At 49.5% G+C, this 56,260-nt stretch carries 50 protein-coding genes, 3 tRNA genes and 1 riboswitch; of the genes, 45 read left to right on the plus strand and 8 right to left on the minus strand.

Translation table 11 applies throughout. The annotated features are described in order from the left end of the window. Positions 1–73 precede the first annotated feature (73 nt). Entirely contained in the window at positions 74–1,468 is a 1,395-nt protein-coding gene (locus tag PGX44_RS08165) for an NCS2 family permease (RefSeq protein ID WP_498854987.1), read from the minus strand. A gap of 220 nt (positions 1,469–1,688) precedes the next feature. Continuing rightward, positions 1,689–5,993 carry an acyl-CoA dehydratase activase-related protein gene (locus PGX44_RS08170; RefSeq protein WP_498854988.1) on the minus strand — a complete coding sequence of 1,435 codons (4,305 nt, stop codon included), beginning with the start codon at positions 5,991–5,993 and terminating at the stop codon, positions 1,689–1,691. 289 nt (positions 5,994–6,282) lie between these two features. Here PGX44_RS08170 and PGX44_RS08175 point away from each other — a divergent pair. The 3 genes from PGX44_RS08175 (at position 6,283) to PGX44_RS08185 (ending at position 6,515) form a co-directional block, all read left to right on the plus strand. Continuing rightward, a tRNA-His gene (locus PGX44_RS08175) sits at positions 6,283–6,358 on the plus strand. A gap of 1 nt (position 6,359) precedes the next feature. Beyond that, positions 6,360–6,434, plus strand: a tRNA-Gln gene (locus PGX44_RS08180). A 5-nt stretch (positions 6,435–6,439) separates the two neighbouring features. Further along, positions 6,440–6,515: transfer RNA gene (locus PGX44_RS08185), tRNA-Lys, on the plus strand. Positions 6,516–6,630: 115 nt separating this feature from the next. Here the strand turns inward: PGX44_RS08185 and PGX44_RS08190 are convergent. Then, a complete protein-coding gene (locus tag PGX44_RS08190) occupies positions 6,631–8,085 on the minus strand; it encodes a sodium:proton antiporter (RefSeq protein ID WP_498854989.1) in 1,455 nt (484 codons plus the stop codon). 435 nt (positions 8,086–8,520) lie between these two features. Here PGX44_RS08190 and PGX44_RS08195 point away from each other — a divergent pair, with 435 nt between their 5' ends. The 17 genes from PGX44_RS08195 (at position 8,521) to PGX44_RS08275 (ending at position 25,902) form a co-directional block, all read left to right on the plus strand. After that, complete coding sequence (locus PGX44_RS08195) at positions 8,521–8,967, plus strand: universal stress protein (protein WP_498854990.1); 447 nt, start codon at positions 8,521–8,523, stop codon at positions 8,965–8,967. Between the two features lie 166 nt (positions 8,968–9,133). Beyond that, positions 9,134–10,903, plus strand: coding sequence for a DUF2157 domain-containing protein (locus tag PGX44_RS08200; protein ID WP_498854991.1), 1,770 nt, complete (start codon positions 9,134–9,136; stop codon positions 10,901–10,903). Beyond that, positions 10,900–11,565 carry a hypothetical protein gene (locus PGX44_RS08205; protein ID WP_498854992.1) on the plus strand — a complete coding sequence of 222 codons (666 nt, stop codon included), beginning with the start codon at positions 10,900–10,902 and terminating at the stop codon, positions 11,563–11,565. Before PGX44_RS08200 ends, PGX44_RS08205 begins: the two co-directional genes overlap by 4 nt. A 20-nt stretch (positions 11,566–11,585) precedes the next feature. Next, complete coding sequence (locus PGX44_RS08210; RefSeq protein ID WP_498854993.1) at positions 11,586–12,878, plus strand: hypothetical protein; 1,293 nt, start codon at positions 11,586–11,588, stop codon at positions 12,876–12,878. 105 nt (positions 12,879–12,983) lie between these two features. Next, positions 12,984–14,219 carry an FprA family A-type flavoprotein gene (locus PGX44_RS08215; protein WP_186502371.1) on the plus strand — a complete coding sequence of 412 codons (1,236 nt, stop codon included), beginning with the start codon at positions 12,984–12,986 and terminating at the stop codon, positions 14,217–14,219. A 104-nt stretch (positions 14,220–14,323) separates the two neighbouring features. Then, positions 14,324–14,479, plus strand: a complete 156-nt coding sequence (locus PGX44_RS08220) for a hypothetical protein (protein ID WP_186502370.1) — start codon at positions 14,324–14,326, stop codon at positions 14,477–14,479. 175 nt (positions 14,480–14,654) lie between these two features. Then, positions 14,655–15,092 (plus strand): YwiB family protein, encoded by a 438-nt coding sequence (locus tag PGX44_RS08225; protein WP_288201698.1) that lies wholly within the window; start codon positions 14,655–14,657, stop codon positions 15,090–15,092. Further along, positions 15,083–16,747: an arginine--tRNA ligase gene (argS, locus tag PGX44_RS08230; protein WP_498854994.1), complete on the plus strand. Its 1,665-nt coding sequence runs from the start codon at positions 15,083–15,085 to the stop codon at positions 16,745–16,747. Before PGX44_RS08225 ends, argS begins: the two co-directional genes overlap by 10 nt. A gap of 95 nt (positions 16,748–16,842) precedes the next feature. Continuing rightward, entirely contained in the window at positions 16,843–18,453 is a 1,611-nt protein-coding gene (gene pyrG, locus PGX44_RS08235; RefSeq protein WP_186502367.1) for a CTP synthase, read from the plus strand. Positions 18,454–19,165: 712 nt separating this feature from the next. Beyond that, positions 19,166–20,521: an electron transport complex subunit RsxC gene (gene rsxC / locus PGX44_RS08240; RefSeq protein WP_498854995.1), complete on the plus strand. Its 1,356-nt coding sequence runs from the start codon at positions 19,166–19,168 to the stop codon at positions 20,519–20,521. 17 nt (positions 20,522–20,538) lie between these two features. Next, positions 20,539–21,576, plus strand: a complete 1,038-nt coding sequence (locus tag PGX44_RS08245) for an RnfABCDGE type electron transport complex subunit D (protein ID WP_186504126.1) — start codon at positions 20,539–20,541, stop codon at positions 21,574–21,576. 1 nt (position 21,577) lies between these two features. Next, complete coding sequence (locus PGX44_RS08250; protein WP_498854996.1) at positions 21,578–22,129, plus strand: RnfABCDGE type electron transport complex subunit G; 552 nt, start codon at positions 21,578–21,580, stop codon at positions 22,127–22,129. A gap of 2 nt (positions 22,130–22,131) precedes the next feature. Next, positions 22,132–22,764: an electron transport complex subunit RsxE gene (gene rsxE / locus PGX44_RS08255; RefSeq protein WP_186504124.1), complete on the plus strand. Its 633-nt coding sequence runs from the start codon at positions 22,132–22,134 to the stop codon at positions 22,762–22,764. Beyond that, positions 22,764–23,339: an electron transport complex protein RnfA gene (locus tag PGX44_RS08260; RefSeq protein ID WP_498854997.1), complete on the plus strand. Its 576-nt coding sequence runs from the start codon at positions 22,764–22,766 to the stop codon at positions 23,337–23,339. Before rsxE ends, PGX44_RS08260 begins: the two co-directional genes overlap by 1 nt. Before the next feature lie 28 nt (positions 23,340–23,367). Next, complete coding sequence (rnfB, locus tag PGX44_RS08265) at positions 23,368–24,222, plus strand: RnfABCDGE type electron transport complex subunit B (RefSeq protein ID WP_186504118.1); 855 nt, start codon at positions 23,368–23,370, stop codon at positions 24,220–24,222. Positions 24,223–24,337: 115 nt separating this feature from the next. Beyond that, positions 24,338–25,282: an FAD:protein FMN transferase gene (locus PGX44_RS08270; RefSeq protein WP_498855019.1), complete on the plus strand. Its 945-nt coding sequence runs from the start codon at positions 24,338–24,340 to the stop codon at positions 25,280–25,282. Positions 25,283–25,452: 170 nt separating this feature from the next. Further along, positions 25,453–25,902, plus strand: a complete 450-nt coding sequence (locus PGX44_RS08275) for an Lrp/AsnC family transcriptional regulator (protein WP_498854998.1) — start codon at positions 25,453–25,455, stop codon at positions 25,900–25,902. Here PGX44_RS08275 and PGX44_RS08280 read toward each other — a convergent pair. Next, positions 25,840–26,718 (minus strand): ATP-binding protein, encoded by an 879-nt coding sequence (locus tag PGX44_RS08280; RefSeq protein WP_498854999.1) that lies wholly within the window; start codon positions 26,716–26,718, stop codon positions 25,840–25,842. The two genes, PGX44_RS08275 and PGX44_RS08280, sit on opposite strands and share 63 nt — an antisense overlap. Positions 26,719–26,861: 143 nt before the next feature. On the opposite strand from PGX44_RS08280, the gene PGX44_RS08285 reads away from it, so the two are divergent. Next, positions 26,862–27,530 carry a Crp/Fnr family transcriptional regulator gene (locus tag PGX44_RS08285; RefSeq protein ID WP_498855000.1) on the plus strand — a complete coding sequence of 223 codons (669 nt, stop codon included), beginning with the start codon at positions 26,862–26,864 and terminating at the stop codon, positions 27,528–27,530. Between the two features lie 45 nt (positions 27,531–27,575). On the opposite strand, the gene PGX44_RS08290 is transcribed toward PGX44_RS08285, so the two are convergent. Then, on the minus strand, positions 27,576–28,793 hold the full coding sequence (locus tag PGX44_RS08290; RefSeq protein ID WP_498855001.1) for a bifunctional 3,4-dihydroxy-2-butanone-4-phosphate synthase/GTP cyclohydrolase II: 1,218 nt from the start codon (positions 28,791–28,793) through the stop codon (positions 27,576–27,578). Between the two features lie 92 nt (positions 28,794–28,885). Continuing rightward, positions 28,886–29,001: riboswitch (FMN riboswitch) on the minus strand. A gap of 50 nt (positions 29,002–29,051) precedes the next feature. Continuing rightward, positions 29,052–30,455: an FAD-binding oxidoreductase gene (locus PGX44_RS08295; RefSeq protein WP_498855002.1), complete on the minus strand. Its 1,404-nt coding sequence runs from the start codon at positions 30,453–30,455 to the stop codon at positions 29,052–29,054. A 233-nt stretch (positions 30,456–30,688) separates the two neighbouring features. Between PGX44_RS08295 and PGX44_RS08300 the strand changes: the two genes are divergently transcribed. The 14 genes from PGX44_RS08300 (at position 30,689) to PGX44_RS08365 (ending at position 44,657) form a co-directional block, all read left to right on the plus strand. Beyond that, a complete protein-coding gene (locus tag PGX44_RS08300) occupies positions 30,689–31,015 on the plus strand; it encodes an FtsB family cell division protein (protein ID WP_186504105.1) in 327 nt (108 codons plus the stop codon). Positions 31,016–31,141: 126 nt separating this feature from the next. Next, positions 31,142–31,579 (plus strand): S1 domain-containing RNA-binding protein, encoded by a 438-nt coding sequence (locus PGX44_RS08305; protein ID WP_186504103.1) that lies wholly within the window; start codon positions 31,142–31,144, stop codon positions 31,577–31,579. 118 nt (positions 31,580–31,697) lie between these two features. Next, positions 31,698–32,603 carry a Ppx/GppA phosphatase family protein gene (locus PGX44_RS08310; protein ID WP_498855003.1) on the plus strand — a complete coding sequence of 302 codons (906 nt, stop codon included), beginning with the start codon at positions 31,698–31,700 and terminating at the stop codon, positions 32,601–32,603. Further along, positions 32,600–33,991 (plus strand): tRNA lysidine(34) synthetase TilS, encoded by a 1,392-nt coding sequence (tilS, locus tag PGX44_RS08315; RefSeq protein ID WP_498855004.1) that lies wholly within the window; start codon positions 32,600–32,602, stop codon positions 33,989–33,991. Before PGX44_RS08310 ends, tilS begins: the two co-directional genes overlap by 4 nt. After that, positions 33,984–34,523, plus strand: a complete 540-nt coding sequence (gene hpt / locus PGX44_RS08320) for a hypoxanthine phosphoribosyltransferase (RefSeq protein ID WP_186504088.1) — start codon at positions 33,984–33,986, stop codon at positions 34,521–34,523. Before tilS ends, hpt begins: the two co-directional genes overlap by 8 nt. Positions 34,524–34,650: 127 nt before the next feature. Further along, complete coding sequence (gene ftsH / locus PGX44_RS08325; RefSeq protein ID WP_498855005.1) at positions 34,651–36,588, plus strand: ATP-dependent zinc metalloprotease FtsH; 1,938 nt, start codon at positions 34,651–34,653, stop codon at positions 36,586–36,588. Between the two features lie 208 nt (positions 36,589–36,796). Beyond that, complete coding sequence (locus PGX44_RS08330; protein WP_498855006.1) at positions 36,797–37,762, plus strand: biotin--[acetyl-CoA-carboxylase] ligase; 966 nt, start codon at positions 36,797–36,799, stop codon at positions 37,760–37,762. A 137-nt stretch (positions 37,763–37,899) separates the two neighbouring features. Next, positions 37,900–38,664 (plus strand): type III pantothenate kinase, encoded by a 765-nt coding sequence (locus PGX44_RS08335; RefSeq protein ID WP_186504082.1) that lies wholly within the window; start codon positions 37,900–37,902, stop codon positions 38,662–38,664. Further along, positions 38,648–39,640 carry a tRNA dihydrouridine synthase DusB gene (dusB, locus tag PGX44_RS08340; protein ID WP_498855007.1) on the plus strand — a complete coding sequence of 331 codons (993 nt, stop codon included), beginning with the start codon at positions 38,648–38,650 and terminating at the stop codon, positions 39,638–39,640. Before PGX44_RS08335 ends, dusB begins: the two co-directional genes overlap by 17 nt. A 105-nt stretch (positions 39,641–39,745) precedes the next feature. Continuing rightward, the gene (gene greA, locus PGX44_RS08345) at positions 39,746–40,234 is read left to right on the plus strand and encodes a transcription elongation factor GreA (protein WP_186504078.1); all 489 of its coding nucleotides are present in this window, start codon (positions 39,746–39,748) and stop codon (positions 40,232–40,234) included. A gap of 30 nt (positions 40,235–40,264) precedes the next feature. Further along, positions 40,265–41,776: a lysine--tRNA ligase gene (gene lysS / locus PGX44_RS08350; RefSeq protein ID WP_186504077.1), complete on the plus strand. Its 1,512-nt coding sequence runs from the start codon at positions 40,265–40,267 to the stop codon at positions 41,774–41,776. Between the two features lie 65 nt (positions 41,777–41,841). Further along, positions 41,842–43,056 (plus strand): hypothetical protein, encoded by a 1,215-nt coding sequence (locus PGX44_RS08355; protein ID WP_498855008.1) that lies wholly within the window; start codon positions 41,842–41,844, stop codon positions 43,054–43,056. A gap of 119 nt (positions 43,057–43,175) precedes the next feature. Continuing rightward, positions 43,176–43,640: a BREX-3 system P-loop-containing protein BrxF gene (gene brxF / locus PGX44_RS08360; protein WP_186504076.1), complete on the plus strand. Its 465-nt coding sequence runs from the start codon at positions 43,176–43,178 to the stop codon at positions 43,638–43,640. A 186-nt stretch (positions 43,641–43,826) separates the two neighbouring features. Beyond that, positions 43,827–44,657, plus strand: coding sequence for an undecaprenyl-diphosphate phosphatase (locus PGX44_RS08365; RefSeq protein WP_498855009.1), 831 nt, complete (start codon positions 43,827–43,829; stop codon positions 44,655–44,657). Positions 44,658–44,715: 58 nt separating this feature from the next. Here PGX44_RS08365 and PGX44_RS08370 read toward each other — a convergent pair whose 3' ends face one another. After that, positions 44,716–45,180 carry a hypothetical protein gene (locus PGX44_RS08370; protein ID WP_186503577.1) on the minus strand — a complete coding sequence of 155 codons (465 nt, stop codon included), beginning with the start codon at positions 45,178–45,180 and terminating at the stop codon, positions 44,716–44,718. A 143-nt stretch (positions 45,181–45,323) separates the two neighbouring features. Here PGX44_RS08370 and PGX44_RS08375 point away from each other — a divergent pair, with 143 nt between their 5' ends. The 8 genes from PGX44_RS08375 (at position 45,324) to PGX44_RS08410 (ending at position 52,516) form a co-directional block, all read left to right on the plus strand. Then, a complete protein-coding gene (locus PGX44_RS08375; RefSeq protein WP_498855010.1) occupies positions 45,324–45,881 on the plus strand; it encodes a DUF805 domain-containing protein in 558 nt (185 codons plus the stop codon). Between the two features lie 12 nt (positions 45,882–45,893). Beyond that, entirely contained in the window at positions 45,894–46,112 is a 219-nt protein-coding gene (locus tag PGX44_RS08380) for a FeoA family protein (protein ID WP_498855011.1), read from the plus strand. Between the two features lie 4 nt (positions 46,113–46,116). After that, complete coding sequence (gene feoB, locus PGX44_RS08385; protein ID WP_498855012.1) at positions 46,117–48,228, plus strand: ferrous iron transport protein B; 2,112 nt, start codon at positions 46,117–46,119, stop codon at positions 48,226–48,228. Positions 48,229–48,361: 133 nt separating this feature from the next. Next, entirely contained in the window at positions 48,362–49,195 is an 834-nt protein-coding gene (locus PGX44_RS08390) for an energy-coupling factor transporter ATPase (protein WP_186503574.1), read from the plus strand. Further along, positions 49,186–50,052, plus strand: a complete 867-nt coding sequence (locus tag PGX44_RS08395; protein ID WP_498855013.1) for an energy-coupling factor transporter ATPase — start codon at positions 49,186–49,188, stop codon at positions 50,050–50,052. Before PGX44_RS08390 ends, PGX44_RS08395 begins: the two co-directional genes overlap by 10 nt. Next, positions 50,045–50,845, plus strand: coding sequence for an energy-coupling factor transporter transmembrane component T family protein (locus PGX44_RS08400; protein WP_498855014.1), 801 nt, complete (start codon positions 50,045–50,047; stop codon positions 50,843–50,845). The genes PGX44_RS08395 and PGX44_RS08400 overlap by 8 nt, the downstream gene beginning before the upstream one ends. Next, complete coding sequence (truA, locus tag PGX44_RS08405) at positions 50,842–51,630, plus strand: tRNA pseudouridine(38-40) synthase TruA (RefSeq protein ID WP_498855015.1); 789 nt, start codon at positions 50,842–50,844, stop codon at positions 51,628–51,630. Before PGX44_RS08400 ends, truA begins: the two co-directional genes overlap by 4 nt. Positions 51,631–51,829: 199 nt before the next feature. Continuing rightward, positions 51,830–52,516 carry a TVP38/TMEM64 family protein gene (locus PGX44_RS08410; RefSeq protein WP_498855016.1) on the plus strand — a complete coding sequence of 229 codons (687 nt, stop codon included), beginning with the start codon at positions 51,830–51,832 and terminating at the stop codon, positions 52,514–52,516. 103 nt (positions 52,517–52,619) lie between these two features. Here the strand turns inward: PGX44_RS08410 and PGX44_RS08415 are convergent, their stop codons facing one another. Beyond that, a complete protein-coding gene (locus tag PGX44_RS08415) occupies positions 52,620–53,168 on the minus strand; it encodes an NADH peroxidase (protein WP_186503569.1) in 549 nt (182 codons plus the stop codon). Between the two features lie 326 nt (positions 53,169–53,494). Here PGX44_RS08415 and PGX44_RS08420 point away from each other — a divergent pair, with 326 nt between their 5' ends. Together PGX44_RS08420 and PGX44_RS08425 are read left to right on the plus strand one after the other, a co-directional pair. Beyond that, positions 53,495–54,661 (plus strand): hypothetical protein, encoded by a 1,167-nt coding sequence (locus tag PGX44_RS08420; protein WP_498855017.1) that lies wholly within the window; start codon positions 53,495–53,497, stop codon positions 54,659–54,661. 16 nt (positions 54,662–54,677) lie between these two features. After that, positions 54,678–56,198, plus strand: coding sequence for an LPS-assembly protein LptD (locus PGX44_RS08425; RefSeq protein ID WP_498855018.1), 1,521 nt, complete (start codon positions 54,678–54,680; stop codon positions 56,196–56,198). Positions 56,199–56,260: the final 62 nt, after the last annotated feature.

Below are 56,260 nucleotides of genomic sequence, written 5' to 3' on the forward strand. Positions count from 1 at the left end.
TTCGAGCCAGTGATCCTCATTCGTTTTTATAGGGGCGTTATTTCACAGCCCCTTTTTGTAATACCTCTAAGCGTTACAGGATAATGTACTTGCAGATGAAGAGGACTGCCAGGATATACATGAGCGGACTGATCTTTTCGCGCTTGCCTGTAAGCAGATTGATGACGACATAGGAGATGACGCCGAAGGAAATGCCTTCTGAAATGCTGTAACAGAAGGGCATGGCAATAATCGTAATATAGGCCGGAATGGATTCGGAGAAATCAGAGAAGTCGATGCCGGCTACAGAGGAAAGCATGAGGAAACCGACGACAACCAGGGCCGGTGATGTAGCAAAGGCCGGGATGGAAAGGAAAATCGGTGATAAGAAAAGGGACAGGAGGAAGAGCACGGCAACAGTAATGGCAGTAAGACCTGTACGGCCGCCTTCACTGACGCCGGTAGCGCTTTCCACGAAGGTCGTCGTCGTACTCGTGCCAATGACGGCACCTACGGTCGTCGCTACGGCATCAGCCAGGAGGGCGCCTTTAATGTGGGGCAGCTTGCCGTTTTCATCGAGCATGTTGGCTTTGGAGGAAACGCCAATGAGCGTGCCCAGGGTATCGAAAATATCGACAAAGAGGAAGGCGAACATGACGATGAGAAAATCGATGCTGAAAACGCGGCTGAAGTCGAGCTGCATGAAAATCGGGCCCAGACTGGCTGGCATAAAGGCGGCGAGACCGGCAGAAACGTCGGGAATGACGCTGAACATCTTAAGTTCCGGATTGGGAACGTAGAGGCCTGTCACTTCACAAATTACGGCCAGAATCCATGTACCCAGGATGCCCAGAAGAATATTGCCGCGGACTTTTTTTACCATCAGAATCGATGTAAAGAGGATGCCGATCATGGCTAAGAGGACGGTAATCCCAACGGTGTGGAAGGTGCCCGTTTCGACAGAATGAGTAAAGGAGAACAAGGAAATTTTCGTGGCCGGATTGGCGACGATGATCTGTGCGTTCAAGAGGCCGATGAGGGCAATGAAAAGGCCAATCCCGGCAGAAACTGCTTTTTTCAGGGTCATCGGAATGGCATTAAAGATAGCTTCACGCACGTTGGTCAGGGATAAAACAATAAAAATAATACCTTCAACAAAAACGGCGGCTAAAGCCATCTGCCAGGAATACCCCATCTGCATGACGACGGTAAAGGCAAAAAAGGCGTTCAGGCCCATCCCGGGGGCTAAGGCAAAGGGATAGTTGGCAAAGACTGCCATAAAGATGGTGCCCAGACAGGAAGCGATAGCTGTAGCCGTCAAGACGGCACCCTTATCCATACCTGTCGTGCTCATGATCAAAGGATTGACGGCCAGAATATAGGCCATTGTCATAAAGGTGGTAATACCGGCAAGCATTTCTGTCTTGGCGGTGGTTCCGTTCGCTGTCAAATGAAACAGACGGTTAAGGAACCCATTTTCATTTTCCATGTTGAAACTCCTTCCTGATACAAAGAAAATAGATAAATAAAAGAATATTCATATTATAAAATCTTTCCCGCAATTGGGCAATGCAAAATATAAGGGAATTTGGCCAGACCGGGAACTTTACAGTCTGGAAATAACAAAAAAATAGAATATATATCAATATGGAATTGATTAAAAAGTAAAAAGGGCTGCTTCTCTAACGGGAGAAACAGCCCTTTGGCGCTTATTCTTTTAAGGCTTCATTCAAATGAACGCCCTTGAGAAATGGCAAGGTCGGTTTTTCACTTGTATTCAGCGGTTCACGAATATTTTCAAAGGTCGACGTGAGCATCAGCTTGAGACGGTTCGTCTGGTTGACCGAGCTGGCGCTGGGGTCATAGTCGATGGCGACGATATTCGTTTCCGGGAAGGCAGCCTTCAGGGTCTTGATCATGCCCTTGCCGGTGACGTGGTTCGGCAGGCAGGCCCAAGGCTGGAGGCACACGACGTCGCGGGCACCGCGGTGAATGAGATCGATCATATCGCCTGTAAGGAACCAGCCTTCGCCGGCTTCGTGGCCAAGCGACAGGAACTTCCTGGCTTCATCGGCAATGTCGTAAATGGATGTGATCGGATCGAAATGGGCGCTTTGGGCGACGGCTTCGCGATAGGGCTTGCGATACCATTCCAGGAGCTTGACGAGAGACTTGCTCTTGAAGCTGGACCACCAGCTGCCGGAAAGATATTTATGACGGAACTGGTCATCCAAGAGGCCGTAGAAGAAGAAATCAGCCAGGCCGGAGACGATGATTTCGCCCCCTTCTTCTTCAATCATGCGGACGATATGGTTATTGGCAATGGGGTGGAACTTGACGTAAATTTCCCCGACCAGACCGATACGCGGCTTCTTTTCATCTGTCATGTCGATGTGGTCGAATTCATTGATCATGGCACGGATATTTTTTACGAAGGTGTGACGATCAGCGTGGGCAAGATCGACTGTGCATTTATCCTGCCACTTCTTGAAGAGGGCTTCTGCCGTACCTTTGACCTTTTCGTAAGGCCGCGTGCGGTAGAGTACCTGCTGCAGGGCATCGCCGTAAATCATACCCATGACCAGTCTGTGCCAGAAGCCGATGCTCGGCTGGAAACCGGGCTGCTTGTTCATGCCCTTCATGTTCAGGGAGAGAATCGGTATGTCGCCCAAGTTGGCATCGGTCAGGGCCTTGCGGATCATGCCGATGTAGTTTGTCGCACGGCAGCAGCCGCCGGTCTGGGAAATCATAACGGACGTATGTTTTAAGTCATACTTGCCGGACTTCAAGGCCGTTATGATCTGGCCTAAGGACATGATGGCCGGATAGCAGGCGTCGTTGTGAATGTAAGCCAGACCGGTATCGATAGCCTTTTGTCCCTGGTGGTGGATCATTTCCACGCGGTACCCTTCGTGATCGAAGGCCGGCTTGAAGAGCGGAAAGTGGATCGGTGTCATAGACGGCGCCAGGATGACATTATCGGCCTTATTCTGTTTGGTGAAGATGGCCTTCGTATAGGAATAAGGTTCCGGTTTTACTGTGACCGGCTGGCGGTGATTCATGACGAAGAGAAGGGAACGGAGACGGATGCGGATCGCACCGAGGTTCGAACCTTCATCGATTTTCAGCAGTGTATGGATCTTATGGCCATGGGCGAGGATATCCTGCACCTGGTCGGCAACGATGGCATCGAGGCCGCAGCCGAAGGAATTGAGTTCGACCAATTCCAGGTTCTTATGCTGCTGTACATACTGGGCAGCCCGGTAGAGGCGGGAGTGGTACGACCACTGGTCGACGACGCGCAGATGGCCAGGGAATTGGCCCAAGGGAGCTACACCGTCTTCTGTCAGGACGGCCAGGCCGAGGCTGTTGATGAGCTCCGGAATACCGTGGTTGATTTCCGGGTCTACATGGTAGGGACGGCCGCTCAGGACGATACCCCGTTCGCCTTTCTTTTCCAGCATATCCAGGGCCGCTTTGGTCATGGCATAATACTGTTCTTTATAGTCCGTCTGTTCCTGCCAGGCAGCCTGGCAGGCTTTCTTGATTTCGTCCTTGCCCAGGCCCCAGACGCGCAGTTCTTCCTGCAGACGGGGGACAATGCGGTCTTTATCGTTAAGTGGCAGGAACGGGCAAAGATAGAGCGTATTGGTGTCACTCAGCCGTTCGGCCATGTTGTTGCGGATGACTTCCGGATAGCTCATGACCATAGGGCAGTTAAAGGTATTATCCTTGCTGCCTTCTTTCGGGCCATTCTGAATACAGGGATAGAAAATGCGGTCCACTTTCTTTTCCAGCAGATTTTCGATATGGCCGTGGACGAGCTTGGCCGGATAGCACGCCGAATCGGACGGTACCGTATCCATGGCCTTCTGGAAAATCTTCTTTGAAGAGGGGTCAGAAAGGACGACGCGGTAGCCCAATTTTGTAAAGAAGGTGAACCAGAAGGGATAGTCTTCATACATATTGAGTACGCGGGGAATACCGACGGTACCACGTGGCGCAGCTTCTGCCGCCAAGGGCTTATAGTGATTGAAGAGGCGGTTATATTTCACCTTGTACATGTTGGGCAGTACCTTGTGTTTCTGTCCGGACGAACCGGCTGCACCGCGTTCGCAGCGGTTGCCTGTAATAAAGGAGCGGCCGTCGTTAAAGGTGTTGACCGTAAGCAGGCAGTTATTGGTGCACAAGCCGCAATGACGGATGGATGTCGTTACCTTGAGCTGGCTCAGTTCTTCCGGTGAGAGTACCGTCGAACGGACATGGTCCCGGTGATAGGCATCCTTGCAGATGAGGCCCATACCGAAGGCCCCCATGAGGCCGGCAATGGCCGGACGGATGACCTGACGTCCCAAGAGCTTTTCAAAGGCCCGCAAGACGGCATCGTTGTAGAAGGTACCGCCTTGGACGACGATGTGCTTGCCTAATTTTTCCGGGTCTTTTACTTTAATTACTTTATATAGGGCGTTTTTAATAACGGAATAGGAAAGACCTGCAGAAATATCAGCCAGCGTAGCTCCTTCTTTTTGGGCCTGCTTGACTTTGGAGTTCATGAAGACTGTGCAGCGCGAGCCCAAATCGATTGGGCTTTCGGCAAAGAGGGCTGCCTTAGCAAAATCCTGAATTGATAAGTTCAGGGATTTTGCGAACGTATCGAGGAAGGAACCGCATCCGGAAGAGCACGCTTCGTTGAGGAGAATGTCTTCAATATGGCCGTCCTTCAGCCGGCTGCACTTCATGTCCTGGCCGCCAATATCGAGGATGAAATCAACATCCGGGCAGAAATGGGCCGCTGCCTGATAGTGGGCAATAGTTTCTACTTCACCTAAATCGAGATGGAGCGCTTCCTTGAGCAGAAATTCGCCATACCCGGTAATACCGGCTTTGGCAATGAAGGCACCAGGCGGCATGAGGCTGTAAATTTCCGTAATGATCTTTTTGGCAGCAGCCAAGGGGCTGCCTTCGTTGTTTTGGTAGTGCGAATAGAGAATCTTATTGTCTTCGCTGAGGAGAACGACCTTAATCGTCGTGCTGCCGGCGTCGATGCCAAGATAGCACGGGCCGCTGTAGGCAGCCAGATCGCCGCTGGGAATGGTGTGTTGGCCATGGCGGGAACGGAATTCATCGAATTCTGCCTGCGAAGCAAAGAGCGGTTCTACGCGGTCTGATTTGGCCAGGGACGATTCGTCTACATTGCGCAGCTGGCCCATGAGATTCATGAAGGACAGGGGCTTTTCCTGGAAACTGCCGAGGGCAGCGCCAATGGCCACATAGACCTGGGCGTTTTCCGGTGCTACGACTTGTTCTGGCGTCAAGTGCAACGTTTCTGCAAACTGCTTGCGCAGCTGTGGCAGGAAGGTCAGAGGTCCGCCGAGGAAGCAGACTGTACCGCGAATCGGGCGGCCGCAGGCCAGGCCGGTAATCGTCTGCAAGACAATAGACTGGAAGACTGAGGCAGCTACGTTTTCCTTGCTGGCACCGTCGTTCATGAGGGCCTGTACGTCCGTCTTGGCGAAAACGCCGCAGCGGGCTGCAATCGGATAGAGCGTATCTGCTTTTTCTGCCAGGGCGTTGAGGCCGCTGGCATCCGTGTGCAGGAGCGTAGCCATCTGATCGATGAACGCGCCTGTACCGCCGGCGCAGTTCCCGTTCATACGGTGTTCATTGCCGCCGGTTAAGTATGTGATTTTCGCATCTTCACCGCCCAATTCGATGATGACATCGGACTGCGGGTGGTACGTGCGGACGGCTTTGGTACCGGCAATTACTTCCTGGATAAAGGTAATACCCAGATAGTCTGCCAGGGCAATGCCGCCGGAGCCAGTAATGGCCATTGTGATTTGACGGTCACCGAATATTTCGTAGGCGTTTTCGAGCAGATCCCATACCTTCTGCCGGATATCCGTATAATGGCGGACATAGCAGGCGTGGAGGCAGTGCTTTAAATTGTCGAGAACGGCAATTTTTACTGTCGTCGAGCCAATATCGATGCCGATATGGAGTAAATCTTTCATAGAGTACCTCACATATAATGCTGATGGTAACTTGTACCATGTAAATAATATTAGTATAGATGATAAAATTAGTCTATGATATATTTTACCATATTATAGAAAAAGCGGAAGTGGCCAATGCTACAGAAAATGCATAGATAAAATAGAGATTATCAATTTAGAATAGGTATAGATAAGCAAATACAAAATAAATAAAAAAGATTGAAAAAAAGTATTGACATTAGTGAAGGCGGATGATAAAATAATCTACGTTATCAGCGCTCACACATTAGCTGATAGCGATAATATGGCGGGTATGGTGAAGTGGTTAACACGGCGGATTGTGGCTCCGTTACGCTAGGGTTCGAGTCCCTATACTCGCCCCATAGGGGTATAGCCAAGTGGTAAGGCACCGGACTTTGACTCCGCTATGCGCTGGTTCGAATCCAGCTACCCCTGCCAGCCATGATCCACTAGCTCAGTTGGCAGAGCACCTGACTTTTAATCAGGGTGTCCCGAGTTCGAATCTCGGGTGGATCACCAAAGAGAAGGCAGTTCCTGCGGGAACCGCCTTTTTTTATTATATTCCTTTTTGCAGCAATAGAAAAGGCACCATGCACGGTGCCTTTTCTATTGCTGTATTTTTTAGCAAATATAATTATAAGAATAAGAGGAAGAACACAAACGTGTCGATAATAAACGTCGGAATCAAAATGGCATTGGACCAGGCCATATAGCCGAAGAAGCTGGGCATGTTGATATTGTTTTCTTCAGCAATGGCTTTAACCATAAAGTTTGGCGCGTTGCCAATATACGTATTGGCACCCATGAAAACGGCGCCGGCAGCAATTGCTTCCAGCATGATTTGGGAAACCGTACCGACAGATGTGACGATCCCTGTCGTAGCCCCAAGAGAACCGGCCGTTTGGAGAAAAACGAGATAGGTCGGCGTATTGTCGAGGAAGGACGAAAGGGCGCCTGTTGCCCAGAACATTTGCCACGGCTGGTTAATGCCTAATTCGGCACCATGGGTTTTGAGCAGCATCAGGGCCGGAATCATGGTAATAAAGATACCGATGAAGAGCGTGGCTACTTCGATGATCGGGCCATTAGTAAATTCGTTCAGAGCCCGGGTGTGTTCCTGTGTCGTCTTCAGGGACAGCAGTGCTGCTACGAGAATGATGACGACTTCAGCTAAGGTAGCATAGGGGAAGACGATTTCGTCATAGACATGAATACCTGCACCGTTGGCAAAAGCAGGAATCCATTCGGGCAGCATGCCATTGGCTAATACGCCACAAATGATCATGCCAATGAAAATGAGGTTATGTGCTCCTTCAATGCGAATGGGTTCTTTTTCCCCATCTTTTTGCATATCCAGAGGCGAACGGCCTTCAGCCAGTTCTTTCTTATAATAATGATGATCGAGAAGCATAAACACGGCAAACAAGAGAATCAGGTTGAATGCCAGAATAGGGAACAGATGGAACGTCCACGTAAAGGGAACGCCGCGCTGGAAGCCCATGAACAAAGGCGGATCGCCAAGCGGTGTCAGGCAGCCGCCCATATTGGCAACGAGGAAAATGAAAAAGACCATAAGATGTACTTTCTTTTTCCGCCAGGCATTGGCACGGATCAAGGGACGAATCATGAGCATAGCAGCACCGGTTGTGCCGATCCAGCTGGCCAGGGCCGTACCGATGAGCAATAAGAGCGCATTGACCTTCGTCGTGCCTGCCATAGTGCCTTTAATAACAATCCCGCCGGCCGTTACAAAGAGGCCATAGAGGAGCACGATGAACGGAATATAGTCGAGCAGTACCGATTCCAGTAACCGGAACGCCCCTTCTCCAGCCCCATAGGCGAAGGAAAAGGGAATGAGGAATACGAGGGACCAGGCGAGAGACACCCACTTCATGTTTTCTGCCCACCAGTCACCTTTAATCAAGGGGATGATGGCAATCGAGAGGAGCATACCTACAAAAGGAATGACACTCCATACGGGTAGTACCTGATTAACCATTTCGTGAGCCGCTTCGTTTGCGAATACCGGCGAGGCACTAAGCGTAAGCCAGGTTAAGGACCCCAACAGTATTCTGCATAGTTTTGTCATATCAATCACCTTTCTTATTGTGGATTTTGTGAACAAAGAAATGCAGACAAATTGCTGTCAATGGCAGGTTTCTGTGGTGTAATGAATGAGGGAAAACGTCAGAAAATTACCGGGCAGCTATAGGTTGGTATTTCTTCTGTTCGATTGATGCACGATGGGTCTATAACGTATGCAAGTTTATTATAACATAAGAGAGAGTCTCTTTGCTATGCATATTTGTACATATCGAAAAGAAGCTAATAATGACTTGAAATGTATCTTGTCAGTTAGTTATATATAAGGAAATATATGTACTGGCAGAAAAAAGAAGATAGTAGCTATCAAAAAAGAAATACTTGTAAATATTTTACGGAATTCGTACAGGAAAAGCAGGAAAAAAAGGGGGAACAGCGAATATATAACATATATAGTTAAGGTAAGACAGGAGGGATTACCATGAAAGCTTACAAAAATATTATCGTTCCTACCGATGGGTCAGTAAACTCCAAACGGGCATTGGAACACGCCGTACTGCTGGCAACTTCGATGCAGGCATCGATTACGCTCGTATATGTAGCAAATATCGTATCGGTTATTTCTAATTTCGATCAGATTCCGAATGCCAGTGGCTATGTAACGGAACAGGTAGCCTTGGATATGGAAGAAGAAGGGAAAGGCGTACTGGAAGAATTTTCTAAGGAAATTCCCCAGGATGTGGAAGTAAAGAGCGTCTTTGAAGTAGGTTCGCCGGGACCGGCTGTACTTTCTGTTGCGAAAAAGTACGAAGCCGATCTGATTGTCATGGGCAGCCGCGGCCTCGGGCCACTAAAGGGATTGTTCATGGGGTCTGTCAGCAGTTATGTCGTTACGCATGCTCCTTGCCCGGTATTAATCGTAAAATAAGCCGGTATAGATTGTTTCTAAAAGGTCTTGACTGTAAATTATGCAGACAAGGCCTTTTTTTCGTATGGGATTTTTGTTTTTTGTGATATACTGATGTAGATATACGTGTATATGGGAATACATGAAGAATAAAACGTACGCAATCTGCCTGGGAGGCAATAGAATCATGGGAAAAACGGATAAAAAATGGCTGGAAGAACAGCTGAGTGAGTGGATACATAAAGGATGGATTTCGGCGGAAGCAGGGCAGCAAATACGTCAGACACTGCCTGCAGGACCGGCCTTTTCCGTCCCTCTTTTAAGTATTATTGCTATTGTCGGCGGTTCTATTGCCGGGATGGTCCTGATCTGGATTATTTCATCTCTATGGTATCAGATCAGTCCGACAGCACGTATCGTTACGGCTGCCGTGTTTTTGCTCTTATCGCAGGCCAGTGTAGGCTTTGCTATGTTTCGCGATCGCCAGGGAACCTGGGTCGGTGAGCTCGTTGCCGTCGTCCACGCCCTGGTTGTCGGCAGTGTCGTGGCCGTGGCCCAACAGACTTTTTACGTAGGCTGGGATACGGCGTCTTTTTTGGTGGCCTGCGCCTTGTTATGCCTGCCGGCTATCTATCTTTTACGCTCAGTCTGCCTGGTTGTTGTATACGCCTTGGCCGTCCTTTGCTGGGCTGCCATTGGCGGTCCCGTTGATGCTCCCGGCGGCGCGGCATTCATTTGGGTGCTCCTGGTAGTGCTGGTTCCTTTTTACCGGCTCTTGCAAAAAAATCAGGATGAAGTGCGTCTGGCTATCTATTCCTGGACGATTACCATTACAGTTTTTGCGGCCTTCGGATTGGCAGCGCTGGATTCGGCGTATATTCCGTTCCTGTTGCTGGCAACGCTGGCCGTTGCTATTATGCTGACGGGATACTCTATCGATATCCGCAAGGCCTGGGGTGTGCCGTTCCGCTGGTTTGGCCGTTGTGCCGCTGCGGGCTCCCTGCTCATTTCGGCCTTGCCGGCTTCCTGGTATGGTGTAGCCGATATACAGGGCTTCCACTGGACGACGACGGCCGTAACGGTGGTCTTATTTATGTCCATCTTGGCACTTCTCGTAAAAGGCGTAAAGAAAAGACTTTGGGGACCGGTTCTTTATGCCGGTATTCCTGTGATTCTGGCAGCGGAAACGATTTTGGTGCGCAACGGTCTCTATTCCTCTGTGCCTTTAATCGTATCGTCGCTCTATTTGATCGCCATTGGCTTTTATGAAATGGTCCAGGGCTATCAGGGCGGCCGGACAAATCATTTGAAGTTTGGCCTCAGTATCCTAGTCTGCCTTATTATAGCTGTCTTCTGGGGCGGCAGCTTCTCGCCCCTCGTCCCCGTTGTGGGGATTATCATTCTGGCGTTATTGATCTTCCAAATCAGACGGACATCACGCCAGCGCCAGGATACGGCAGAACGGGTCCGGCATAGAACGGAAATCCGCCATAAGGTAACGACAGTGCGGAGTGAACGGAAAAAGCGCAGCAGTCATCGCCGCCGGGCAGCGGCGCCGCCTGCAGCAGAAAAAGAAGCGGCACCAGCTGAAGCCTCTGCGCAGGAACCGCTTCAGGAAGAAGAGCTCCCGGAATGGATGAAGGAACTGCATCTGCCCGATTCACTTCAGGAGCCAGCAGCACCTGAAGCAGAAATACCCGTGCCGGCCGCACCGCGTTCGGTCATTCAGAAGAAAACAGAGTCGTCTCATTTCGTGCCGCCTGTTTTTCATAATCCCGATGATATTCCCCTACCGCAGGTTACGGTGCCCCAGCCCCGCAAGGCGGCGCGGACGCAGCAGCCTGCGAAACCGGCAGCAGGCAGCACTTCGCCGTGGGGAACGCCGGTTACGAAACCGAAACGGGAAAAACATTTTACCCATTCGCCATGGTCTACGGAAGGAGAAAATGAAAAATGAAAGTACCCAATTTGACCTTTTCGCCAGGCCGGGGATTTCGCTGGGGTGTATTTTTCCTGGCAGCTGTCATACAGCTCGGGGCACTCGGTTATTTTGGCTGGCGCTGGCACAATATCACTGTCGATGGCATTCCCTATCAGTGGCAGTGTGTACCCCGCCTGGAATTATCCGGCTTTGGCACGGATTATATGCGCGTCGTTTTTCCGGAAGATACGACGACCTGGCTCGATGCAGATCCTCCGGAAGAACAGGAAACGATTTATGTCCATATTTCGCGTAATGACCAGGGCCTCATGGAAATCAAAGGAGCTTCTGCTTCTAAGCCGTTAATCGGCGGCGATTATATGGAAGCCAAGGTCGTAGCCTTCCATGATGGGAAGGTACAATTCCAGGTTGGCTTTGACCGGTATCGCATTGCTCCAGATAAATCAGACGGTATTTACGATATCTCTCCAAACGACAGTGTCCTGGCCAGTATCCGGATTAAACATGGGCTGGGCGTCATTGAAGGGATTTATGTCAATGGCATACCCATTGAATCTTCGAGTAACGGCGCAGCCATGGAGGCAGCCCGGGCTAAACAGCAAGGGCAAGACAAGACTAAGACGGCCAATAAAAAATCTCTTGTTGAATCGGGGATGGTACCACCGAAGGAAGAATGATGATGGAGGAAACGATACGCATGAAAACCTATCTGAAACTGGGACTGACAGTGATTCTGGCTTGTTCCTTTTTACTGCTTTCCGGCTTTCGGGCACAAACGATTATTCACGACGATGGCAGTGAAACCCAGGATGTGCTGAAAGTATCGGAAACAGCAGCGGGCCAGAAAAAACTGCGGGCTGATGCCGATGAATTCCAGAAGCGTAATTACACGATTATGGACTATGACAATGGCAATGGGGAAGGCTTCCGGGCCATGAAAACCATTACTAAAGACGGGGCAAACCGCAGCTCCGTTGACCATATCGTCCATAAGACACACGATGGATTCTTTTGTTCCACCTATTATATTGATTATGATTACACGCCCAACAGCATTGCCGATTTACGTCTGGGCACGCCTATGGAAGAAAATGGGGTTGATTTGGAATATATCATTTCCTTCCCGTCAGGCACCAATGTAAAGAGCAACGCGGCCAAGTCAGATGAACAGGGCAGTACGTACATGTGGAACCTGAAAAATTCGTCGCCGTCCAAAGTCAGCCTGCAGGCGACGGTATGGCATAAACTGGCCATTTATGTGGCGTTATTTGCCATCGTAGCCATTTTAGTTGTCGTCCTGATCATGGAAATCCGGCGCAGGAATACGATCAGCTGGAAACGGGCAGCCCATATGCGCCGTTTAGAAATCCTCGTCCTTTTTATTCCCCTTTTGATCTTGGGCTATATGGGCTATGAATACTATACAGGTACCCACATTACGTCAGAAGCCTTGGCGAAGGTATCCCAGCAAAAGCAGGAAGAATTGCTGGAAAACAGGGAAGAAGATAAGAAGCTTCACGATGCAGATGCCAAGAAGCAGCGTGACGATGAACTGGCCATGAGCAAGGTGCGGACCAAGACCCTGGAAATTGCCAGCGCCCTGCGCGATTTAAACCGCAACTACCAGTCAGGCCGTGTCAGCCGCAGTGGTGCCCGCTCGCAGGCAGAGGATCTGGCCAGCCAGGTTAAATCCCTGCTCGACGATAGTAAGGGCTTATCCCAGGCCGACCGCGACGAACTCCTGCACTTAATTCAGGAAGCCGAATCCCTGGCCAGCGGCCCGGCAGCCACGGACAGAAGTACGAAGAGCCAGGTGTCAGAAGAACAACAACGGGCCGATGATCTGGCAGCACAGGATACCGATAAGACCAGCCGGACGACGAGCGGCGAAGCCGATACAGTCCGGGGCGAAAGCGCAGCGGACAAGTCCGGCCAGAGCAGTGACCAGAATAAGGCTAAGACGGCAGACAAGACAAAAAGCGACAAATAGGGCAGATGAATTTTGCCTGGATATTTATTCTTAGCTACAAACATGGTATGATAGGTATGGCAAACGATCAGCAGTACCTGTAACGAACAAAAGGAGGCACATTACATGTATTTAGTAGAAGAACTCAAGAATGGTGTATACTGGATGGGGTGCAACGATTTTACATCCGCAATGTTTGAACGGATCTTTCCGATTCCCGAAGGCGTAACGTACAACTCGTATTTCTTTGACGATGAAAAAACGTGCGTCATCGACGCGATGGATAAGAGCTGCCGCGATGAATTTTTGGAAGATGTAGAACACTTGCTGCACGGCCGCAAACTGGACTATTTCGTTATTCAGCATATGGAACCGGACCATGCCAGCTCGGCCTTGGCCCTGATTGAAAAATATCCTGACGTCAAAATTGTCGGCCAGCCCCAGACGTTTAAACTTTTTGAACAGTTCTATCGTCACCCCTATCCGGATAACTATCTGCCGGTTAAGGAAGGCAATCAGCTGTGCCTGGGTAAACATACCCTGCAGTTCATTAAGGCTCCTATGGTTCATTGGCCGGAAGTTATTATGACCTATGATCTGACAGACCATATGCTCTTCAGTGCTGATGCCTTTGGCATGTTTGGCACCGTAGGGAATATCTATGCTGACCAGGTTGATTTTGAAGAAAATTATCTGGAATCGGCCCGCCGCTATTATGTCAACATTGTTGGCAAATACGGCCCGCAGGTCGTCCGCGTCCTGCAGAAGGCTGCCAATATGCCGCTCGATTTTATTTGCCCGCTCCACGGCGTTGTCTATCGTACACCGGATACGATTAAATATATTATTGATAAACACCTCCACTGGGCTAAATATGTACCGGAAAAGAAAGGCGTCGTCATCGCCTTTGCTTCCATCTATGGAGACACAGCCCGTGCCGTTTCGATCCTGGCTAATAAACTGAGCCGCCGCGGCGTTAAGGATGTACGCTTGTACGATGTATCCAAAAATCACTCGTCTTACATTACAGCAAAAGCCTGGGAATACAGCCATATGGTTATTGCCGCACCGACGTATAACCTGAATCTCTTCCTGCCCATGGAAAGTTTCCTCCATGACCTGCAGACGCTCATGTTCCAGAACCGTACCATTGCCGTCATGGCAAACCACAGCTGGGCTTCCGCTGCGTACAAGACCATGGTCGATTATGTAGAAAACCAGTTTAAATGCTGCGAACTCCTGGATCCCTCCATGGATATCAAATCGTCCCTGCGTGATGACGATGAAGGTCTTCTCGACGAAATGGCAGATAAGATTGCCGAAAGTGTAAAGGCCTATCCGGATCCGGATACGTTGATCTGATCTGCTTTTTGAAAATAGTAAAAGCCACCTCGCTGAGGTGGCTTTTTTGCTGGAAAGACAGCTTTTTTATGATATAATAGAGGCACGGAAAGGAGGCGTATACGATGATCATTCGCGACAATACTGCCAAAAGCGGCGATCCCCATGAAGAAGAAAAGGCCCGCAGCAATGGTGAAGAGCTGCAGATCGATTTAGGACGTACGCTGACAGAGGAAGAAGAAAAGATTTTTGCAAAATTAAAAGAAGGCCTGCATATGTAAGACGCAGGGTAAGCCGGAGTTGTCCGGATTACCCTGCTCTTTTTTTGAAAAAATGGGGAACGAATGTTTTAAATATACTGACTTAAACATTCATAATTTTTTTATTTATTTTTTTGGGCGCTTGATATATAATAGTAACATTGAGTTGTTAATGGTAAGGAAAGGTTGGAAACGCGTGAAACCGATTATCGTAAGCATTAAAAGCTTGCAGCGAGACGAAAAGGGTGAATCACAAACACTGGAACTGGTTTCTGAGGGAAAGTACTATAAGAAGGAACGGTCCCAGTATATTGTGTATAAGGAAAGCGCCATTAGCAGTTTAGAAGGCGTGACTACGACCATCAAGGTACTAGCGGACGGGACGGTCTGCGTGTTGAGGACCGGCGCCATGCAGCAACGGCAGGAATTCCGGCCAGGCATGGAAACGACGTCCTGGTATGATACGCCCTTGGGACGGACGCTGCTTATCATCAAGACCTACGCCTGCCGGGTACAGCTCGTAGATGGCATAGGTACGATTGAGATCGAGTTTGACGTAACCATCACCGGTATGGGTGCGATTTATAATCAATTGACAATTACGGTGCAGGAGGACAAGACGACATGGAAATAAAAGAATTACTGAAGCGGGGAATTAAAGAAGCATTGGCACAGGCTGTACAGGCAGGTACACTGCCGGCCGGGGAATATCCTGAGGTCAGCCTGGAAGTACCACCGCAGAAAGAATTTGGCGATTTCGCAACGAATATAGCCATGCAGTCTGCCCGTGTTGCTCACAAAGCACCGAAGCTGATCGCACAGGCGATCGTTGACCAGATGGAGTATCCCTGGTTGAACCATGCAGAAATTGCCGGTGCCGGCTTTATCAACTTTTTCTTAAACCACACAGTCATTTACGACACGTTACAGCAGATTCTGGCTGCCGGTGAAACCTATGGCCAGGCACCGGTACGGGAAGACGATACGGTACAGGTCGAATATGTAAGTGCCAACCCGACGGGACCGCTGCACGTAGGGCATGGCCGTGGCGCCGCCTATGGCAGTGCCCTTGTCAACCTCATGCGCAAGGCCGGCTATAACGTGCAGGCTGAGTACTATATCAATGACGCAGGCAACCAGATGGATAACCTGGCTGCGTCTGTCAACGCCCGCTATTTGGAACTCTTGGGCAAGCCCTCGGAAATACCGGAAAACGGCTATCACGGCCACGATATTATCGATACGGCACAGGCCATCATCGATCAGGACGGCGACGCCTATTTATCCATGCCGGAAGCAGAACGGCTGACTTATTTTAAGGACCGGGCGTATGCAGAAAAATTGAAAGCGCTGAAACACGATCTGGCCGTTTTCAATGTCCAGTATGACCAGTGGTTTAGCGAACGGACCCTGCATCCGGCTGCCATCCAGGCGGCCTGTGAAGAATTGAAGGCCCGTGGCAAGGCCTATGAAAAGGATGGCGCCTTGTGGCTCCGCTCTACGGAATATGGCGACGATAAAGACCGCGTCATTATCCGTGATAATGGCGTGCCGACCTATTTGGCGGCCGACATTGCCTACCACAAGAATAAGTATGAACGGGGCTTTAAAAAGATGATCAACATCTGGGGTGCCGATCATCACGGCTACGTCGCCCGCGTCAAGGCTTCCATGGAAGCTTTAGGCTATGATCCGAAGCAGCTGGAAGTACTGCTCCTGCAGATGGTCAGCCTCTTCCGTGATGGCAAGCCTGTCAAGATGAGTAAGCGTACGGGTCAGGCCATTACGCTGAATGAACTGATCGAAGAAGTAGGCACCGATGCAGCCCGTTATTTCTTCATCATGCGGTCTCTCGATACGCAGCTCGATTTTGACCTCGACCTGGCTAAGTCGCACAGCAATGAAAATCCGGTGTATTACATCCAATATGCCCATGCCCGGATTTACAGTATTTATAAGCAGCTGAAGGAAAAAGGCGGCGAATTGCCTGCCGATTGGTCTAATGTGGCACTGGATAAGCTTCAGGAACCACAGGAACTGGAATTAATTAAGAAAATGGCGGCTTTCCCGGAAGAAGTTACGATTGCTGCCCGGGAACGGGCACCTCACCGGATTGCCCATTATGCCTATGAACTGGCCAGCCTGTTCCACAATTTCTATAACCGTTGCCGGATTATACAGGAAGATGAGGAACTGGAAAAGGCCAGATTAGCACTGGTTACAGCCGTGCGGATTACTATTGCCGCATGTCTCGGTATTTTAGGGGTTTCCGCACCGGAAAAAATGTAATATAATGTAGTGTACATTTTATCGCAGAGGGCGAGTACTTTTGTACAGCATGTTATCTGAAGTCTATGAGCACTCAGGCTCAACAGGGAGGAATTATGGCTAAATACATATTTGTCACAGGCGGGGTTGTTTCATCGTTAGGTAAAGGTATTACGGCAGCAGCATTAGGGCGTCTGCTGAAAAACCGTGGTTTTAAGGTCACGATTCAGAAGTTTGATCCGTATATCAACGTGGATCCCGGAACTATGAGCCCGTATCAGCATGGGGAAGTATTTGTTACCGATGATGGCACGGAAACAGATTTGGATTTAGGTCATTATGAACGCTTTATCGACATTAACCTGGGCAAGAACTCTAACGTTACGACCGGTAAAATTTACTGGTCTGTACTGCAGAAAGAACGGCGCGGCGATTATTTGGGCCACACCGTCCAGGTCATTCCCCACATTACGAATGAAATTAAAAAACGTGTGTATCGCGTAGGTGATGACGATAATGCCGATGTCGTCATTACAGAAATTGGCGGTACTGTAGGCGATATCGAAAGCCTGCCGTTCCTCGAAGCAATCCGCCAGATCAAAAAGGAAGTCGGCCGTAACGACGTGCTCTACATTCACGTTACACTGGTACCGTATATTGGTGCTGCCGGCGAATTGAAGACAAAACCGACACAGCACAGTGTCAAAGAACTGCGCGGTATTGGCATTCAGCCGGATATCATCGTGTGCCGTACAGAACGGCCCTTGTCGGATGAAATGAAAGATAAGCTGGCTCTGTTCTGCGATATTGATAAAGAAGCTGTTATCGAAAATAAAACACTCGACAGCATTTATGAAGTACCGCTCCTGCTTTCTGACGAAGGTCTCGACCGCATTGTCTTGGAAAAGCTTGACCTGCCCAATAAACCGTGCGATATGGAAGACTGGAAAAAAATGGTCTATGCTATTTATCATACGGAACACGACCTCAACGTTGCCCTCGTTGGTAAATACGTAGCCCTGCACGATGCATACCTCAGTGTCGCTGAAGCACTCAGCCATGCAGGCTATGCCTATAAGACGAACGTTCATATCAAATGGATCGATTCGGAAACCTTGGAAGAAGACGGCGTAGATTTGGCTGAAGTATTCAAAGGTATGGACGGCATCGTCGTTCCCGGCGGGTTTGGTAACCGTGGCGTAGAAGGGAAGATCAAGACGGTTCAGTATGCACGGGAACACAAGATTCCGTACCTGGGCCTGTGCCTGGGCATGCAGTGCGCCGTTATGGAATTTGCCAGAAACGTAGCCGGTATGAAGAATGCTACGAGCTCGGAATTCCATGAAGACGCGCAGTATCCGGTTATCGATCTCATGCCGGATCAGGTCGACGTAGAAGAAAAAGGCGGCACTATGCGTTTGGGCCTTTATCCGTGCAAACTTGTAGAAGGCACGAAGGCACGGGAAGTGTACGGCCAGGACCTGATTTATGAACGCCATCGTCATCGCTGGGAATTCAATAATAAATACCGTACGGAATTGACCAGCAAGGGTTTAATTATTTCCGGTACTTCGCCAGACGACCGCCTGGTAGAAATCGTAGAATTACCGGATCACCCCTATTTCGTAGGCTGCCAGTTCCATCCGGAATTTAAATCCCGCCCGACAAAAGCGCATCCGCTCTTTAAAGGCTTGATCAAAACGGCCTTAGAATTAAAAAATAAATAAGTCTGTCCGTGGTACAGGAATGGCACTAGCCACTCCTGTACCATTTTTTTATGACAGCGCCACGACGGGAAGCATGAATAAGCACTACTTTGTATTATTTTTTCACATAATTAATATGCTATTTTTACATCATTAAAAAACGGATAAACGTATTACGTACGAACGTGTATAGAAATGGAATAATGCTCGTAAAACCTAAAGAATAAATAAAGAAAGGCTGAATAACCGGGATAAATCATAAGGTTTTTCCCTGTTTGTGAAGATAAAATACATTCGGCAGACGCATCTCTATATGCCGACCTTGCTATAATTTTCACGTTGAATAATGAAAGAGATAATGATATAATTATGTCGATTGAAAGTGAATGATTGTCGTTGTAACAAGCGGTTTCTACAGGAGGCCGTTTGTCCGTATGACAGCAGGAGTGCCGCGCAATTTGTCTCTATTGGACGACTGGGCGGGGTTTGGACTGCAGAAAACCGGCAGGATGTTATAGATACATTGCTGGCTGCAGGGTCATCAAGCGTCATATTTGGATTGCCATAGCCGTGCTTATGCGCTATGGCATCAGCAGCGCACCGAAAACAATCTGTTTAAAAACTATCGACAGGTTGCAGATTGATCAGGGGCGTGAAGACTGGCAAGTGCCGTGATTCCAGGTATGCTGCTTATTGTTTTTATTTTTCATTATATCTGATGAGGTGATTTTTGATGTTGAATACCTTTAAAAGAGGTGGGGTCCATCCTGACGATGGGAAGATCTATGCAAAGGATAAAGCCATAGAAACCCCGGCAATACCGGATCAAGTAGTCATCCCGATGAGCCAGCACTTTGGTACCCCTTGCACACCGATTGTAAAAGTTGGGGATCATGTAAAAAAAGGGCAGCTCATAGGTACGAGTGACGCATTCCTTTATGCCGACATCCATGCGTCTATTTCCGGCGATGTTGTCAAAGTGGCGCCTATGCCGCACAATATGATGGTCACATGCATGTCTGTGGTTATCAAATCGGATGGCAAAGACGAATGGGCTGACGGGATACCGGAAGAACATGACTGGAAACAACTCGATAGCAAGGAAATCATCGAATTGATCAAAAAGGCCGGCGTTGTTGGCTGCGGCGGTGCCACGTTCCCGGCTCATGTAAAATTCACACCGAAGAAACCTGTCGATACGTTTATTGTCAATGGGGCAGAATGCGAACCCTATTTGACGTGTGACTACCGGGCTATGGTGGAAGACGAATATGTCAACAAATTAGTAACCGGTGTCCAGATCATCATGAAAGCACTGGGGGTAAAGCAGGGCTTCATTGGTATTGAAGATAATAAGCCTGAAGCTATCAGCAAGCTGACCGAAGCCTTCAAGGATATTCCTGAAGTAACGGTAAAAGCCTGCAAGACGAAATACCCGCAGGGTGCTGAAAAAATGATGATCGAAGCCATGACCGGCCGTCAGGTTGAACCGGGCGGATTGCCTATGCACGTAGGCTGCGTCGTCAGCAACGTAGGTACGGTTATTGCCGTTACGGATGCCGTTTGCCATGGTATTCCTTTCATTCAGCGTCTGACCACGGTAACCGGCGATTGCATCAAAGAACCGAAAAACCTCGCCCTGCGTATTGGTACTCCTTTCCAGGAAGTTATCGATTACTGCGGTGGTTTCTCGCAGACTCCAGACCGTGTTATTGGCGGTGGCCCGATGATGGGGCTGGCCCAGTACCAGCTGGATGTTCCTATTACGAAAGGCGCTTCTGGTATTCTTGCTTTGTCTCCGGAAAAATGCCAGGTTGGCGAAGAAGAACCTTGTATCCGTTGTGGTCGTTGTGTTGAAGCATGTCCGATGGGCCTTATCCCAAGTCAGCTGAGCATCTTCTCTTCCTGCGCAGCTTGGGATAAATGCATGGAATACGGTGTTATGAACTGCGTAGAATGCGGCAGCTGTGTCTATACCTGCCCGGCTAAACGTAATATCGTACAGTATATCCGTAATGCGAAAGCACAGTGCAAAGCTATTCAGCGTGAAGCCCAGGCAAAGGCCGATGCGCAGAAGGCTAAGAAATAATTGGAAGAAGGGATATCATGAGTCCAGAAGCAAAAGGACAAACTATAGGAAAGGATGCTAAAGACATGCAGGAATTAAAACTTACTGTATCATCTTCACCGCATGTTCGCTGTAACGAAAGCATTCCTAAAATCATGTGGAATGTTGTAGCGGCTCTCGTGCCGGCTGCTGCGTTCGGCGTATATTACTTCGGTATCAACGCTCTTGTAAACATCATCGTCGCCGTCGTATCGGCTGTCGTTTTTGAATTCTTATGGGAAAAAATGATGCACAAGAAGGTTACCATTAAGGATGGCAGTGCTGTCATCACCGGTCTTCTTCTTGCTATGTGCTGCCCGCCGAGCCTGCCTTGGTGGATGAGCATCGTCGGTTCCTTCTTAGCCATCGTCGTCTGTAAACAGTCCATGGGCGGCTTGGGCTATAACCTCTTTAACCCGGCTCACGTTGGCCGTGCCGGCCTGATGGTTTCCTGGCCGGTTGCCATGACAACATGGACCCAGCTCAATGGCCAGGTTATTGATGGTGTTGCCGGTGCTACACCGTTGAACGTATTCAAACACGGTGGCCAGGATGCACTGTTCACTCTCTTTGGTGCTAACGATTGGGGTTCCATTTACCAGAGCATGTTCTTCGGTATGCGCAATGGCTCGATGGGCGAAACCTGCACCGTACTGCTTATCCTCGGCGGCCTGTATCTCATTTGGAGAGGCTATGTAAACTGGCAGGTACCGGTTATCATGATTGCCACCGTTGGTATTCTCATGGCAATCATTTACCAGAGCCCGAACGTTGCTCTCTTTGAAATGATGGCCGGCGGCCTTATTATCGGCGCTTTCTTCATGGCTACAGATATGGTATCGGCTCCTATTACGCTGAAAGGCCAGATGATCTTTGCCTTAGGCTGTGGCCTCATTACCGTATTGATCCGTGTTCTCGGTGGTTATCCGGAAGGCGTTTGCTATTCCATCCTGCTCATGAATACACTGACTCCGCTCATTGACCGTCTGGTTAAACCGCAGGTCTTCGGCGCAGTAAAGGCAAAGGGGGCTAAATAAAATGGCAGACAAAAAAGAAGGCGGCATTTTTAAGATTGCCCTGAACCTTATTCTTACCTGTCTTGTATCCGGCTGTATCATCGGTGCCGTATATTTTGTTACCGGCCCGATTGCTACAGCTAAGGCTGCAGAAATGAAAGAACAATCCATGAAGGAACTCGTACCGCAGGCTGATAAATTCGTTCCTGTCGAAGGCAAAAAAGATACGTACATTGCCGAAAAAGGTGGCCAGAAGGTTGCCTTCATTATTCCGACAGAACCGAAAGGCTATGGCGGACCGATCAAATTGCTCACAGCTGTTTCTACTGATGGCACTGTATTGGATTATACCGTACTCGAAGCAAACGAAACTCCGGGCCTCGGCGACCGTGGTGCTAAATCGCCCTTTAAAGATCAGTTTAAAGGCAAGAAAGTAGAAAACCTGGAAGTAACGAAGGATGCCGGTGTCAAAGACAAGATTCAGGCTATGACGGGTGCGACCATTTCTTCCCGCGCATTCACCCGCGGTGTAAAAGAAGCTGTTGAAGAAGCAGCACAGATGGGGGGTAAATAATAATGAATCTTTGGAAAGTATTTAGTAGAGGCATTATTGAAGAAAACCCATACTTCGTATTAGCTTTGAGCTTGTGCCCTGGCCTGGCCGTTACAACCAGTGTTATCAATGGTTTAACAATGGGTCTGACAGTATGGTTCGTTATTACCTCGAACAACGTCGTTGTTTCTATTATCCGTAAGACAATCAACAAAAAGGTACGTGTACCTGTTTACATTACTTGTATTGCTACCATCGTAACGTGTGTACAGCTTTTCCTCCAGGCTTTTGCCCCGGATCTGTACAAAGCTCTTGGCGTATACCTCGACTTGGTCGTCGTATTTGCTATCATCCTGGCCCGCGCTGAATCCGTTGCTTCGAAGAACGGCGTACTCGTTTCCTTCCTCGATGGCATGGGCATGGGCGTCGGCTTTACAATTGCTATGTTTGTCATTTCCTTCGTACGTGAACTTATCGGTAACGGCACGCTCTTCGGCGTTGATGTCTTTGGCCCGAGCTACATGCCAGCCCTGATCCTCGCTTTGCCGCCTGGAGCCTTCATGCTCATCGGTTTCATGATGGCCGGCGTCAAGATGTGGAACCAGTCGCGTGAAAAAGCCAAACAGTTAAAAGCAATGGAAGGGAGTGAAGGATAATGGGCGCATATTTTACGCTGTTTATCGGGGCTGTTCTGATTAACAACTTCGTATTGACCAAGTTCCTGGGCCTGTGTATCTTCTTCGGTGTTTCCAAGAACCTGAACGCATCCATCGGGATGGGCTTTGCCGTAACGTCCGTTATTACTTTAAGTACGATTTTGGCCTGGCTCGTTTATAACTTTGTCTTAGTTCCCTTGGGACTGACATTCTTACGTACGATTACCTTCGTTGTTTTGATTGCCAGCTTTGTACAGCTGCTCGAAATCATCATCAAGAAAGAATCGCCGACATTGTATAACATGTGGGGGATTTACCTCATGCTGATTGCAACGAACTGTATCGTATTGTCCGTACCTGTTATCAGTGTTACCAACGATTATAACTTCGTTCAGAATATCGTATTTGCCGTTGGTTCCGGCTTAGGCTTTGCTTTGGCCTTGATCCTCATGGCAAGCTGCCGTGAAAAACTGGACTATGCAGATGTACCTGAAGCACTGAAAGGCACACCTATTGCCTTCGTCGTAGCCGGTATGCTCTCGCTTGCTTTCCTCGGCTTCTCCGGTATGATTTAACTAACGCAAAGGAGTTGGAAAACCTATTATGAATTATGCGTTCATAGCCATCATGGCCGTTGTTATCATGACTTGCGTAGGTATCGTGTTTGGTTTCGTCCTCGCATTGGCTGATAAGAAATTTGCCATGGAAGAAAATCCGCTCATTGGCGAAGTAAAAGAAGCATTACCGCAAGGTCAGTGCGGTGCATGTGGTTTCGCCGGTTGTGCCAAATATGCAGAAGCAGTTGTTCTTGACCCGGATGTTCCGCCTAACCTTTGCGTACCTGGCAAAGCGGAAGTTGCTGCTGTTGTCGCTAAATTGACAGGTAAAGTAGCAGAAGCTACAGAACCTAAATATGCTCACATCAAATGCCGTGGCGGTAATGGGATTGCCAAAATGGCCTTTGAATACAAGGGTGTTCATGACTGTGCTGCTGCCAAATTGGTACAGCAGGGTCCGAAAACGTGTAAGTTCGGCTGTCTTGGTTTTGGCAACTGCGTCCGTGCCTGCCCGTTCAATGCCATGAGCATGGGCCCGAATGGTCTCCCTGTTGTCGACCGCAAGATGTGCACAGGCTGCGGCAAATGTGCTAATACCTGCCCGAACCATGTTATCGAATTGCTGCCTATGAGTGCAAAAGTCAGCGTAAGCTGCAGCTCCAAAGACTTTGGTGCTGTTGCCATGAAGAATTGCAAAGCCCTTTGCATCGGTTGCGGTTCTTGCATGAGAAACTGTTCCTTGAAGGAAGAAGAAGGCGTAAAAGTCGTCGACCATCTCGCTATTGTCAATCAGGACGTATGTCATCACTGCACGAATGCTACGTGTCTGACTAAGTGCCCGACCGGCGCTATTGGCGAAATGCTCAAAGGTGTCTTCAAGAAAGAAGAAAACGTAGGTTAATATGGATCTGAAACGCTATGCCCGCTATATAAGTGTGGCTGCGCTCTTGATCGTACTCAGCTGCTCCGGATGCGCCTTGCATTCGGAGCAGTCTTACGATAAGAGTGCGATTGCCATGGATACGACTGTGCAGCTGCGCGCAGAAGGGAAAGAAGCGAAAGAGGCTGTGGAAGAAGGCCTCACGCGCATACAGGAAATAGATAAATTGGCCAGTGCCCAAAATCCGGACAGTGATGTAAGCCGCATCAATGCAGCCGCCGGACACGAGTATGTACAGGTCGACCCGGGCATCTATGAAATGATTGCCATCTCTAAGGACTATTCCGTCAAGACGAACGGTGCCTGGGACATTACCGTAGGGGTGATTACGAACCTATGGGATATTGGCAATGACGGCCAGCACATTCCGAGTGACGCGGAAATTGCTGCCGCCCTGGAGAAGGTCAATTACAAGGATATTCTCCTGCGGCCGGAAGACCACAGTGTCATGCTGGCCAAGGCAGGCATGTCCATCGATCTCGGTGGCATTGCCAAAGGCTACGCAGTCGACGAAATACGTAAAATATACGAGGCCCATCACATTGAAAGCGGCCTTATCAATATGGGGGCCAGTTCCATGTATGCTGTCGGCAAGACCAGCAAGGGCAAGCCTTGGAACATCGGTATCCGCCATCCGCGTAACGACGATGCCAATACGTATTTAGGGATTATTGCCATTGAAAACCAAGCCCTCGGTACGTCTGGGGATTATGAACGGTATTTCATCCAGGATGGCGTACGCTACCATCATATTTTCGATCCCCGTACGGGACGGCCGTCGCGTTCCGGTGTCATGAGCGACTCTGTCGTCATCGATGGCAGTGTGCCACACGCAGGCATGCTGAGTGATATGTTTACGACGATCATTTTTGTTTTGGGGCCGGAAAAGGGAATGGACTTCATCAATGGTATGGATGGTGTGGAAGGGGAGATCACCGGTGAGGACAACACCCTTTATATGACACCTGGATTTAAAAAACACTTTTCTGATATGAATGGAGATTTTCATCTGGCACAATAAATCTATTTTAGAAAAATATGCCCCTGATTCTTGGTGTATAAGCGAGCAAAAATAAAGGAATTCAATAAAATCTAAATTATATATTTACATTTCCTTTAGAATGTAAGATAATATACCTATACATTAAGTAGAAGAATATACAATTTAAATTGTAAGGGGATGTTACCTGAATGGATCATATTGATGAAAAGATACTGACTATCTTAAAAAAAAACGGCAAGGCCTCGGCGACGGAAATCAGTCGTGTTGTAGGACTCTCTATACCGGCAGTATCAGAACGTATCCGCAAGATGGAACACAACGGCATTATTGAAGGCTATGGTGCTAAGATCAGCCGCCGTAAGACTGGCTACAACGTAACCGCCTTTATTATGGTAAACTTAGAACGATCCGGTGATGTAGAGGAATTCCGTCAAAAGATTGTAGAATTTCAGCAGGTGCTGGAGTGTCATCACGTAGTAGGTGCTTTTGATTATCTCTTGAAAGTGCTCGTAAAGACGCCGGACGATTTGGAACATTTCTTAATGGATGAATTGAATGAAATCCCCACGGTGGCTTCATCTCAAACATTTATGTGTCTTTCTACGCTGAAAGAAGAATGGAATGTAGAAATACCGTAAGGTAAAATAAAAAAGACGAACCGGTATTTCGGTTCGTCTTTTTAACATACCCGTATCAGGCATCGAGGATCTTGCCATCGAGAGAAATGGTAACGACCTGCCAGGGAATGAACTTGCCGCTGTTCTGCAGGGCTTTTTTCCAGCCATTTCCAGGCCGCCGCAGCAAGGAACTTCCATGCGGACAATGGTAACATCTTTAATATTATTGCTCTTGATGATTTCCGTCAATTTTTCAGAATAGTCCACGCTATCCAGCTTCGGGCAGCCTACGAGGGTAATCCGGTTACGGATGAAATCGTCGTGGAAACGTGCATAGGCATAGGCTGTGCAATCTGCTGCAATGAGGAGACGGGCACCGTCGAAGTAAGGCGCATGGACCGGTACGAGTTTGATCTGGACAGGCCATTGCTGCAATTGGGATACGCTGGCACCCGGAGCTGCTGTAGCTGCCGCTGCCGGTACTTCGTGCTGCAGCGTGCGCATATTGCTGCCGGGGCAACCGCCAGCCGGGGCTGCCGGTTGGTGGAGTACGCGGGAGCGGCTGCCGGGACAGCCACCGGCCGGTGCTTTAAGGCCCCGTTCCTTCATGTGAACAGCTACGGCATCGGCATCATAAGCAGCTGCTTCGCGTTCTTCAAAGGTAATGGCTCCTGTAGGGCAATGGGGCAGACAGTCACCCAGGCCATCACAATAATCATCACGCAGCAACTGGGCTTTACCATTTACCATGCCAATGGCACCTTCATGACAGGCTTTGGCGCAGAGGCCGCAGCCGTTACATTTTTCTTGATCAATATGAATAATTTTCCGTTTCATCGTACATCCTCCCTCTCAGACGCAGTACTCATAATCAGGCTTGGTTCTTTTATATTACAGGCCGTACCTGTTTCTGTTGATGTAGTAAGTATAGTATGAAACGACGTAATTTGCTGTTGTACAAACAACAACGAGGTGAAACAATGGAAAAATATGTACAAGTATTACAAAAGACAGCACTTTTCCAGGATATAGAACCGGGAGACATCGTGCAAATGCTGCGGGATATGGGCAGCCATCGCCATAGCTATGAAAAAGGGAGTTTTGTCTTTTATGCAGGCGATGAAGTAAATTCCATCGGTATCGTCCTCAGCGGGACGGTCCACATTGTACAGGAAGACTATTGGGGAAACCGCAATATCCTGACAGCCGTTTCGGCCGGAGGCATGTTTGCTGAAGCCTTTGCCTGTCTGCGTGGTGTCCGTTCAGCCGTCGATGTAGTCGTCATGGAAAAGTGTGAAATACTTTTTATCGATATCAACCGGATTCTGCAGGCCGGCGTGGCCTTTACGAAAGCGCAGGAGGCCTTCGCAGCGAATCTCCTCGGCGTACTGGCTAGTAAGAATATGATCCTTACCAAGAAAATCCGCTATATGTCCCAGCGTTCTACGCGTAAGAAGCTCATGGTTTATCTTTCTGATGAAGCAAAAAAACGTGGGAAAGATACGTTTTCTATCAATTTTAACCGGCAGCAGCTGGCTGATTTCCTTTCTGTAGACCGGTCAGCCATGTCCGCTGAGCTGAGCCGTATGAAACGTGACGGGCTCATCGATTACAACCGCGAATGGTTTACCTTATTGAGTGAAGAGTAACCGAAATGCCAAAAGGCTGCCTGCAGGCAGCCTTTTTCAATACATTCATTTTAAGTGGGGGAGAATGTGTCCCATTTTGTTTTTCTTTGTTTCCAGGTAAAATTCATCGAATTTTTGCGGTGCCATTTCGATCGGTACGCGTTCGACGATTTCTACGCCAAAGCCTTCGAGACCATAAATCTTCAGGGGATTGTTGGTAAGCAGCCGCAATTCCCGGGCTCCCAGGTCCTGGAGAATTTGGGCGCCAATCCAATATTCGCGCAAATCCGGCGCAAACCCCAGCTTTTCATTGGCTTCTACTGTATCGTAGCCTTGTTCCTGTAAGGCATAGGCCTTTAGTTTATTGATCAGACCGATACCACGGCCTTCCTGCCGCATATAGAGGAGAATACCGCGGCCTTCTTTATTGATCTGCGTCAGCGCTGCGGCTAACTGTTCACCGCAATCACAACGGCACGAGCCGAAAACGTCGCCCGTCAGGCATTCGGAATGGACGCGGCAGAGGATGTTTTTGCCGTCTCCAATGTCCCCTTTGACGAGAGCTACATGATGTTCGCCTGTGAGATCGTTGATAAAGCCATAAATCTTAAACTCGCCGAACTTGGTCGGCATGGCAGCAGCGGCTTCGCGGATGACATGCTTGTCGTGACGGCGGCAATAATTCTGCAAATCGTGGATCGTAATGAATTTCAGATGATGCGTTTCGGCCAGTTTCCAGAGGCCGTCAGCGTGCATGATTTCACCGCGGTCGTCCAGAATTTCGCAGCAGACGCCGACCTGCTTCAAACCGGCCAGGCGCAGGAGATCGAGCGTTGCCTCCGTGTGTCCGTTTCGCCGCAGTACACCGCCTCTGACACCGACGAGGGGAAAGAGGTGGCCCGGGCGGGTAAAGCTCGTTGGTGTCGCTTCATCTGACGCGGCCAGGCGGATTGTACGGGCCCGGTCTTCTGCTGTAATGCCCGATTCGACGTCGGCAGCATCGATAGAAATAGTGAAGGCCGTGTGATTGTTATTCTTATTATCACTGACCATCTGCGGCAGGCCCAATTTATACACGTATTCCTGGCTGACAGGCAGGCAGATCAGGCCCTTGGCATTGGTGAGCATAAAGTTGATATTTTCCGGCGTGCAGAACTGGGCAGCGCAGACAAAGTTGCCTTCGTCTTCCCGTTCGGGATCGTCTGCAACGATGACAATCTGGCCAGCCTGCAAGGCCTCGATAGCTTCTTCGATGGTATTGTGTTTCTTTTCGTTTGTATCCATGTACAGAACCTCCTACATATATAAAAGCCCTGATCACCATAGGTGTTCAGGGCTTTCCAGTAACAAAGATCACGACAGGCAAAACACTGCCGGATATCTTCATTCATCCAGACTGTACTGTCGGTTTTGGAATTGCACCAAATCGTACACTTGCGTGTTCGCGGACTTTACCGCCGGTCGGGGATTACACCCTGCCCTTGAAGATTACTTTATTATACCTGTAAATGGGCGTGAAGTAAAGGGGAGGGCCCGTCTGTTTTATTCTACATCAAAAATTTTACCGGGATTGAGGATGTTATTCGGATCTAAGGCTTTTTTGACGGCGCGCATCATTTCCAGTTCATCCGGGTTGGTGAATTCTTCCATCAGGGCCTTTCGCTTGCTGCCAATGCCGTGTTCGCCGGACAGACGGCCGCCGAGCTGGTAGATTAAGGTATACAGCTCCTGTTGGTTGGCGTCTACGTGCTCCTGCCATGCTTCGTACGTCAGGTCCGGATTTTTTAGGATATTGAGGTGAATATTGCCATCGCCGGCATGGCTGGCAATGCGCGTAATAAGATTGTATTTTTGGGCAAGGGCCAAAATGGCATCGATGAGCTTCGGTTCCTGGTCGACGGGTACGACGACATCTTCCTTGCAGACAATCAGGCTTTCCGCCCGGACGGCTTCGGCAAAGGCCTTGCGGGCCTGCCAAATACGGGCCGAATCGGCGACGAGGACGGACGAAGCACCGTTTGCCGTACAGATTTCATCTAGGAGGACGGCCTTATCGTCCATATCGTCTTCACTGGTACCTTCTACTTCGACGATGAGATAATTGCCGCTGTCGCTGTCCTGCAATGTTTCGTGCAAATATTTCTCTACAGATTTAATGGTAATGTTGTCCATAAATTCGACGCACGTCGGTGTAATACCTGCTTTAATAATCTGAGTTACGACACCGATGGCCTGTTCTGTACTGGGGAAGATGGCCAGCAGGTCCAGTTTATGCTGGGGCTTGGGCAGGAGCTTCAGCGTGGCCTGTGTGATAATCCCCAGGGTGCCTTCTGAGCCGATGATCAGCTGGTCCAGGCAATAGCCTGTAGACTGCTTCTGTAAGCGCGCCCCCAGGCGGACGATTTTTCCTGTAGGGTTGACGACTTCTACGGCATAGACCTGGTTACGCGTCGTGCCGTATTTGACAGCCCGGTTGCCACCGGCGTTGGTGGCAATATTGCCGCCAATGAAACAGGAATCACCGCTGCAGGGGTCACCCGCATAAAAAAGCCCCTTGGCTTCTACTTCTTTTTGCAGGTCAGCCGTGCGAACGCCCGGTTCTACTACGGCGTAGAGGGCATCTTCGTTGATTTCCAGAATGCGGTTCATTTTTTCCAGGGAGAGGACGACACCGCCGTAGATCGGGACGGCGCCACAGGCCAGTCCCGTGCCGGCGCCACGGGGGACGACGGGAAAATGATATTCGTTAGCCAGGCCGATGACGGCAGCTGCCTGGTCCGCCGTTTCCACCAAAACGACGGCTTCCGGCAGATGATGGTACGCCGGATCGGTGACTTCATCGTGGCTGTAAGGCTCCAGCCGTTCCGGATCGGTGAGAACGTTTTTAGGTCCTGCAATCCGGACCAATTGGGCGAGTATATCAGGGGTAAGTGGTGAATAAGGCATGAATATTCCTCCTCAGACTAGCAGAATTTGGCAAAACACAGTATAGGCCTTATTATAAGAGAGAAACGGAGGATTTTAAAGGGGCATTCGCAAACCTGGCCCTAAAAAGCCCGGTCAGGTGAAGTTTTTGCTGTGACGGCAGAGAAATAACCCAAAGAGGCCTTTATCTTACGATAAAATAAAGGTATACTATGGGTTAGGTCTTACTTTTTCAAAGGAGTTGAGCGTACGTAGTGAAACGAACAAAGCAACAGCGTCCCGTTCCGCAGGGCAGGCGAAGAAAAAGCCGCCGCAAGAAAAAGGCGCGCTGGTCTGCGTACACCCGACTTGTTGTGGTACTGCTCATTGCAGGTACGGTGTTTCTCAGCATTAAGCTCTATGAGCTATGGGAAATACGTCAGGATATGCAGATAACCATCCGTCAGGAACAGGAATTGACAGAAGAAAATCAACGCCTTCACAACCAAAAGGACCTTTTGGAATCACCGGCAGAAATTATGCGCCAGGCCCGGGAGCAGTTCGGCATGGCTCGTCCGGGTGAAATCCCCTACCGTCCTTAAAAATATAACAGTAAATTATCAGATGGCGTATAAATTTCGATTGAATTTTTCAAAGTTTGTTAGTATAATGATTATAAACGTTTTTTTGTAACGCGTACTCATATTAAAGGAGGATATGGTATCAGCATGGCAATCGAAGTAGGCAGCGTGTTGGAAGGGACTGTCACAGGAATCACTAAGTTTGGGGCATTCGTTGAACTTCCAGATAAAAAGGTGGGCTTGGTCCACATTTCAGAAGTAGCTAACGAATATGTCAAAGATGTACATGATTTCCTAAAAGTTCAGGATAAGGTAAACGTCAAGATCTTATCTATCGATGAAAAAGGAAAAATAGGCCTGTCTATCAAACGGACACAGCCGGCTCCGGAAAAGAAGGAGTTTCACCCCAAGCATGAATTCCACCACCACAACAATAACGTTGACGTAAGCCGTCGCTCTTCAGCACCCGTTTCGTTTGAAGACCGGCTTAGCAAGTTTATGAAAGAAAGTGACGAACGTCTCATGGATTTGAAACGCAACACAGAATCCAAGCGAGGCGGCCGTGGCGCCCGGCATGCTGATTAATTTCGTATCCTGGGAAGTATGAAGGCGAAAGAGTATTCCGAGATGGAATGCTCTTTTTATTTCTTTTCCAGACAGCGTTTTCCGTTCTCCACGCAGGTCATGAGTTGAAGGAGCAGTTATGGAACAAGATAGATTTGCAGTCGTAGATATTGGCTCTAATTCCTTGCGCCTCTTGCAAGGTACGTGTGATGAAAAGGGGCACTGGCAGTTTTTGCCGAAAGAGTTGGCCACGACACGGCTGGGATACGACATTGAAAATACAGGCCGCCTTTCGCCGGCCGGCATGGAAGATTCCTTTGCCGCCATGGCGGCATGGAAAGAGAAAATCGGCACTATTCCCGTGTGTGCTGTCGCAACCAGTGCTGTACGGGAAGCCAAAGACGGGCAGGCCTTTTTGGCTGAAGTGCGCGCCCGGTTTGGCTGGCGCTGTCGTGCTGTGACCGGCCTTGAAGAAGCAGCCTACAGCTTTCGCGGTGCCGCCGCCGCTGCCGGTGATAAACTGGCTGCCGTGATCGATATTGGCGGCGGTAGTACGGAGTTTGCCTTAGGCCGCAACGGCCAGGCGGCGTGGTCGCACAGTTATCCCTTTGGCGCTGTGCGCTCCGGTGGCAAGACCCAGACCTTTGAGGAATGTGTAGCCCAGCAGGAAGAATGCCTGCCGGAATGGCTGCCCTTGCCGGTACAGCCGGAAATCGTCATCGGTGTCGGTGGTACGCTTACTTCCCTGGCGGCCATGGAATTACAGCTCGACCCGTACGATCCCAAACGGGTAGAAGGCTGTGTCATACCGGCCGAACGGATTACGTACTGGATTGATACACTGACGGCCATGACAGCAGAAGAACGACGGCACGTAAAGGGCCTGCAGCCCCGCCGCAGTGATATCATCGTTGCCGGATTGGTCATTGCCCACTCGTGCCTGACAGCGTACAACATACCGTCCCTTACGATTAGTGAACAGGACCTCCTGGAAGGTGTGTTCTATAGCGGTGCCTTTCAGGATGCCGCCTGGTTCAACCGATGAATACGGAAGCGGCAGGCATCCTGCGGCGCGTCGAGGCCTTTGCCCGGGAGCACGAGCTCTTTGCCCCGGGCGATACGCTGGTCATTGCCTGTTCCGGCGGACCGGATTCCCTGACACTCCTGGACATGTTATCCCGCTTCAAAGTCGACTATGACCTCACGCTCATCGCTGTGTATGTCCATCACGGCATTCGGCAGGCGGCCGACAGGGAAGTAGCTATTGTAGAACAGGAAGCCAAACGGCGGCAATGCCTGTTTGTCAGCCGTTACGTCGATGTTCCTAAACAGGCTGCTGCGGCCGGCATGTCCGTAGAGACGGCAGGCCGGGAAGCACGCTATGCCATCTTTAAGGAAATTGCCGTGGCAGCCAAGGCACAGGCTATTGCCGTGGCACATCACCAAAATGACCAGGCTGAAACGGTCCTGCAGCATCTTCTGCGGGGCAGCGGTCTGGCCGGCCTCGCTGGCATGCGCCCGAAGAGTGGCTCCATCATCAGGCCGCTGCTGGCCTTGACGCGTGCTGATATAGAACGCTACGTCAGTCTCGTGGGACTTACGCCCTGTGAGGATGAAACGAATGGCCAGTTGCTCTATCAGCGGAATCGCATCCGCTTAGAGCTCCTGCCCTATTTAAAGCAATATAACCCGGCTATCCTGGCCGACCTGAACCGCCTGTCAGACATTGCCCGGGCCGATGAGGATTGTCTGGAGCTTTTGGCAGGACGCTTGTATGAAGCGGAGGCAAAGCGCTTAGAACGAGGCCGGGCCCTGAGCCGTGCTGTTATCACTGCCCAGCCTGTCGCTTTGCAGCGGCGCCTGATCCGCCGTCTCTTCCAGGAAACACGGGGCAGCAGCCGGGATATTTCCTTTGCCTATACGGAACGAATCCGGGAGCTGCTCTATAAACCGGCAGGCCACGCATTTGAAGGGCAGGGCCTGCGCGTCTATACGACAGCTCAGGATTTATGTTGTATCACAGCTGCCCGCGGCGTAAAGCCTGTGGCAGCTGCCGTTCCCGCCCCTGTGGTCATCGGGGGTCCGGGGACCTATCGGTTTGGCCGGGCTGTAGTGCACGTGCGCTATAGCGGTGTAGCGCCCCAAGAGACGAGTCACTGCCTGGTGCGTGACAGCCTTGCCTGTAAAGGACCGCTGGTCCTGCGCGGCCGCCAGGCCGGGGATACCATTGCTTTGCCAGGCTGTACAAAAAGCCTGAAAAAATATTTAAATGAACGGCATGTGCCGCCAGAAAAACGGGCGGCCTGGCCTCTTCTTTGCCAAGGCCATGATGTGCTTTGGCTTTGTGGCCTGAAAGCGTCCCTTACGGCAGCGCCTCAGGCAACTACTGCAGCTTTTATTATTTTTGAATTTCAGGAGGAAGATCATGCATAACGATGTAAAGACCATCATGTTTACTGAAGCACAGATTAAACAGCGCGTACAGGAATTGGGAGCTCAAATCAGCCGCGATTATGCCGGAAAAAATATCCTGCTTTGCGGTATTCTGAAAGGGGCCGTTATGTTTTATACGGATTTGGCCCGCTCTATTGATGGCCCCGTAGAATTTGACTTCATGGTATGCTCCAGCTATGGTTCTTCTACGACGTCGTCAGGCTTTGTCAAAATCCGCAAGGATCTCGACAGCGATGTGCAGGGCCGGGATATCTTGATTATAGAAGACATTATCGATACGGGAGTTACACTCAGCAAGTTAAAACCGCTCCTTTTGGAACGGGGTGCTAATTCAGTTAAGATCGCAACGCTCCTGAGCAAACCGTCACGCCGTAAAGTCGATGTTCCCGTCGATTATAACGGTTTTGAAATACCCGATGCCTTTGTCGTCGGCTACGGACTGGATTACAACAGCCGCTACCGCAACCTCCCTTATATTGGCGTATTGAAAGAAGAAGTGTACAACCACTAGAATTGTTAGGACTTTCCTTGTTGTTGCTTTCCTTAAAGTATGATAATATAAGGGTGTATTGGTATGTTTGCCAGTTTTCCCTCGACTGGGCAGCATAAGTTAGAACATATGCGAAAGGAGCAATATTTTGAGTAAATTTGTGAGGAATGTAAGCTTATACTTACTTCTTATTATCGTTGCCGTCTCTATCATAGATGCCTTTACGACCAATAAGTCAGATAAGTCCGAAATTACGTATACGAATTTCATGAATCAGGTCCAGCAAAAGAAGGTAGATACCATTCAGCTTACGGATGACCATGCCATCGTCGGTCAGCTAAAGGATGGCACGTCGTTCACCTCGTATGCTCCGACAGATCCAGCCTTGATGCCGGCTTTGCGTGATGCCGATGTGACCATCATCGCTAAGCCGCCTGAACAGCCTTCCATGTGGATGAGCATGCTCACGAACGTACTGCCGATCCTGATCCTGATCGGTGCCTGGTTCTTTATCATGCAGCAGACCCAGGGCGGCGGTGGCCGGGTTATGAATTTCGGCAAGAGCCATGCAAAAATGCATGGTGAAGGAAAGATAAAGGTTTCCTTCAAGGATGTTGCCGGTGAAGACGAAGCAAAAGAAGAACTGTCAGAAATCGTTGAGTTTCTCCGCAATCCGAGTAAATACAATAACATTGGTGCCAAGATACCAAAAGGCGTATTGCTCTTTGGCCCTCCGGGGACTGGTAAAACCTTACTGGCCCGGGCCGTAGCCGGTGAAGCCGGCGTGCCGTTCTTTAGCATTAGCGGTTCGGACTTTGTAGAAATGTTCGTCGGTGTCGGCGCTTCCCGTGTGCGTGACCTCTTTGCCCAGGCGAAGAAGAATGCTCCGTGTATTGTCTTTATCGATGAAATTGATGCGGTAGGCCGTCAGCGTGGTGCCGGTCTTGGCGGTGGCCATGATGAACGGGAACAGACGCTGAACCAGCTGCTCGTTGAAATGGATGGCTTTGGTGCCAATGAAGGTATTATTACCATTGCTGCAACGAACCGCCCGGATATTCTTGACCCGGCACTCTTGCGTCCCGGCCGTTTTGACCGTCAGATTACTGTCGATCGTCCGGATCTGCGTGGCCGTATTGCCATTCTTAAGGTCCATGCCAAGGGCAAGCCCTTGGGCAAGGACGTTGATTTGGAAACGATCGCCAAGAAAACACCGGGCTTTACCGGTGCCGATTTGGGTAACCTTCTGAATGAAGCTGCCCTCTTGGCTGCCCGTGCGGATAAGCGGGTTATCAATATGGCCGAAATGGAAGAAGCCAGTGAAAAGGTATGCTTTGGTCCGGAACGACGCAGCCATGTCATTAGCGACAAGGAAAAACGTCTGACCGCTGTCCATGAATCGGGGCACGCTCTGGTAGCCTACTTGCTGCCTGATGCCGATCCGGTCCATAAAGTAACGATTATTCCCCGTGGCCGCGCCGGTGGCTATACGATGATGCTGCCGGAAGAAGACCGTTCGTACGAAACGCGGTCGTACTACCTGGCACAAATCCGTGTCGCTCTCGGTGGCCGGGCGGCGGAACAGATCGTCTTCAATGAAATCAGCAGTGGCGCTTCCGGTGATTTGCAGAGCGTTACGCGTATTGTCCGGCAGATGATCACCCGTCTGGGCATGAGCAGCAAGCTCGGCCCGCTGGTCTTTGGTGAACAGCAGGAACAGGTTTTCCTCGGTAAAAACCTCGGTCATGAACGCAATTATGGTGAACGCGTTGCAGAAATGATCGACAAGGAAATGCATGATATTGTTTCTGAAGCCTATGCCGATACACTGCGCATGCTGCGGGAACACATGACGTCCCTGCAGAGCATGGCCAACGCTCTGATGGAAGTAGAAACCATCAATAGCGACCAGGTTAAAAATCTCGTCGAATACGGTACGCTTACAGCACCGGCCGCTGAAGAACCGGCTGCTGAGGCAGATCCCGGTGCGGGTGATAGCCAGCCTGCCGATCCCAAAGAAGACGCGAAGGACCATGTAGAGGTGAGCCCCTGGGGCAATGCCATTCCTGAAACAAAAGGTGAATAACTAGCAGAAGAACTACAGCTTAGCTGTAGTTCTTTTTTTTAGAACGCCTTACTATATAAAGTAAAAGAACGGTAACGATTACCATTCTTTATAGTATTGACAGTGATTTTTATTATGCTACAATTATTTCATCAGGATTTATTATTACATTAAAGAATAGGCATGTGTGTGTAAGAGCGTTCGCACAGCGGAAGAGGAGATACGCGTAATGAGAAAAGATATACTGGAATATTTATTGGCCCATAAGGGGGAGTATGTTTCCGGTCAAATGCTGTCGGATACCTTGGGCGTTTCCCGTACGGCCGTTTGGAAGAATGTCAGTATACTGAGGGAACAAGGCTATGTCATCGAATCGACGACTAAAAAAGGGTATTGCCTGGAAAGCGCACCGGAGCTGTTGCAACCGGAAGTGATCAGTAAAAAACTGGCTACAACCTGCCTGGGACATTCTCTTATCTATTTAGAAAAGACGAAATCGACGAACCTCGTTGCCAAGAAGAAAGCTAACGAAGGCGCCCCGGAAGGAACCCTGGTCCTGGCAGAAGAACAAAGCAGTGGCCGTGGCCGATTAACCCGCTCTTTTCTGTCTCCCTATGCCAAAGGCCTGTGGTTTTCCCTGATCTTACGGCCTACGTTCTTGCCTATGGAAGTCTCGAAGATCACCTTGCTGGCGGCCGTTGCCGTGACAAAGGTACTACGCAAATACAAGGTGGAGTGCGGCATTAAATGGCCCAATGACATCCTCGTAAACGGGCGTAAGCTCGTCGGCATTTTGACGGAAATGAATGCGTCTATGGAAAAAATTAATTATCTCATCATGGGCATCGGTATTAATACAGGGATTACCCGGAAAAACCTGCCCGATGAATTAAAAGATACCGTTACCAGCCTGGCTATGGAGCACGTCCGCTTTAAACGGAATAAGCTTCTCTGTGATGTACTGCTGCAGCTGGAACGCTACTATTTTATGGCAGAAAAGGTTGGCTTTGACCCGATTCTCGATGAATGGAAAACTCTCTCCTGTACGTTAGGCGAAGAGGTGGAGGTCATCATGCCGGACCGCACATTTTCCGGCACGGCGATCAATATCGATCACGATGGCAATCTGATCGTACAGACCTCGTATGGGCTGGAACGCGTATTAGCCGGCGATGTACACGTGCGTAACGTCTAAATTCTCCATCTTTTATGGTAAACTACTGTTTTTTTGCAGTAAACTCTGCTATCATATAGAAAGTGTTATTTTGCAGGACTGTACCGCTCAGGTGTACGGGTACAGTCTCAGTTCACTTTGCAGAGGTGGGTAAATCCATGTTACTAGTTATCGATGTGGGCAACACGAATATCGTACTCGGCATTTTTGATGGCAAGACGCTGGTAGACCATTGGCGTATTTCCACAGACCGCCTGCGTACAACGGATGAATACGGCGTGCTGATCCGCAACCTGTTTTTGATGAATCACGCTGATGCTGATTGCATAGATGCCATTATCATTTCGTCTGTTGTGCCACCGGTCATGCCGACGTTGGAACGCATGTGTCAGCGGTATTTTAATTTATCACCCCTGGTCATCGGCCCAGGTGTAAAAACCGGTATGGACATCAAATATGATAATCCCCGTGAGGTTGGGGCAGACCGCATAGTCAATGCCGTAGCTGCCTATGAATTATACGGCGGTCCCGTTATTATTATCGATTTTGGCACGGCAACTACCTTTTGTGCTGTCGACAAAAAAGGAAATTATCTCGGTGGCTCTATCTGCCCTGGCATTGGTATTTCAACTGATGCACTCGTACAACGTACGGCAAAATTGCCACGTATTGAAGTCTGCCGGACCGATAAGGTTATTTGCCGGAATACTGTCGAAAGTATGCAGGCCGGTGTGTATTATGGCTTCGTCGGCCAGGTTGATGGAATTGTCAGCCGTATGCGCAAGGAACTGGGCTGCAAGGCCCGGGTCGTTGCAACAGGCGGGCTGGCAGTCATCATTGCACCGGAAACGTCGTCTATCGACCTGGTAGAACCGATGCTGACGCTGGAAGGATTGAGAATTATTTATGAACGTAACCGCTAAGCCTCTGGTTATCGGTTCTGTGCGGCTGGCTACACCTGTCGTACTGGCTCCGATGGCAGGCGTTTGCGATGCCCCATACCGTGTCATTGCCCATGGCTATGGCGCGGCTTTGGTATGTACAGAAATGGTCAGTGATAAGGGCCTGCTGTATAATAACGTACATACAGAAGAGATGCTTCACATCGAGCCGGGCGAACACCCTGTTTCCATGCAGATTTTTGGCTCTGAACCGGAAACGATGGCCAAGGCGGCAGCGCGCGTGGAGGCCGCCGGCGCTGATATCGTAGATATTAATATGGGCTGTCCTGTGAAAAAGGTCGTTTCCAACGGGGAAGGCTCAGCCTTGATGCGGGATTTACCCAGGGCGGAAGCGATTATCCGTGCTGTTGTGCACGCCGTTTCCATTCCTGTAACCGTCAAAATGCGGACCGGCTGGAATGAAGCAGAATTTACGGCACCGGAGCTGGCTAAACGTGCAGAAGCAGCAGGCGCTGCGGCCGTAGCCGTCCATGGCCGGACACGGGAACAATTTTACAGCGGTCACGCAGACTGGTCCAAAATCGCCGCTGTCGTCCAGGCCGTATCCATTCCGGTCATCGGCAATGGCGATATTGCAGACGGCCCGTCAGCGGGCCGCATGCTGGCTGAGACCGGCTGCAGCGGCGTTATGATAGGCCGCGGGGCTCAAGGCAATCCCTGGGTTTTCCGGGATGTCACGCGCTACCTGCAGGATGGTACTATCCTGCCGCCACCGTCAGCTGCTGAAAAGTACCGCCAGCTGCTGGCTCATTTCCAAGCTCTCGTAGCCTATAAAGGGGAATACACGGGCCTTAGGGAAATGCGCTCCCATGCCTCGTGGTACACGAGGGGCCTGCCCGGCTCGGCAGCGCTGCGGGAACGGCTGAACCGTGCGGAAAGCGTAGCAGCCTTTGTGGCGATCGTCGAAGCACAATTGGAACAGGCCGTAGACCGTTGACAGGCTCTTTAGATGTGCATATAATAAAAGTTACGGTTAAAATAACCATACGTGCCGGCCTGTTCCGGCATACTGCACAGTATTTCAAGGAGAAGGAGTAATACTATGGCTAACGAAACGCTGATTACGCAGGAAGGCCTGCAGAAATTAAAAGAAGAATTAAACGAACTGAAATCGGTCCGCCGTATTAAAGTTTCCAAACGTATTCAGGAAGCTATCGCCTTAGGTGACTTGAGCGAAAACTCTGAATATGATGATGCAAAAAACGAACAGGCTTTGGTAGAAGGCCATATTGCCGAATTGGAAGCCAAAATCCGTACGGCTAAAATTATCGAAGAAACAAGCGATAATACAGCCAAGGTACGCTTAGGCTCCCGGGTTATCCTGGAAGATGTAGAAACAGGCGACCGTTTTGATTATACTGTTGTCGGTACTGCCGAAGCGGATCCGTTCAACAACCGTATTTCCAATGAATCCCCTGTAGGTTCGGCTATTCTTGGGAAAAACATCAACGCCGCTAATCCTGTTATCGTAACGGTAAAAGCACCGGTAGGCGATTTGAAATACCGGATTTTACCGCCCGATGCAGAATAAGCAGAGATTACAGGAGGAGAGAAGAGAAAGATGGCTGATACAAAGCAGAATGCTGCGCCCATGGAAATGGAAGAAGAAAAATTAAATGACCAAATGAAGGTACGCCGCGAAAAAATGCAGCAGTTTATCGATGCCGGCGTCTATCCTTTTGGACAGAAATTTGACTGGGATCACCATACCCAGGAAATTAAAGATCAGGCAGAAACACTGGAAAAAGAAGAAACCTTTGTCCGCATTGCCGGCCGTCTGATGGCTATCCGCCGTCACGGTAAAACGGCGTTCTGCGTATTGCGTGACATTACCGGCGAAATTCAGCTGTATTTCCGTAAGGACGTCTTAGGCGAAGAATCGTATGATCTCTTTAAGCTGCTCGACATTGGTGATATTGTCGGCGTAGAAGGCCCGGTCTTTACGACACATACCGGCGAAACGACAGTACGCGTAGAAAAGTGGACACTGCTTTCCAAGTCCCTGCGTCCGTTGCCGGAAAAATTCCATGGCCTGACCGATAAAGAAACGCGTTACCGCCAGCGCTATTTGGATCTTATCGTCCATCCGGAAGTACAGGATACGTTTATTAAACGGTCTAAGATCGTCAAGGGTATCCGGAAGTACCTGGACGACCGGGGCTTTTTGGAAGTAGAAACACCGATGCTGCACAATATTGCCGGTGGCGCTGCGGCCCGTCCGTTCAAAACCCATCACAATGCTCTCGATATGGACATTTACCTCCGTATCGCACCGGAATTACATTTGAAACGCCTCCTTGTCGGCGGCCTCGAACGGGTGTATGAAATGAACCGCTGCTTCCGTAACGAAGGGATCGACACGCGTCACAACCCGGAATTTACGACGGTAGAATTATACCAGGCCTACGGTGATTTGGAAGACGTCATTTTCATTACGGAAGATCTCGTTTCCAAGCTGGCGCAAATGCTGTACGGTACGATGAAAATCACATATATCGATAAGGAAATCGATCTCACGCCGCCGTGGGACCGCATGACCATGATCGAAGCAGTAAAGAAATTTACCGGTGAAGACTTTAGCAACGTCACGACTATTGAAGAAGCACGGGCGATTGCCGATAAACTCCACGTAGAATATACGGAACACAGCGGTATTGGCAAAATCATCAATGGCTGCTTTGAAGATTACGTAGAAGAAAACCTTATTCAGCCGACGATTATTACGGGACATCCGCTGGAAATCTCGCCGCTTACCAAACAGGACCGTGATAATCCGCTCCTTACGTATCGTTTCGAAGGCTTTATTTATGGCCGCGAACTGGCCAATGGCTTCTCGGAATTAAATGATCCTATTGATCAGCGTGAACGTTTCGTGCAACAGATGAAAGAACGTGCCTTAGGGGATGACGAAGCCCATCAGATGGATGAAGATTATTGCCGCGCTCTGGAATACGGCCTGCCGCCGACTGGTGGTCTGGGTATTGGTATTGACCGTCTGGTCATGTTCCTTACCAATAGTGCGTCTATCCGCGATGTCCTGCTCTTCCCGTTGAGCCGTCCGGAACAGAAATAAGTATACAAAACACCCTTTGACTCGTTTCGGAGGGTGTTTTTTCAACATCTCCGAAAGGAGGGAAGATGATGAACCACCCGAAAAAATTATGTCTTCTCCTGGCGCTTTTTTGCTGTACTGCCGTAGGGACAGCCGCAGCAGCCATGCCAGCCTCCGGTGAAGCCGGCCTGACTGCTGAAGCGCCGCTCTTTGTACCGTCGGCAGCCGGCAAGGAGGCGGTATCAGCCAAAAAAGATAACGCTGCAGCAGGAGATGCGAAGGAAAATAAAAAAGGCAAGGATACGATGCTGGTCAAACCGGCGGCTGTCGTGACCGATGATACCCTGGCCCTGCATAGGCTGACAGAGAGGGATTTTACCTTTAACGGTATGCGTGCCGGTGATTCCCTGCAAAAGGTGAAAGCTATTTTTGGCAGTCCGACGAAATACGCCCAAAGCGATCATTACACGGAACTGAAGTATGACCGCACTGATTTACGCATGCGTGTACGTCTGCGTAATGAACCGGCAGATTTTCTAAAAGAAGCGGCAGAAGGTCGTAAAGCAGTCCAGCCCGGTGTGGAATCGGTGACTCTGGCTTCCGGCGACGCTGTCTACATCGGACCGGGTATCCACTTAGGCCATCCGGCGGAACTGCTCGTACGCAAATACGGGGCACCGTTAAACGTACTGCGTGATGCCGACGCCAATGTCTATTATTTTGTTTATGAAAATCCCAACAAGGATCATATCCTCATCTTCGCTATTGGTGAGCGCAAGGTTGCCCGTGTGGCTTTAATACCACCGCGGCCACCGTACATAACCGATCAGAGTGAAACCAAGATTAACGGCCGTTCGCCTCGGGATTTCACACTCGTAGGCTATGGCGTCAATGAGCCGTTTGTGCCGAATAAGTATAATATGTGGACGAATATGGTTAAGCGGGGAACGAGCCACTTTTGGCTTTACGGCTCGTATGGGCTGGAAGTAGACCGTCATAACATGGTCAAAAAGGTATTTTTGCTGAACAACAGCAGTTTTACCGGCCGTGGTGCTACCTTGGGCTACCGCGTATCAACACTACTGGCGCTATATGGGCAGCCTGACCGGATTGAAAAAGGGCCGGCAGGAGAAGAATATGTCGACGCCTATTACTACGACAGTCCTTTCCAAAAGGGCGTGTCCCTCGTATTCATCAACAAGCATGCTACGGACTATATTGACGATGTCTTGCTCATTAGTGAACCGATTAAAAATATACAGGATCCCATGGAACGCTATGGCTTGAAAGATGCGGAATGACAATGCTGCATAAGGCCTTGTTATAAGCAATAAAAAATAAATTGGGAAAAAGCCTTTACTTACAAGGTGTAATTCCAGTATAATAAATATAAACAATAATGCAGATGAAGGTGATACTCATGGTTACAGATGCAGATGTTTTGAAAAGGTGGAAGTACATTGCACAGGATGATGAAAAGCTTCTCATCATTATTGGCGGCCCTGGTTCCGGTAAGAGTAAGTTGATTCGTGAACTGACCTACCAGGACGGCTGGAAAATTTGTGAAGCAAAGGATCTTTTCGATGATGAATTCCTCGAAATTCCTCGTGCAGATCGCCCGGAAAAGGCAATTTCCCTTATTTCCGAAGCCATTCACCGGTTAAACGCCCGGGTTGTCATGATTGATAATGTTGGCTTCCTCTTTGCGCCGATCTTGAATTTGGATCCTGTCGAAATGCTTAGAAAGCTGAGCCGCGAATGCCCGATTATCGTCAGCTGGCGTGGTCACGTCGAAGGTGACACGCTTTATTTCGAACATAAAGGGGATCCGAAATACGCGAAGTTCAAGATTGAAAATCCTGATCACGTCATTTCGCTTGACTAACGTGTATATTACTCAAAAAAACTGCTGCTGCGACAGCAGTTTTTTTGTTGCGCCTCTAGAGAAGTTTACCTTTATTTAAAAGTTAGAAACTTTTTTTCTTAGACATTGTGTGATATAATTTTCCGTATGCTTGTAAAGGCGGCGGCTGCCGCCGTACCGACATCATTTACTAAAGGAGCGTATACGATGAACGATTATATGATTGCCGTCATCCTCGGCGTTGTCGAAGGGCTTACGGAATATCTGCCTGTATCTTCTACAGGCCATATGATACTGGTAGGGGACTGGCTGGGCTTTGACGGGCCGCAGGCCAGTGTGTTTGAAGTATTCATCCAGCTGGGGGCTATTCTTTCTGTATTAATTATTTACAAGGCCAAGTTTATCCGCATGCTGAAGCAGTACCGCTGCTGGAACCTCTTGCGTAAGGAAAACTGGTATCGCCGTGACACAGGGCTGACACTGGCTCATGTAGCCGCCGGGATCGTTCCGGTCATGGGGATCGGCTATTTGGCCCACCATGCCATTAAGACCTATCTGTTTTCTCCTTTTACGGTTATTATTGGCCTCGTCGTAGGCGGCCTCTTTATGCTGGCTGCAGAAAAGGCGAAAATGCGGGTCATCTGCAAGGATGTAGAAAAAATGACCATTATGCAGGCGCTTCTCGTCGGGGCTTTCCAGATTCTGGCCTTATGGCCGGGCTTCTCCCGCTCCGGTTCGACGATTGCCGGCGGCCTCTTCCTGGGCCTGAGCCGTAAAGCGGCGGCTGATTTTTCCTTTATTATCGCCGTACCGGTCATGATTGTCGCCTGTTTTTATGACCTTTTAAAGAGCCTGTCCATTCTGGGAAGCGGCGATTTGGCCATGATTGCCATCGGCTTTGTGACGGCTTTTATCGTCGCCTATATTTCCGTGCTCTGGTTCCTGAAATTCCTGAATAAGTCGACACTGGCCTCCTTTGCGTACTACCGTTTTGTCGTCGCCTTTGTGTCGTTCCTCCATTTCTTTGTTTTGAACTGAGACAGATCGAGTTGCAACAGAAAAAATTGGTTTCCCTGGGGAAACCGATTTTTATGTTTTAGTGATTACTCAGTTGTTTAGAAAAATCTGTCATAATTTCTTCAATATAAGGCCGCGGATCGGTTTGGGCCGGGAAATCACGGACAATATTTTCCAGCATGGACCGCAGCATGATATTGACGCCCTGGGCATAAACGTAGTAATAGTAGCGCAGGTGATCACTGCCTTTTAAAATGAGCGGTGCCAGGTCGTCGTTGACGGCAAAGGCTGTTTCATAAAAATCGAGGATGTTTTCCTTAAAGCGGTGCATGTCGATGGTTGCCTTTTCGTAATCCGCTGTCAGGTCTTCGCCTATGTGTGCCAAAAGGGGCGGCAGAGAAGCCACTTTTTCCGGGACCTCCAGCTTTTCATCTTCCATGAGATGAACCAGCGTGTGCAGTGCGGAAACGATAGATTCACAAAAGAAGTTAAAGGTAAAATAACCGTCCGAACCGGTCAGGTCCGTAATGATATAAGTATCCATGGAAAATCTCCTTCCTATTAATTTCCTCATTATATCATAATATGAGCAAAAATATTTGAGTAAGGGGAAATTATATGATACCATTTAGAAGAAACAATTTGCAAACCGTTTTTATCTACTTACCTATGTTGGAGGAAATTGGTATGGCTCATAATAAAAAGATGAAACTGCAAAAGCGGTCCCGCCAGTCGGCCCGTATCCACCGGGGCTTTGAAATGCCCGTCGGTATGGGATCTGAAGACAGTATCCTGGGCTTCCGTACGTCAAAAGAATTAAAAGAAAAATATTTTTATTTTCACGGCCGTGTGGCCCGCCGTCCTTTTCTCATGCGGACGATTCTGCTGATGATCGCGCAATTTATGTTTACCTTTATTTTGTATCTCAAACTGGCAGAATCGATTACCATTGGCCGTTCTGATTTTGCCGCCTTCTTTGGCCTTCTTCTCGTCGTCCTGACCATTCCAACGGTCTGGTCAGAGCTTTCCCTGGGCTGGCGCCGCTGCCACGATATTAATAAGAGCGGGGCTCTTTTCATCATTCCGTATCTTTGCTATTTGGGCAGTTTTCTCGGACCGATTCTGGGCCTTGACTCCACGGTAGCCATGGCAGTGCAATCAATTATGGCAGTGACCTATTTGGGGCTCTTTTATGTCCGCGGGACAGAAGGAGACAACGCGTATGGTCCGGCCCGATCCCGTTAGGAGGCAGCATACATGACATTAGCGCAAGGTGAAGAAGGGAAAACGTATCTCGTTGAAAAATTGTCCCTGGCACAAAAGACAGAAAGACGGCTGCAGGCCTTAGGCATGACATGCGGCACGAAGATAGAAGTAATGAAAAATAAGAATGGTGGTACCATGATCATCAAAATGCGCAATACCCGTCTGGCCATCGGCAGAGATATTTCCACGCATATTGAAGTGAGGAGCTGAGACGATGCCTGATTTAGGGAAGGCGGAACGTGAAAAACATATTCCCCAAGGAATAGAAAATAGCAATGCCGTGCCTACAGAGGGGATGACCGTAGCCTTTATCGGTAACCCTAACTGTGGCAAGACGACACTGTTCAATGCCTATACAGGGGCTAATCTGAAGGTAGCTAACTGGCCCGGTGTTACCGTAGAAAAGGTAGAAGGGGCTATCGACAGTCACGGTGTACATATTCACCTCGTCGATCTGCCAGGGACGTACAGCCTGACGTCGTATACGATGGAAGAACAGGTTTCCCGCAATTTTATCCTCAGTGACGATGTTGATGTCATCATCGATGTTGTCGATGCGTCAGCCTTGGAACGGAACCTGTATTTGACCTTACAGCTGCTGGAACTGGGCCGGCCTGTCGTAGTGGCACTCAATATGATGGATATCGTTGCCAAGCGGGGCATGGAAATTGACCTGCATCGCTTGCCGGAAATGCTGGGCGTACCGGTTGTTCCCGTTTCGGCTTTAAAACGGAAAGGCCTTAGCGTCCTCCTGCATGCGGCCATCCATCATAAGGATCACGTCCATCCGGACCGTCTCATTCATAACCACTCGGAAAAGACCCATCATAAGCACAACCATCATCATGATTTTGCCATGGTATATAGTGATTTACTGGAAGATAAGATCGATCAGCTGCGTGTTCTTTTGCAGGCCCAGTATCCGGATTTGCAGAATTATCGCTGGCATGCCCTGAAGCTCCTGGAAATGGACCAGGAAATTACGGCTAAGTATCCCCTTCAAGGCATAGAAGCCGTCGTTGACCGCAGCTATGAAACGGATATTATCAATGAAAAGTATGAGTTTATTGAGGAAGTTATTCAGGAAGTCGTTGTCAACCGGGAAGAACGGGTCGCAGCGACAGACTATGCCGACCGTCTGCTGACCAACCGCTGGCTGGGCATTCCCATTTTTCTGGCCGTCATGGCTGTCGTCTTTTTCCTGACCTTTTTTATTGGCGATATGCTGCGCGATTACTTCGAGTCGGCCATCGATTCGTTTTCCGCTTTGGCAACGAGCGGCCTTACGGCCGTCGGCGCCGGAGAGATGCTCATTTCCCTCATTTGTGACGGCATTATTGCCGGTGTTGGCGGCATCCTGACCTTCTTGCCCAATATTTGTATCCTCTTCCTGACCCTGGCTGTCCTTGAAGACAGTGGCTACATGTCACGCGTGGCTTATATCATGAACGATGTCATGAACCGGCTGGGCCTGTCAGGACGAGCGTTTATTCCTATGATTCTCGGCTTTGGCTGTTCCGTACCGGCTATCATGGCCTCACGGGCCCTGGAAAATAAGACGGACCGTTACCAGACTATGCTGGTTACGCCTTTTATGTCGTGCAGTGCCCGCCTGCCTATTTATATTCTCTTTTCCGGCATGTTCTTTCCGGAAAATGCCATGATCGTCGCCTATTCCATGTATCTCATCGGTATCGTCGTCGCACTGGTCTGTCTCCTCGTCCTGCATCTGTTTCAGCGGCAGGAAACGGAGAATATACTCCTCATCGAACTGCCGGAATATAAGCAGCCCAGCCTGCGGACGGTCTGGATTTCCGTTTGGAATAAGGTCAAGGATTATTTGAATCGTGCCGGCACGATTATCTTTGCGGCCTCCATTCTCATGTGGTTTATTCTGAATTTTGGCCCATCCGGCTACGGTGCTATGAACGATAGCTTTGGTGCCATGCTGGGCAAGATTCTCGTACCTTTCTTTGCGCCTCTGGGACTTGGCTATTGGCAGATCTCCCTGGCTCTCCTGGCCGGGATCTCAGCGAAGGAAGTTGTCGTTTCGAGCTTTGCCGTTCTCTTTGACGGAGTCAATATTAATTCTGCAGCAGCTTTGGCTACCCTGGCTGCCAGTATGGGGCAAATGGGGTTTACGCAGCTCAATGCCTATTGCATGATGCTCTTTTCTCTCTTGTACGTTCCCTGTGCGGCTACGATTGCTACGATTCACGCTGAATCGCACAGCTGGAAGTGGACGGCCTTTTCTGTCATATTCCAGATTTCTGTTGCCTGGGTGATCACCTGTGCGGTTTACCAGATTGGCAGCCGCCTGTTTTAAGTAAGTACTAGCTATGTATGCTGGCAAGGGGCCCTCGCAGAGGGCCTCTCTGTGCATCTGAACTTTTTATTTTACAAGGTATGGCAAAACCTGTATAATAGTTGCGAATCTATTCACGTGTAAGGAGACGCGCATGAGTACACCTATGATAAAATTGGAGCATATGAGTCATGCCTATACAGATGAAAATGGCAAGACCGTATATGCTGTAAAAGATATATCTCTGGAAATACAGCCAGGGGAATTTGTAGCCATTATCGGCACTAATGGTTCGGGAAAGTCGACGCTGGCCAAGCATTTCAACGTCCTTCTCGTACCGACAGAAGGCACGTGTGAAGTTTGTGGCCTGCGGACCGATGACCCCCAGCATGTTTGGGATATCCGCCAACAGGTGGGCATGGTCTTCCAAAATCCCGATAACCAAATCGTTGCAGCCGTCGTAGAAGAGGACGTGGCCTTTGGTCCGGAGAATCTCGGCGTGCCGCCGGAAGAAATCCGTCAACGTGTAGCCGATGCCCTGGAACGGGTACAGATGACGATTTATGCCAAACACGGACCGCACCTTTTAAGCGGCGGCCAGAAGCAGCGTATTGCTATTGCCGGCATCCTGGCCATGCAGTCACGCTGCATCGTCCTGGACGAACCGACGGCTATGCTCGATCCGAAAGGCCGGCAAGAAGTGATGGAAACTCTGCATCAGCTGCACCGCGAAGGGATTACGGTCATTCTCATTACTCATTTCATGGAAGAAGCCGTTCAGGCTGACCGGGTTATGGTCGTACATCACGGCGAACTGAAGATGGATGGTACGCCCAGGTCAGTCTTTACGCACGTCGACGAGCTGAAACAAATGGGCCTCGACGTGCCTGTACCGGCTGAGCTGGCTGTACGCCTGCGCGAAAAAGGCGTACCCCTGCCGGAGGGAATTATTACGAAAGAAGAACTGGGAGACGCGTTATGTCAATAAAACTGGAACATGTTACGTATACGTACGGTACAGGCTCGCCCTTTGAAAAGACAGCTTTGCAGGATGTCAGCTTAGAAATCAAAGAGGGGGAGTTCATCGGTATTATCGGCCATACGGGCTCGGGCAAGTCGACGTTGGTCCAGCTGCTCAATGGCCTTCTGCAGCCGACGAGCGGTACGGTCACCGTCAATGGCCAGGATATCAGCCAGAAATCAAAAGCAGCTATGGAAATGCGCCATGCCGTAGGTATGGTATTTCAATATCCGGAATACCAGCTCTTTGAAGAAACCATTGCTAAGGATATTGCCTTTGGACCACGCAATTTTGGCCTGAACGCAGATGACGTGGCAAAACGGGTGCGGGAAGCCATGGAATTTGTAGGCCTCGATTACGATACGTATGCCGATCGTTCGCCTTTTCGTCTTAGCGGCGGACAGATGCGCCGCGTAGCGATTGCCGGCGTGATTGCCATTCATCCGCAATACTTGATTCTCGATGAACCTTCGGCCGGTTTGGATCCTGTCGGGCGCCGCGAAATTTTTGCAGAAATTCAGCGCTGGCATAAGGAAAAGAATATAACGGTCATCCTCGTGTCTCATAATATGGACGATATTTCCCGTATGGCAAACCGCCTCATCGTCCTTTCAGAGGGACAGATTCTCATTGATGGCGAACCGCTTGATGTTTTTGCTACGCAGCAGGACAAGCTCCACAGTGCCGGCGTAGCCGTACCGCCTGTGACAGAAGTATTGCAGTACTTAAAAGGCCGGGGCCTGGCTGTAGAAGACCGGGTGCATACAGTAGATGAAGCCGTAGCTTCTATTTATCAAAGTCTGGGAGGAAACAAACATGCTTAAAGATATTACGCTTGGACAGTATTTTCCTGGCGAATCCTTTCTGCACCGCCTGGATCCCCGCTGCAAGATTATCGCGACTCTGATCGTCATCGTGGCTATTTTTTTGGCCGAATCCCTGACGGCCTATGGCCTGCTGACTGTATTTGTGGCTTTTTGTTTTGGTATTTCTCATTTGCCCATGAAACTGGTCCTGAAATCGATTAAGCCTTTATGGGTCATCATTGTCCTTACCATGGGCATTCATATCTTTACGACACCGGGTGAGGCAATCTGGCAGTGGGGCTTCCTTCATATTACCTGGGAAGGATTGCGCCAAGGGGCACTCATGACGGCCCGTTTAGTGTATTTGATCGTCTTTTCTTCTCTTTTGACGTATACGACGTCGCCAATCCTGCTGACTGATGGGATTGAACACCTGCTCAATCCGTTCCGCCGTATTGGTGTGCCGGCCCATGAGCTGGCCATGATGATGACCATTGCCTTACGCTTTATTCCGACACTGCTCGAAGAAACGGACCGCATTATGAAGGCCCAGACAGCACGGGGCGCCAATTTTACAAGTGGCAGCCTCATACAGCGTGGCAAGAATATGATTCCCCTTTTAGTGCCCCTTTTTGTCAGTGCCTTTCGTCGTGCCGATGATTTGGCAGTGGCAATGGAATCGCGCTGCTACCGTGGCGGCATGGGCCGTACGCGCATGCACGAGCTGGCCTATACCTTCCGTGACAGTATTGCCATGACAGTGGTCATCATTTTCACGGTGGTCCTGGGTGTGATGCGGTGGCTGGCATGAGTATAAAAAAGAATATCTGTCTGACCGTGGCCTATGACGGCACGGATTTTCACGGCTTTCAAAAACAAAAAAATGCGCCGTCTGTTCAACAGTTTTTGGAAGAAGGACTGGCTAAGATTTTTGCCAGCCCTATTACGATTTATGGTGCTGCCCGGACGGATGCCGGCGTACATGCCCGCGGCCAGGTTGTCAACTTCTATGGCGCCGGGACGATTCCAACGGAAAAGATTCCCTATGCCATGAAGGGCTATCTGCCCTTGGAAATTGCCGTTCTCTCGGCCCGGGAAATGCCGGAACATTTTAGTGTGCGTCACGATAATAAGGGCAAGCACTATCGCTATACGATAGTCAACAGCCGGATTCACGATCCGTTCCGCCTGCGTTATGCCTGGTTTATCCGGCATCCCCTCGATATTGAGGCTATGGAGGACGCAGCCGGGCGTCTGTTGGGGACGCATGATTTCTCAGCCTTTGAAGGGCAGAATACGACCCCGATGAATCCTGTAAAGACCATGTATCATATAGGTGTTCATACAACAGGACCGGTCGTGACGATCGATGTCGTAGGCGATGGCTTTTTGTACCACATGGTGCGTAATATTGCCGGTGGTCTCGTCGATGCCGGCTTGCACCGCGTTACACCGGCTCATTTGGAGGCTGTATTAGCCAGCCGTGACCGGAAACAGTTAGGTGCGACGGCACCGGCCCAAGGCCTGTGCCTAGAAGAAGTCTTTTACGAAGACGTACGGCTGCAAGAAAGACTCTTGCAGCTACGGCAACAATAATAAACAAAAAGTTATAGACCTCTCTCTATCTCAAACGGTAAAATTATGGTATAATATTGGATAAACTGTATTCACATATGGACTTACACACGGTATTTCTGCCCCTGTCATATATGTATACAGCAACAGGGCCGGTCTATGAGCCCTGTACAGGTGGTATTTTTGTATTATCGCAGTGGCGAAAGAGGATATTATCCATATGACTGATAAGACATTAGGCTGGACTGTGCGGCTAGGCGGCGTACTTGCTGTATTGCTGTTCCTCTGGTCTATCCAATGGTTTCTGCCGGATTTCTATTCGACCATGTGGCACCTTACTGTAGAAGGAGATATAGATGGGCTGACAGACTATATTGCATCCTTTGGCTATGCAGCGATTCTGGTCAGTGTATTTATGATTATCTTTGCCAATGCTATCGGCATTCCCTCCATCCCGTTTCTTACGGTAAATGGTGTAATCTTTGGCTTGGTACCGGGAATTATTATTTCCTGGGCCGGGGAAGTAATCGGGATTGAAATTAGTTTCCGCCTGACGCGGACGCTCTTACGGAATCAGGCAAAAAAAGTCATTCAGCGCAGTAATATGCTGGAAAAGCTGGACTCGTACAGCTGTATTCGTACGATCATGATGGGGCGGGCTATTCCCTATTCTCCCAATGTCGTAGTCACGGCCTTTAGTGCGTTAAGCCATATTTCGTATAAGGATCATTTTATTGCCAATGCTATTGGCAAGATTCCGGCCGTTGTCGTAGAAGTATGGTTCGGCCATGATTTATTACGGATTAATGAGCATTGGGAACGGCTTCTCGGCTTGACCATTCTGGTAGTGGCCATTTACGGTTTTTTATGGTGGCGTAAAAAACAAACACAACGAAATAAATCCTGATACCTGCAGGAGAAATGAGTTCGCTCTTTGGGCGGACTTATTTTTTTCTTTGCATGCAAAAACCCCGGTACCAGAGGAGGGTACCGGGGTGCAGAGGATTGTATTATTTTGCGAAGTAACGAGCGAGCAAGCCGTCGAAGACACGGCCATGACGGGCTTCGTCTTTGCACATTTCATGAACCGTGTCATGAATAGCATCGAGGTTTAGCTGTTTAGCGAGGGTAGCCAGTTCTTTTTTACCGGCGCAAGCACCCTGTTCAGCAGCAGCGCGCATTTCGAGGTTTTTCTTTGTATCGTCTGTTACTACTTCACCAAGCAGTTCAGCGAATTTTGCGGCATGTTCCGATTCTTCGTAAGCAATACGTTTGTATGCTTCGGCTACTTCCGGATAGCCTTGGCGGTCGGCCACACGGCTCATAGCCAGATACATACCAACTTCAGAGCATTCCCCAGTGAAGTTCTGACGCAGGCCTTCGATGATTCGTTCATCAACGCCTTTGGCAACGCCGACGCGATGTTCGTCAGCATATTCTTTTACGCCTTCAACGAGTTCCGAGAACTTTTCTTTCGGAGCACCGCACTGGGGACACTTTTCAGGAGCTTCATTGCCTTCAAATACAAAACCGCAAATACCGCAAACAAATTTTTTCATAATTGTTACCTCCCAAGAGTATGTAATAGTATTGATTTCTATAATTTGTATTAACAAATAATGTATATTTGTTATGCTGTTATTATGGCAGGGCATATTGAGAATTGCAAGACTTTTTTCTAAAAAAATCGGAGAAATTTTTCTTTTTTCATAGGTTTCCAGGCACTAGGGTACAGAGCCGGTTTTGACCGTTCAGAATCGGTATGGTGGATGAGTTGCTTTTTAAGCATGAAATCGATATAATTAAATAGTATGGAAATATAATGGAAAGTATAACCTGATGACCGGCTTATAGTATATAACGAACGGATATGGAGGGATGCGACATGTGGAAAGGAAAAGTTGCCTGCGTTCTGGCGGTGATTGCCCTGTGCGGGGCTATGACGGCTGGCGCAGCAGACTATACAATTCTGGAGAAAGCAGAAAAAGTAGAAACGACTGTATATGGAGCACCGCAGAGCGGTTCATTGAATACCCGTATTGATGCCCTGGACCGTACCTTAAACGGTCAGGAATTATTAACGGGAAGTATTCAAAATCAGACGGACGCCTTATATACAGATGTATACGGCAATTCTGGATCTGATTTATCCTTGCTGGCAGCTGTGAACATGATGCAGTGGCAGTATTCAGGTAAAATCACAGATGCACCTTTGCTTGATCGCGTAGCTGCTTTAGAGGAAGGCATAAACGGCAAGGCAGCCACAGGGTCTCTCATCGGCCGCGTGCGTTCCTTACGTACGGCGATGCTGGGCAATACAGCCTTTACATCCCAAGATGTAGTTATCCCGGCCGGCACGATTGTCACTATGAAAAATCTGGATCCCCTTGACTCGGAAACGCTTCAGAAAGGGGATATAGTCCGCTTCAGCGTTGCTGAAGACGTCATGGTAGGCAATGTGATTGCCATTCCCCGGGGGATGGAAGCCGATGGCACGGCAACGACGGTCCGCAAGGCCGGACGCTTTGGCCGTGATGGCAAGATTGAAATTACGTACAGCACCGTGCGGGCCGCCGACGGGACGCCTGTACCTTTGACAGTAGGCGAAAAGACGAAGGAACAATATAAGCGGACGGCCGGAGCCGTAGGTGCTTCTGCAGCGGGTGCCATCATTCTCGGCCCGGTAGGGCTTGTAGGCGGCCTTTTTGTAAAAGGCAATGATGTCAATATTCCGGCCGGGACTACCATGTACGCGGAAGTAAAGACGGCAACAGAAGTAATCGGCTTTATTGAAAAACAACAGCCTGTTTCAACGATGGCCTCTGCCAATATGGCAGCCAGCGGCGTAGCCGTGCCGGCTTCGGAACCGGTCGTAGCGGCGGCTGCGACGACTGCAACGGTCACACCGGACACAGGTGATGGAGGAAACGTAACGATTCCTGAACAGGACAAGACAGAACACGTGACGCCCGTCTCTCTGGATACGACAGGCGTGCCTGCTCATGACGATGTTCAGGCAACGGTGACGATTACGCCAGCGAATAACAATTAATTGACAGGTGACGATAATGAATAAAAAAATGACAGCTGCCGTTTTGGCCGCCGTCCTGCCCCTTTCTTTGCAAATTTACGCACAGGATACGGCAGCTGACAAGGAAAAACTTGTACAAGTGCATACAGAAGAAACGCTGCCTGTCCCAGCGGCACAGGATACGGGGCTGACACCGGTAAATCTGGATCAGGCTGCAGCCAGCTATGATGTCGTTCTGCCCCAGCAGCCCGTTAAGATGACAGCCGATAAGCTGCTCATGCGTAATTCCGACAATTATGTCGCTGCCCGGGGAAATGTCGATATTGCCCAAGGAATGGATGAAATGCATGCGAACGTCGTAGAGGGCAACGCCAAATCGCAGGTATATCACGCGACAGGACCGGTCATATATATGAATAGTACGACTGCCCTTGATGGTACAGACGTAACGTACAATGCAGCCAATCAGAGTGCTCTCATGGGGACCATGAGCGGCTTTATGGATGCGACGACGTACGTTCGTGGCACCGATGCAGAAATGTATAATGGCCAGGGCTATATCAAGCACGGTCTGATTACGACACCCCATGCAGTAGCTAAGACGCCGGACTATTATTTGACCGGCGATGATATCCATATTTATCCCGGTGAAAAATTTACGGCTGAAAACACCAAGCTGTGGTTTAAGCACGTCTGCCTCTTTACGTATGGCCATTATGAAGGGAAATTAGGCGATAAAAAGGAAAAGCCTTGGATTTTTACGCTGCTGCCACGGCCGACGTATAATAACGACAACGGTATCGGCCTGCGCGGGGACGGCAAATTCCCGCTGAATCAATCGGGTGATCTCTCTTTAAATCTGAGCTATTATCTCTATTCGAAGGAAGGCTTCAAGCCTTCGGCAACGATCGCTAAGAACACTCGCGTCGGTACCTTCTCCTTCGGTTACAGCAAGGAAGAAAGTACGGATAATGATGATCATATCTGGGCGACACGCTGGCCGGAACTGCGGTACTATATGCCGCGTATATATGTCGGTGGTTCCGGTATTTACGTAGATGGCAGTGCCGGCTGGGGACGCTGGGAAGAAGGCGACAAGAAAGGGGAACACAAAGGCTATCGTACAGAAGTGTCCCACCGGCCGATTCCCTTGTGGACCCGGGCTAACCTGCGCTTCTTTACAGGCTACCGTAAGGATTTGTATGCCTACCATGATGCAGAACGGAGCGATCCGTACTGGGGTGCAATCCTCAATCAGGGCATCAATAATCGTCTCTGGACCAGCTTCTGGTACAAGAAGCACAACGTTAGCGGCTATACACCGTATCGCTTCGATAATATCGATGACCCGCGTCAGAAGGGCTTCTCTGTAGGCTATGTCCTGACGCCGCTGGATACGATTATTTTCTCTATGAATAAAAACCTAGACAATGGCAACATTGACGATCGTAATTTCACATGGGTCCGTGACCTTCATTCCTTTATCGCGACTATTACGTATAAACAGGTCGATAAAGAATGGGATATTCAGCTCATATCCAAGGACCTTGATTTCTAAAATAAAAGGGGCTGTGAAATAACGCCCCTATAAAAACGAATGAGGATCACTGGCTCGAAAGA

The organism is Caecibacter sp. AF58-12pH5A (genome assembly GCF_027681725.1).
Classification (GTDB): Bacteria; Bacillota; Negativicutes; order Veillonellales; family Megasphaeraceae; genus Megasphaera; species Megasphaera hominis.

Bases quoted from the DNA above. Each gene is read 5' to 3' on its own strand.
- PGX44_RS08165 (WP_498854987.1), bottom strand. From the start codon at position 1,468: ATGGAAAATGAAAATGGGTTCCTTAACCGTCTGTTTCATTTGACAGCG.
- PGX44_RS08260 (WP_498854997.1), top strand. From the start codon at position 22,764: ATGGGCGCATATTTTACGCTGTTTATCGGGGCTGTTCTGATTAACAAC.
- tilS (WP_498855004.1), top strand. From the start codon at position 32,600: ATGAATACGGAAGCGGCAGGCATCCTGCGGCGCGTCGAGGCCTTTGCC.
- PGX44_RS08425 (WP_498855018.1), top strand. From the start codon at position 54,678: ATGAATAAAAAAATGACAGCTGCCGTTTTGGCCGCCGTCCTGCCCCTT.
- PGX44_RS08375 (WP_498855010.1), top strand. From the start codon at position 45,324: ATGGCTCATAATAAAAAGATGAAACTGCAAAAGCGGTCCCGCCAGTCG.
- brxF (WP_186504076.1), top strand. From the start codon at position 43,176: ATGGTTACAGATGCAGATGTTTTGAAAAGGTGGAAGTACATTGCACAG.
- PGX44_RS08290 (WP_498855001.1), bottom strand. From the start codon at position 28,793: ATGGATACAAACGAAAAGAAACACAATACCATCGAAGAAGCTATCGAG.
- pyrG (WP_186502367.1), top strand. From the start codon at position 16,843: ATGGCTAAATACATATTTGTCACAGGCGGGGTTGTTTCATCGTTAGGT.
- PGX44_RS08170 (WP_498854988.1), bottom strand. From the start codon at position 5,993: ATGAAAGATTTACTCCATATCGGCATCGATATTGGCTCGACGACAGTA.
- PGX44_RS08275 (WP_498854998.1), top strand. From the start codon at position 25,453: ATGGATCATATTGATGAAAAGATACTGACTATCTTAAAAAAAAACGGC.
- lysS (WP_186504077.1), top strand. From the start codon at position 40,265: ATGGCTGATACAAAGCAGAATGCTGCGCCCATGGAAATGGAAGAAGAA.
- PGX44_RS08415 (WP_186503569.1), bottom strand. From the start codon at position 53,168: ATGAAAAAATTTGTTTGCGGTATTTGCGGTTTTGTATTTGAAGGCAAT.
- hpt (WP_186504088.1), top strand. From the start codon at position 33,984: ATGCATAACGATGTAAAGACCATCATGTTTACTGAAGCACAGATTAAA.
- PGX44_RS08410 (WP_498855016.1), top strand. From the start codon at position 51,830: ATGACTGATAAGACATTAGGCTGGACTGTGCGGCTAGGCGGCGTACTT.
- truA (WP_498855015.1), top strand. From the start codon at position 50,842: ATGAGTATAAAAAAGAATATCTGTCTGACCGTGGCCTATGACGGCACG.
- PGX44_RS08380 (WP_498855011.1), top strand. From the start codon at position 45,894: ATGACATTAGCGCAAGGTGAAGAAGGGAAAACGTATCTCGTTGAAAAA.
- PGX44_RS08215 (WP_186502371.1), top strand. From the start codon at position 12,984: ATGTATTTAGTAGAAGAACTCAAGAATGGTGTATACTGGATGGGGTGC.
- PGX44_RS08245 (WP_186504126.1), top strand. From the start codon at position 20,539: ATGAGTCCAGAAGCAAAAGGACAAACTATAGGAAAGGATGCTAAAGAC.
- PGX44_RS08210 (WP_498854993.1), top strand. From the start codon at position 11,586: ATGAAAACCTATCTGAAACTGGGACTGACAGTGATTCTGGCTTGTTCC.
- feoB (WP_498855012.1), top strand. From the start codon at position 46,117: ATGCCTGATTTAGGGAAGGCGGAACGTGAAAAACATATTCCCCAAGGA.
- PGX44_RS08335 (WP_186504082.1), top strand. From the start codon at position 37,900: ATGTTACTAGTTATCGATGTGGGCAACACGAATATCGTACTCGGCATT.
- PGX44_RS08395 (WP_498855013.1), top strand. From the start codon at position 49,186: ATGTCAATAAAACTGGAACATGTTACGTATACGTACGGTACAGGCTCG.
- rsxC (WP_498854995.1), top strand. From the start codon at position 19,166: ATGTTGAATACCTTTAAAAGAGGTGGGGTCCATCCTGACGATGGGAAG.
- PGX44_RS08365 (WP_498855009.1), top strand. From the start codon at position 43,827: ATGAACGATTATATGATTGCCGTCATCCTCGGCGTTGTCGAAGGGCTT.
- PGX44_RS08205 (WP_498854992.1), top strand. From the start codon at position 10,900: ATGAAAGTACCCAATTTGACCTTTTCGCCAGGCCGGGGATTTCGCTGG.
- PGX44_RS08280 (WP_498854999.1), bottom strand. From the start codon at position 26,718: ATGAAACGGAAAATTATTCATATTGATCAAGAAAAATGTAACGGCTGC.
- PGX44_RS08220 (WP_186502370.1), top strand. From the start codon at position 14,324: ATGATCATTCGCGACAATACTGCCAAAAGCGGCGATCCCCATGAAGAA.
- PGX44_RS08305 (WP_186504103.1), top strand. From the start codon at position 31,142: ATGGCAATCGAAGTAGGCAGCGTGTTGGAAGGGACTGTCACAGGAATC.
- PGX44_RS08370 (WP_186503577.1), bottom strand. From the start codon at position 45,180: ATGGATACTTATATCATTACGGACCTGACCGGTTCGGACGGTTATTTT.
- rsxE (WP_186504124.1), top strand. From the start codon at position 22,132: ATGAATCTTTGGAAAGTATTTAGTAGAGGCATTATTGAAGAAAACCCA.
- PGX44_RS08190 (WP_498854989.1), bottom strand. From the start codon at position 8,085: ATGACAAAACTATGCAGAATACTGTTGGGGTCCTTAACCTGGCTTACG.
- dusB (WP_498855007.1), top strand. From the start codon at position 38,648: ATGAACGTAACCGCTAAGCCTCTGGTTATCGGTTCTGTGCGGCTGGCT.
- PGX44_RS08195 (WP_498854990.1), top strand. From the start codon at position 8,521: ATGAAAGCTTACAAAAATATTATCGTTCCTACCGATGGGTCAGTAAAC.
- PGX44_RS08310 (WP_498855003.1), top strand. From the start codon at position 31,698: ATGGAACAAGATAGATTTGCAGTCGTAGATATTGGCTCTAATTCCTTG.
- PGX44_RS08330 (WP_498855006.1), top strand. From the start codon at position 36,797: ATGAGAAAAGATATACTGGAATATTTATTGGCCCATAAGGGGGAGTAT.
- PGX44_RS08355 (WP_498855008.1), top strand. From the start codon at position 41,842: ATGATGAACCACCCGAAAAAATTATGTCTTCTCCTGGCGCTTTTTTGC.
- greA (WP_186504078.1), top strand. From the start codon at position 39,746: ATGGCTAACGAAACGCTGATTACGCAGGAAGGCCTGCAGAAATTAAAA.
- PGX44_RS08250 (WP_498854996.1), top strand. From the start codon at position 21,578: ATGGCAGACAAAAAAGAAGGCGGCATTTTTAAGATTGCCCTGAACCTT.
- PGX44_RS08200 (WP_498854991.1), top strand. From the start codon at position 9,134: ATGGGAAAAACGGATAAAAAATGGCTGGAAGAACAGCTGAGTGAGTGG.
- argS (WP_498854994.1), top strand. From the start codon at position 15,083: ATGGAAATAAAAGAATTACTGAAGCGGGGAATTAAAGAAGCATTGGCA.
- PGX44_RS08270 (WP_498855019.1), top strand. From the start codon at position 24,338: ATGGATACGACTGTGCAGCTGCGCGCAGAAGGGAAAGAAGCGAAAGAG.
- rnfB (WP_186504118.1), top strand. From the start codon at position 23,368: ATGAATTATGCGTTCATAGCCATCATGGCCGTTGTTATCATGACTTGC.
- PGX44_RS08390 (WP_186503574.1), top strand. From the start codon at position 48,362: ATGAGTACACCTATGATAAAATTGGAGCATATGAGTCATGCCTATACA.
- PGX44_RS08285 (WP_498855000.1), top strand. From the start codon at position 26,862: ATGGAAAAATATGTACAAGTATTACAAAAGACAGCACTTTTCCAGGAT.
- PGX44_RS08400 (WP_498855014.1), top strand. From the start codon at position 50,045: ATGCTTAAAGATATTACGCTTGGACAGTATTTTCCTGGCGAATCCTTT.
- PGX44_RS08420 (WP_498855017.1), top strand. From the start codon at position 53,495: ATGTGGAAAGGAAAAGTTGCCTGCGTTCTGGCGGTGATTGCCCTGTGC.
- PGX44_RS08295 (WP_498855002.1), bottom strand. From the start codon at position 30,455: ATGCCTTATTCACCACTTACCCCTGATATACTCGCCCAATTGGTCCGG.